We start from the raw sequence: 55,830 nt of genomic DNA, 5'->3' as shown, positions 1-55,830 counted from the left end.
ACTTGGCCACGGCTTGTTCAGGCGTCAGGTTGCGAATCGAGGTGTAGAACAGCTCGCAGGTTTTTTCTTTGCGGGTCACTTGCCACGTCTGCGTGCAGCTTTTCAGCTGAACGGCAGGGTCGGTCCCCGGTTTGCTTCCCATGCCGGCCTGCCAGCAGGCGGCACTCAAGTCCTGACCCATGACTTTCAGGCCCGTAGCGTCGGCTTGGGCCTGAGCATCGTCGCCGGTGTAGCTTTCCGGATTGGCGGCGTACCAGATGTAACTCGGGTGGTTGGAGCCCAGCACCGGCACTTTCAATCCGGCGCTCGGGCTGATCGTGGCCAGACCCAGCACATTAACGGTCGGCCCGTATTGCTGCTTGATCCAGTTACGCACCGGCGCGCCGAACGCGACCATCGGCAACGCGGCACCGCGGGCGTTCTGGCTGACTTCCTTGACCATGGTGGTCTGGTAGTCCTTGAAGTAGTCGTAGACGCCTTCCAGATCCTTGCCAGCACTGGCCGGCGCGGCGATCGGTGCAATGTCGATGATGGTCTGGTAGCCCGGTGTCTGATCGGTGGGGATTCCGTTGTTCGTCAGCAGGGTGGCCCAGCGATCAGTGGTGGCGGACCGCAGGTAATCCTGGGCCTGGGTCAGGGAGTAATCCGGCGGGAAATGCAGCAGTTCGACACTCTTGCGGTTTTCCAGGGCCATGCCCAGGGGCAGGAACAGATTCCAGCTGTAAGCCCACTTGCCATCAACGTTGAGTTTTTTGGCGCCGGTGTAGGCCAGATCACCGGCATTGAGCAGCGCTGCCAACGGTTTTTCATAGCTCTTTGGCACGCCGCTGATGTCGGCGTAAAGCTGATCGTTATCGGTTTTGACCCGCACTTTCGCGGTACTGTAGCCGTCGCGCCGCACACTTTGGGTCAGGTAGTGCTCGACGGTCTGCTCAAGCGTCCAGTTGCGGAAGCAAACGACGTTGCAGTTGTTGGGGTAGGCAAACAACCGCGTGACGCGTTCGGTGCTGCCCAGTTTCAGATCGACATTGGCGTGGGCGGCGGCGCTCAGGGTGAGCGCCGCGAGGGAAAGTCCTGTCAGTTTGAACATGCTCAGATCCTTTTCAGCGTGGGACCGCGTTGATCGCGGGCGATAGTTACTAAAGCAGATCGGCCGGTAATCGCTCAGCTGAACCTCAAATGAGTCAGGTGATACTCCGGGAAATACATTCGGCACACGAAGATGAAGCCGACCATCACCAGCAAAAACACCAACTGCAAAGGACTGAAGTGCGACCAATGCAGTGCGGTCAACCATGGACGCCGAGCGGCCAATTCAGGGGCGAGCTGACCGATACGGCGCTTGTGCAAAAGGCCGATCAGCCCAAAACCGACATAAGTCGCCATGCCCGGCCAACCCAACAGAAGCCCGAACAGCAGCGTGACGACGGCTTGCGGAACGCCATGTCGCACCACCAGCCAGCGGGTATCCGGGTTCCAGTGGCGGGGGACCAGGCCTTCGGTCAGCCTCAGGTCCTGGACAATGGCATGCGAGATGATCGGCACCCACCAGCTCATGGCGAAACGGAGGAACCAGACCGGAACGCAGGCGAATACCAAAGAGGTGAATATCATTGGGATGCTGATGCTGTAGCCATGGGATTTGTACTGGGCCGGGAAACAAAACAAAAACAGCGCCAGTGCGATGCCCGCCCAGACACGCACCCAGGTTTCGTCGGTGATGGGGCGCGGCAGGAAACGTCGCCAGTGAAAAACATCGGCGTGGGGCAACCGCAAACGCAATTCCGGGTAACGCCACTTAAGGGTGTGCGCAAGGTCATGACAGGCCTGCCATTCGTTCTGGCCAAAGCCGTCGATCATTTTCTTCTGTTGCCCGGGCTTCATCGGGTTCATCAACAGATGCGCGGCCTGTACGTCGGCGGGGAGCCAGGTCCGGTTGTCTTGCGCCTTGACCCGCAGGCTTTCGTAGAAGCTTTCCTGATTGCAGCGCTCGATCAGTGCCTCCCAGGTCGACGCAGGTTCCGGATGAATGCCTTTTTTATCGTCCCAGCCAAACACCTGTCCGACGCGGTCGAACAGCGGCAGACTCCATTCAGTGTCGTTGAACAGTTGCAGAAGGATTCGCTGCCATTCCTGGCGTCGATCGAACACCTGCAGCCAGGGTTGTGCGGTGTAACTTTTGAGCAGGGTAAGAAACTCACGTTCTTTCTTGTCTTCGAGCAATTCCTGCAGCGCCTGCCGATAATCCTGCAGCAAACCGCTGGCGAGGGCGTCTCGCTGCCACTCGGTCATTTCGACGTTTTGCCAGGGCGCGAGCCAATCGAGGTGCTGGACCGCCCAGGCGGCAATTGAATTGCGCAGACCCGGATGATCGAAGCACAACGCCAGCAGCCATTTCTCAAACGCTTGGGCGCAGTGCTGTTGTTGCGCTTGTGCCCAGCGCTCGGACAGGTTCTGCGCCGAGAGCCCGTCGAGCAATGCACGCGCTGCCAGCTCGTGCGGCGCGATGACCGGTTCGTGCAGGGGCGCGGGATTGGACGGCGCAAGGTTCAGTGAGCGAAGAGGGGGCGGACTTTCAAGGTTCAACGGACGCAGGTCGAGCACATCGGACCACGCCTGGAGGTTGGCGTGATTCGGCTGTTCGACGACGTCGGCCGTTGCGACTTCAGGTTCTTCGGCGGCGTATTCGGCCCGCCATTGCGCAACACCCAGCGCTTGCTCATAGGCTTCACGCAAGCGTTGAAAGCCTTCCGGATCTTCATCGGGCCGGAAGATTTTCAGCAGTCGCGCATAGCTTCGTTTGATAGTGCGCGCGTCGGCGTCTTCGGGCAGTTCCAGCACAGACCAGCAATCCATGTTGCCGCTCCTTACTGCCAGAGGCCGTTGTCCAGCGTGCCCAGTTGCTGGGTCAGTTCGCTGCGCGCTTCACGAATCCGGCGTTCGTCCTGAGAATCAAGCACGTGCTGAAACTGTTTGGCCCAATGACCGATCTGTTCACGCATCTGTCCCAGGCTTTCCTGATAGAGGCGCTCAAGACGTGCGGTCAACACCGTGTTGACCTGCTGATCGCGAGGATGAATCTTCAACAGCGCCAGTCCCTCCAATCGCTGCTGAATCTCCTCGGGTGTGAGCACGCCGGGATTGTTTTCGATGACCAGTGAATGCTTGTCGCCCGTCAGCGGGATGACCACCTGGGCTTCGAGCAAACCGTTGTTGTCGTAGGTGAAGCGCACGTCGAGGGCGACTTCGCCGGCCTTACGCTTCGGTACTTTGATGTCCAGTTCGCCCAGCGCGACGTTGTCTTTGACCAGGCGACTTTCGCCCTGAAAGATCTTCAGCAGCACGTGTTCCTGATTATCTTGCAGCGTGTACACCGTCTTGACCCGGCTCACCGGCACGATGCTGTTGCGCTCGATGATCGGCAGGTAATGCCCGCTTTCATATTGCTGGCCGATCTGGGTAGTCGTCTCAATGCCCAATGTGTAGGAACAGACGTCCGTCAGCACCACTTCTTCCAGGGCTGCGGAGCGTGCTTTCAAAGCCGCCTGGATCGCCGCACCGTGGGCCACCACTTCGTCCGGGTCGAGACTGATCGAAGGGAAGCGCCCAAACAGGCCAGCCGCCAGTTTGCGAACCAGCGGCATGCGCGTCGTACCGCCCACCAGCAGGATTTCATCGAGATCACTGACGCGAATGCGCGCGTCTCTCAGGGCCCGTTCAATCGGTGTGCGCAAGCGTTCGAGCAACGGCGTGTAGAGCGTGGCCAGTTGGGGTTGGGTGATGGGCTGCGTCCATTGCTGGCCGTCGACCCGCAGGCTGAATTCGGCGCTGCTGTCCTGGCCCAGGGCTTTGCGCACGCGCTCGGCCTCGCGACGTAATGGCTGGATGATGCTGGCGCGGTCAGGAAAGTTATCGGTGTTGCGATGGTGCTCGAGAAAATGTTCCAGCAGCACGCTGTCGAAATCTTCGCCGCCCAGGAAGTTGTCGCCCGCGCTGGCGCGCACTTCCATGACGCCGTCGAAGAGTTCCAGGATCGACACGTCGAAAGTGCCGCCACCGAGGTCGAAAACCAGGAACGAGGTTTCCTTGTCCCGTTGGTGCAGCCCATACGCCAGCGCCGCCGCGGTCGGCTCGTTGATCAGTTTTTCAACCTTCAAACCCGCCAGTTCACCGGCAATGCGCGTGGCCTTGCGCTGGGCGTCGCTGAAATAGGCCGGCACGCTGATCACCGCTTCATGCACGGTTTCGCCGAAGGCCCGTTCGACGTCTTCCTTCAGGCTTTTGAGCACCAGCGCCGACAGCTCTTCGGGACGGAATGACCTGTCACCCAGTCGCACTTCCGTGGCGCTGCCCATGTGCCGCTTGAACAGTGAAGCGGTCTGGCGCGGGTGGGTGTGCAAACGCTCGCGAGCGGCCTGGCCGACCAGCACGCGGCCCTGATCATCGAGACCCACCACGCTGGGAGTGAGGAACTGCCCCAGGGCATTGGGCACCAACTCGCTGGACTCCCCACGCCAGACGGCGACGAGGCTGTTGGTGGTCCCCAGGTCAATCCCTACGATCATTGCGATGAACTCCCTTTCCGGCCTGCAAAAAGTTGAAACAGATAATATTCGCGCAAGGATATTACCGGAGCAGCGGGGCGGTAAAGGAAAGTAGTGGCACTGAGCTATTATTTGCGACGGAACGTGGTTTGGTCTGGATGGCGTGGGATGTGACAGAGGGTTACAAGAGGTGCGGTGTCTACCGTTTCCAAGCACTGCTAGACTGGCACATTACTGGACTTGGCAAAGGTCAACCATGAAACCTTCTATTGCACTGGATCTAAAACGAGCAGCCGTCCGCGAGGTCGTCGGTCGATTTCGTACGTCCAACCCTCGTGTATTCGGTTCGGCGTTACTCGGGACAGATAAAGAGGGGAGTGACCTTGATTTGCTGGTGGACGCTCTCCCTGGGGCCACGCTTTTCGATCTCGGAGGGCTTCAAGTCGAGCTTGAGGATTTGCTGGGGGTCAGTGTTGATCTGCTGACGCCGGGAGATCTTCCGCTGAAATTTCGTCAGCAAGTACTCGAACAGGCTCGTCCGGTATGACTGTTAACCGTCTCGGCGATTACCTTGACCATATGCGACAAGCCGCTGGCGATGCGCTGATCTTTGTCGAGGGCTTGAGTAAAGAAGAGTTTTTTGAAGACTAACGTACCCAGCAAGCGGTGATCATGAGCCTCATCATTATTGGTGAAGCAGCCACTAAAGTAATGGATGGCTATTCGGATTTTGCGAGAGAAAACTCTCAGGTGCCGTGGCGCAGCATGCGAGGTATGCGCAATCGTATTGCTCACGGCTACTTCGATATCAATCTTGAAGTGGTGTGGGATACCGTTCAGACGGCACTGCCTGAGTTGTTGAAGGTTTTACCCATCGATCAAACCTGATTGCACCTGCCCCAGCAGGTGCAATCAATTTCGTTTACGGCATCACCGGCGCCGTATACGTCAACGTCGTCCCCAGCGCCCACAGCAGAAACAGCACCAGCGGCGTGTGCACCAGCAGTTGCACGAACGAGAAGCCGATCAAGTCCCGCGCCTTCAGCCCGAGCACGCCCAGCAGCGGCAGCATGTAGAACGGGTTGATCAGGTTTGGCAGGGCTTCAGCCGCGTTGTAGATCTGCACGGCCCAACCCAGGTGGTAGTTCAGGTCGGTGGCCACTTGCATGACGTACGGCGCTTCGATAATCCATTTACCGCCGCCGGAGGGGATGAAAAAACCGAGAATCGCCGAGTAAACGCCCATCAGCACCGCATAGGTGTCGTGGGACGCAATGCTGACGAAAAAGGTCGAGATGTGGTGCGCCAGGGTCTGAGCGTCGGAGCCTTTGACCGTGGTCATCAGCGCAGCGATCGAGCCGTAGAGCGGAAACTGGATCAGCACGCCGGTGGTGGTCGGCACCGCGCGGGACACGGCATCGAGGAAGCTGCGTGGACGCCAGTGCAGCAGCGCGCCGAGCATGATGAACAGGAAGTTGTAAGTGTTCAGGCCCGAGATCGCGCTGATCGCCGGTTTGGTCGAAAACTCGTGGAACAACCATCCCGCCGCCAGCAGCACCAGCAGAATTGTCAGCAGCGGACTGTGCTCCAGCCATTCGCCGGGACGGGTGCGCGGTTGCAGCGGCGGCAGGTTGAAACTCGGGTCGATACCGCAGGCTTCGGCGTCGCGGGCTGTTTTTGGCCCCGGCGCGGTCGCGTAGGCAATGATCAGCGAGATCACGATAAGCGCCAGCAACATGACGCCGGACTGCCAGAGAAAGATCGTTTGAGTGAACGGAATGACACCGGTGATCGACAGAATCGACGGCGGCAGGCTGGCCGGGTTGGCCTGCAATTGCGCGGCGGACGACGACAGGCCCAAGGCCCACACAGCGCCAAGGCCCAGATAGGCTGCAGCACCGGCAGCGCGGTAATCCATTTTCAGATCGGTGCGGCGGGCGAGGGCGCGCACCAGCAGACCGCCGAATACCAGCGACAAGCCCCAGTTCAGCAGTGACGCGACCATGGAAATCAGCGCGACCCAGGCGACGGCCGAGCGGCCGTTTTTCGGGATCCGGGCCAAGCGGTCGATGAGCTTCACCGCAGGCGGGGAGCTCGCGACCACATACCCGCCGATCACCACAAACGCCATCTGCATGGTGAACGGGATCAAACTCCAGAAACCATCACCGAAGGCCATCGCTGCATCGGAGGGTTTGGCACCCATGGCCATGGTGGCAACTGCAACGATGATCACCGCCAGCGCAGCAAATACCCAGGAGTCGGGGAACCAGCGTTCGGCAAAACTTGAGCAGCGCAGGGCAAAGCGGGCGGAGCGGGTATCTTCGATATCAGCGGCCACGGGAGTACCTCGAATTTTTATGTTTATTGTGGTCTTTGAGGCCGCGAAGACCCGTCCGGACAGGTGCCAACAGTAAATCAATCAGTCATATTTTGTGACGAAGATTAACCAGTCTGAGACTTTGGTCTAACGGGTTGTCCGTGGGCGCGTTTGCGTAGACCATGGGCGCCTTGGTTTTTTGCCCATGCCAGAGTTCTTTCATGACTGCCGACACCCACTCGCGCCCGGCGCCGTTCAGCCGCTCGGACTACAAGACCCTTGGCCTGGCGGCCCTTGGCGGGGCGCTGGAAATCTACGACTTCATCATTTTCGTATTTTTCGCGCTGACCCTCAGCCAGCTGTTCTTCCCGCCGGACATGCCCGAGTGGCTGCGCTTGCTGCAAAGTTTCGGGATCTTCGTGACCGGTTACCTTGCGCGGCCGTTGGGCGGGATTCTGATGGCGCATTTCGCTGACCGGTTGGGGCGCAAGAAGGTTTTCAGCTTGAGCATCCTGATGATGGCGCTGCCGTGCCTGCTGATCGGGATCATGCCGACTTACGCCCAGATCGGCTATTTCGCTCCGCTGCTGTTGTTGTTCCTGCGCGTGCTGCAGGGCGCGGCGGTAGGCGGTGAGGTACCGAGTGCCTGGGTGTTCGTCGCCGAGCACGCGCCGGCCGGGCATCGCGGTTATGCCCTCGGATTCCTGCAGGCCGGGCTGACTTTTGGCTACCTGATCGGCGCCCTGACGGCGACCTTTCTGGCGCAGGCGTTCACCCCGGCGGAAATCCTCGATTACGCCTGGCGTTACCCGTTCCTGCTGGGCGGCGTGTTTGGGGTGATTGGTGTCTGGCTGCGCCGCTGGCTCAGCGAAACCCCGGTGTTCATGGCCATGCAGGCTCAGCGCGATGCCGCCGTCGAGCTGCCGTTGCGCACCGTCTTGCGTGAACATCGTCTGGCGATATTGCCGGCGATGATCCTCACCTGCGTGCTGACGTCGGCGGTGGTGGTGTTCGTCGTCATCACCCCGACCATGATGCAAAAGACCTTCGGCATGACCGCCAGCCACACCTTCGCCTTGAGTGCCTTGGGCATTGTGTTCCTGAACATCGGCTGCGTACTCGCCGGGCTGCTCGTCGATCGCATCGGTGCCTGGCGCACGGTCATGCTCTATAGCCTGCTGTTGCCCCTGGGCATTGGCGTGCTCTACACGTGCCTGATCAGCGGCGGCCAGTGGATTGGCTTGGCGTATGCGATTGCCGGGCTCGGTTGCGGGGTGGTCGGCGCGGTGCCGTCGGTGATGGTCAGCCTGTTTCCGGCGCGGATTCGCGTCTCGGGGATTTCCTTCACCTACAACATTGCCTACGCGGCATGGGCGAGCATCACACCGCTGTTGCTGATCGGCCTGATGCCATGGAGTCCGTGGATTTGCGTGATCTTCAGCGCGGTAATGGGCGCGGTGGGTGTGAGCAGCGCGGCTTACTTCGGTGCGCGGATGCCACGGATCGAACGCCGCCCGGCCGCCGGCGCGGCATGAATGAACAGTCTGTCAGATGTGCCGCAACTATTTTTGTAGGACAACCCTGAAACACTCTTCAGAAAACATCCGCAAGGCCGATGGTTAGGCTGCATACCGCTTTCCATCCCTGTCCATCGGTGCTTTCCATGTTCAACAAACGCTTGAAGCAGGAGCTGTCGGCTCTTCGCGAAGAACTCTCCAGCCTTCAACAAGTGAAGGAAAGTCTGGAAAGCGAGATGCTGGTTCTGACCCTGGATCCTGATGGGCGGATTCAATCGGTCAACCAGAACTTCCTCGGCGAGATGCGCTACAAGAGCAGCGACGTGATTGGCCGGCACCTCGAAGACATCGTCCCGGCCCATGTGAAATCGGACGAATTCCACCACCGCTTCAAGGCTGCGCTGACCCGTGGTGAGCATTTTGCCGGCACCGTGCGCTTGCTGCGTGGCAATGGCCAGGAAGCCTGGCTGCGCTCGATCGCGCAACCGGTGCGGTCTTCGCAAGGTCGCATCAAACACTTCTCGATTTACTCCAGCGACCTGACCCGCACCATCGAAGCGTCCCGCGAGCATGAAAACCTGATCGGCGCCTTGGTGCGTTCGACGGCGGTCATCGAATTCGATCTCAATGGCAACGTGCTGGCGGCCAACGAGCGGTTCCTCAGCGGCATGGGTTACAGCCTGGCGCAGATCAAAGGCAAACATCACCGTACTTTCTGCGAACCGGAGGAGCACAACAGCGCTGAATACCAGAATTTCTGGCGCCGCCTGAACGCCGGCGAGTTTGTGGCTGGCCGGTTCAAGCGTAAGGACAACCACGGTCGTGTGGTCTGGCTGGAGGCGTCCTACAACCCAGTGGTGGACGCCAACAACACGCTCTACAAAGTGGTGAAGTTCGCCACGGTGATCACCGATCAGGTCAATCAGGAGCAGGCGGTCGCCGAAGCGGCCAACATCGCCTACAGCACCTCCCGGCAAACCGATCAAAGCGCCCAGCGCGGTACTGCCGTGGTGACCCAGGCAGTGGACGTGATGCGTGAGCTGGCCAGGCACATGCAAACCGCCGGCGAAGGCATCGAGGCGCTGAACGAGCAATCGCTGGTGATTGGCACCATCGTCAAAACCATCAGCGGCATTGCCGAACAGACCAACCTGCTGGCGCTTAACGCGGCCATCGAAGCGGCGCGTGCCGGTGAACAGGGCCGAGGTTTTGCCGTGGTTGCGGACGAGGTCCGGCAACTGGCTTCGCGCACCAGCCAGGCCACCGATGAAATCGTTGGCGTGGTGCGCCAGAACCAGGACATGGCGCGCAATGCCGTGGCCCTGATGACCGACGGTCAACTCCAGGCAGAGCAGGGCCTGGCGCTGGCGGCGGAGGCGGGCACGGTGATCGTCGAGATCCAGGACGGCGCGCAGAAAGTGGTGAACGCGGTCGGGCAGTTTGCCAATCAACTGGCGACTTGATACCTGCGGACCTTTTGGAAATCGCTACAATCGGCGTTTTCCAAAGGAGCAGCCCTCATGAGCGTTTCTCACCGCCGTCCGGTTCCCTTGTCCAAGGCTTATCGCCTGCTCAATCACGGGCCAACCGTGCTGGTCAGCGCGGCGCATGACGGCCAGCGCAATATCATGGCTGCCGCCTGGGCCATGCCGCTGGACTTCGAGCCGCCGAAAATCGCCGTGGTGCTGGACAAGTCCACCTGGACCCGACAACTGCTGGAAGCGTCGGGAACCTTCGTTTTAAACGTTCCCTGCGCTGCCCAGGCCGATATCGCCCAGACCGTTGGCTCGACCTCTGGCCTGGAACTGACTCAGGGGCAGGGCCTGGACAAGTTTCAGGTCTATGGCCTGCAGACGTTCAACGGTGAGCTGATCGACGCACCGATGCTTGAAGGTTGCGTCGCATGGCTGGAATGCCGACTGTTGCCAGAGCCCAATAATCATCAGCAATATGACCTGTTCCTGGCCGAGGTGATTGCCGCTCAGGCCGATGAACGCGTGTTCAGCGAGGGTCGCTGGCACTTCCAAGGGCATGATGCATTACGCACCTTGCACCATGTGGCTGGCGGGCATTTCCTGACGATCGGCGACCCGGTGGACGGCCAGACCTTGCAGCCGTAGGCCGCTGCCTTTCACACCCATATGTCATTCTGCGCCGTGCGTTCACCGCCTTCGCTGCCCGTGTTCAGTACACCCTTGGGTTCGATCAGCAGCAGTTTCACTTCCTGCACGGCGGAGGGTTTGTGCTCGACACCCTTTGGCACCACATACATTTCGCCCGCGTTCAACAGAACGTGGCCGTCGCGAAAGTCGATGCGCAATTGCCCTTCGAGAACAATGAAGGTCTCGTCGGTATCCAGGTGTTCGTGCCAGATGAAATCCCCCAGCAGCTTCACCACTTTGAACTGGTAGTCGTTCATCTCGGCGATGACCCGAGGGCTCCAGTGCGAGTCGATCCGGGCGATTTTTTCAGCGAAGTTCAGGCTTTGATAAGCGGTCATGACGCAAGCTCTCGTGGTTGATCGTGACTCCACGATAGTCAGCACGACAGCAGGCTTCTTGTACGATTGTGCGCGGCTCAGCGGCGGTGCATTTTCATCCACCTGGCCGGCGACAGACCGTAGGTCTTGCTGAATTGCCGGGTCATGTGGCTCTGGTCGGTGAAGCCGGCGATCAGCGCGGCGCTGACCAGTGACTGGTCCTGGATCAGCAGTGTGCGGACCAGGTCTAGACGACGCATGGTCAGGTATCGATAAGGGCTGGTGCCGAACAACAGGCGAAAATCCCTCGATAGACTCCAGCGATCCCGGCCGCTGTGTTGCGCCAGTTCCTCCAGGGTCACGGTGCGATCCAGGGCACTGTGGATGAGCTCCCGCGCGCGCTCCGCCGCCACGTAGTCGAAGCGCTGGCGTTTACCGGGCGCGCCGGAGACGGTGCTCAAGGCGTGTGCCAGATCGAACAATGCGTCCTGTTCTTCCAGCGGGTCGAGCGGGTCATCCAGGCTTTGCATCAGCACATCGGTGGCGGCGAACAAGTGTGGATCAGTGGACAGGCCTGTCTTGATAAACGGCAATGGCTGGCCGCCGAGTATCTGTTGGATCAGCGCCGGCTCGATGTACATCATGCGGTAGCGAAAACCGCTGTCCGTGCCGGCTTCGCCATTGTGGAGTTCATCCGGGTGCAGGACCAAGGTGCCGCCCGGCAGGCTGTGACGCCAACCACCGCGGTATTGAAAGCTCTGCACCCCGTCCAGCGTGCGGCCGATCGCATAGGTGTCGTGGCGATGAAGGTCGTAGCCGTGACCGGCAAAAAACGCCTCGATACGCTCCAGCCCGCCGATGTTGGGCGCGCGGTGGAACCAGTCGATGGGAGGCGTGTGCTTGGCCATGGCGATGTTGTCTTAAGGTCAATGAAGAACACGTTAACCCAGTGCCCCCTCACCTGTCTGCTGGCCGATAAAACCCATGGGGCTGCTAGAAAACCTCCGGTAAATGTTGCAAGGTATCGAGCATTCTCTGAAGCCACGAAGGCGCCTCACACCATGGAAATGACTCATCTGAGCTACGCTGCACCGCTGTTGTCTCTGGCGCTGTTATGGACGGTCGCGGTAGTGACGCCGGGGCCCAACTTCTTCAATACCGCGCAATTGGCCGCCAGTTGCTCCCGTCGTCATGGCGTGGTGGCCGCATTGGGCGTGGCGACTGGCACCGTGCTCTGGGGACTGGCGGGAGGCTTGGGCATCAAGTCCCTGTTCAGTGCGGCGCCGACGCTGTACTTAAGCTTCAAGATTGCCGGTGGTTGTTACCTGATCTATCTGGGCTTGAAGCAGTTCAAGCGCACTCCGGCGGTGATGCCGGGCGACAGCGTCTCGTTGAACGGGGTGGGGCGCACGCTGCTCTCGGCTTATGGCCTGGGCTTTGTCGGCAATATGACCAATCCCAAGGCAGCGCTGTTCGTCGCGACGATTTTCGCCACGGCCATGCCTGCTTCTCCGCCGCCGATGTTGCTCGCGCTGGCCGTGCTGACGATGGCGACCTTGTCGTTCAGTTGGTATTGCAGCGTCGCACTGCTGTTTGCCAGCCGTCGCGTCGCGGGCGCCTATGAGCGTTCGCGCAAATGGCTGGATCGCTTCGCCGGCAGTTGCTATCTGCTGTTCGGCGCGCATCTGGTGGCCAATCGTTGAGGTGTATGGAATGAGCAAACTGCGGGTAGGCATTATTTTTGGTGGTCGTTCGGCAGAGCACGAAGTGTCGCTGCAGTCGGCGAAAAACATCGTCGATGCGCTGGATCGGTCGCGCTTCGAACCGGTGCTGATCGGCATCGACAAGCAAGGTCATTGGCACCTCAACGACCCTTCGAACTTCCTGCTCAATCAGGAAAACCCGGCCCTGATCGCCCTCAACCAGTCCAACCGGGAACTGGCCGTGGTGCCGGGCAAGGCCAGTCAGCAATTGGTCGAAACCTCCGGCCAGGAACTGCTGGGCCACGTCGACGTGATCTTCCCGATTGTGCACGGCACGTTGGGTGAAGACGGTTGCCTGCAAGGCTTGCTGCGCATGGCGGATTTGCCCTTTGTCGGCTCCGACGTGCTCGGCTCTGCAGTCTGCATGGACAAGGACATCAGCAAACGCCTGCTACGTGACGCCGGGCTGGCGGTCACGCCGTTCGTGACCCTGACCCGCGCCAGCGCCGCACGCACCGGGTTCGCCGAGGTCCACGGCAAACTCGGCCTGCCGCTGTTCGTCAAACCGGCAAACCAGGGGTCGTCCGTGGGCGTGAGCAAGGTCAGCGACGAAGCCGAGTACACGGCGGCAGTTGAACTGGCCCTGGGTTTCGATGAAAAAGTATTGATCGAGTCCGCCGTCAGCGGCCGCGAGATCGAGTGCGCCGTACTCGGCAACGAGGACGCCATCGCCAGCGGGTGTGGCGAGATCGTGGTGCGCAGCGGCTTCTACTCCTACGACAGCAAATACATCGACACTCAAGCGGCAGAGGTCGTGGTGCCGGCCAACATCAGCAGCGAGGCCAGTGAGCGTATCCGCGCCTTGGCCGTCGAGGCGTTTCAAGTGCTCGGCTGCTCCGGTCTGGCGCGGGTCGATGTGTTCCTGACCGACAGCGGCGAAGTACTGATCAACGAAATCAACTCGTTGCCCGGCTTTACCCGCATCAGCATGTACCCCAAACTCTGGCAAGCCACCGGCATGACGTACAGCGAGCTGGTCAGCCGCTTGATCGATCTGGCGCTGGAGAAACACAAGGCACGGCAAGCGCTGAAGATCGCTCGCTGAGCGGCGCACGACTATTCAATCAAGGATTTATGGATGAGCGATTCAATGGTGACCCTGTTTTCCTACGGCACCTTGCAGGACAAAGCCGTGCAACAGGCCAATTTCGGGCGCGAGCTGGCCGGCAGTGCCGACGCGATGCTGGGTTACGAGCAGTCCTGGGTTGAAATTACCGACCCTGAGGTGTTGGCCACTAGCGGCAAGAATCACCATCCGATTCTTCGTCCGGGCAGCGACAGCAGCGCGCCAATTCCGGGGATGGTGTTCCAGATCACCCCCGAGGAACTGGCCGCCGCCGATAGCTATGAAGTGTCGGATTACAAGCGGGTCAGTGTGGTCCTTCAATCCGGGATTGAAGCTTGGGTGTACGTGAGCGCCTAGTGTGCCTTCGTGATATCCGGTGAGCCGGGGAGGGGAGATTTTCAGCGTCGGCCAGTACGATTCGGCCGACGCTTGATCAAGCTTGTTTCATAGGTTTAATCAGACTCTCTGCTGGTATTCCGAACAGATCATGTAGTTTCCATATCATCGGGAGCGTCAACGCACGCTTGCCATTAAGCACTTCGTAAACCCGGTTTGTCCGGCCAATGGCAGGCGCAAGGTCCGCTGCGGAAAGACCTGATTGCTCCATGCGAAATTTTATCGCATCGATTGGATTGGGCAGATCAACCGGAAACTGCTTTGATTCATAAGCTTCGATCAGCGTGATCATGATGTCGAAATAATCCCCTTCAGGGGTGCCAGGCTCTGGCTCATTGTCGAATAGGGCAGATACATTCTTGAGGGCTGCGCGATAGTCCTCATCGGTGTGGATCGGATGAATGTTCATTGATTACTCCATCTCGACGGTATCGGCGTCGATTGCGTCGTACTGTTTGTGAGTGCCGACAAATTTTATGTAAACGGCGCCGAAGCGATAAGCGACAGCGACTACCAACCGAAAGTCATTACCCTTGATGTTGAACACGACTCTACGGCTCTTGAGAATGCTGGCGGTAGCAAAGTGCGCTTTTATGTTCGCAGGTGTTTTCCACTCGGCATTTCTTGCCTCGTCAATCCAGGCCAGGAAGGATTGTTCCGAGTTTGGGTACTTCCTCCAAAAACTTTTAAGCTGACTAATGGCGATAATTCTCATGGCGTGATCCTAGTCCCGTGATGGGACTGATGCAAGTCTGTGGAGGTGTGGCCGATGGGAGGAGCGGATTCGAATTTGTACATAGATGCTTCGGGTGGCCGAACTGATGCGAAAAATGATCTTTGAACTCTATCGAAGACGCAGTGGTTTGCAGGTAGGAAAAGTCGGCGGGAGATAGCCGATCAGGACTCATTACATACAAAAAAGGCCTACCTCCCGGTAAGCCTTTTCCACCCTCTGTAGGACTCAATCCCCCAACGCCGCCCCCTCACGCCGAGGATCGGCCCCGCCCGCCAACGAAACCTTCCCCTGCGCATCCTTCACCCGAACAATCGCCTGGGTGCCGCTGGTCATGTCGATCTCGTTCACGCTGTGTCCTTTGTCCTTCAACGCCTGAATCAGCCCGGCGCTGAACTGGCCTTCTTCCAGTTCCGTCGGGCCGTTGCGGCTGCCGAAGTTGGGCAGGCTGATGGCCGCTTGCGGGTCGAGGTTCCAGTCGAGCAGGCCGATGGTGGATTTGGCGACGTATTCGATGATCTGCGAGCCGCCGGGCGAACCGAGGGTGGCGAGGAATTCGCCGCTCTGGCGATCGAAAATCAACGTCGGTGCCATGGAGGAGCGGGGGCGTTTGCCGGGTTCGACGCGGTTGGCGACTTTCTGCCCGTTCTCTTCCGGGATGAACGAGAAGTCGGTCATCTGGTTGTTGAGCAGGAAACCCTGAACCATCACGTGCGAGCCGAATGCGGATTCGACGGTGGTGGTCATGGACACCGCGCCACCTTCGTCATCGACCGCCACCACTTGCGAGGTGGAGATGCGCAGCGGCGAGCGGTCCGGTGCGTAGGCGACCTTGATGCCCGGCGGGGTGCCGTGTTTGGCCGTGCCCATGCTGCGATCACCGATCAGGGCGGCGCGGCTGGCCAGATACGTCGGGTCCACCAGACCTTTGACAGGGACGGGCACGAAGTCGGCGTCGGCCAGATAGAGCGCGCGATCCGCGTAGGCCAGGCGCTCGGCTTCGGAAATCAGGTGTACGGCTTCGGGGGCCGGCTCGATGCCGGCGGGTTTATCCGTCTTGAGCGGTTTCATTGAGGCCAAGGCAAAGCGCGGATCGCGAGCCTCCAGCGCCTGGAGTGTGCCGAGGATCTGCGCCACGGCGATCCCGCCCGATGACGGCGGCGGCATGCCGCAGACCTGCCAGCGTTTATAGTCGGTGCACAGCGGCGCGCGTTCCTTGGCCTTGTAGCCTTGGAGGTCGTTGAGCGACAGGCTGCCAGGGTTGGCGTGGCCCTGAACCTTGGCGACGATTTCTTGCGCAATCGGCCCTTTGTACAGCGCATCCGGCCCTTCTTTGGCGATGCGTTTGAACGCTGCGGCCAGTGCCGGGTTTTTCAGCTGAGTCCCGGTCGCTTTCGGGCTGCCATCAGCATTCAGAAAATACGCCACCATGTCCGGCGAGCGTCGCATGGACGAGTCTGAAGCGATCAACTGATGCAGGCGCGGCGAGATGGCGAAGCCTTGCTCCGCGAGTCTGATGGCCGGTTCGAACAGCTGCGCCCACGGCAGACGACCGTGCTTCTGATGGGCCAGCTCAAGCGCTCGCAACACGCCCGGCGTTCCCACTGAGCGACCACCAATCTGCGCCTGGGTGAAGGCCATCGGTTTGCCGTCGGCCTGTAGAAAAAGTTTCTCTGTCGCGCCGGCCGGTGCGGTTTCGCGACCGTCGTAAGTGCGCACGTTCTTGCCCTCCCACAACACAATCAACGCACCGCCGCCGATGCCCGAGGATTGTGGCTCCACCAGCGTCAGCACCGCTTGCATGGCAATCGCGGCGTCAATCGCCGAGCCACCCAGACGCAGCATCTCCCGCCCGGCTTCGGCTGCCAGAGGGTTGGCCGCTGCCGCCATGTGTTTCGAGGCGTGCCGGGTTTGCAGGTCGGTGCGATAACCCGAGGCGACTTCCGGTGCGACTGGCAACGTTGAAGTCGGCGGGGCGTTGCAGGCAGCAAGGGTCAGCGCGGTGGCGATCAGCGACAAGGCTGACAGGCGATAGCGGCTCGAGTGGAAGGCTGAAAACACGTGGGGCACTCCGTCCGTGGGAAAAGATCAGGGGACTTTATCGGCCGACAGGGCGAGGTGCAAACCACGGACTACAGCAAAGACGCTTTTGTCCTTCATGAGTCAACGGATTTTCTGTAGGGTCGAGGGAACAGACCAGCCAGAAGATCAACAAGAGGCAGCCATGCAGACCGAGTTTCCCACGCGGCCGAGTTACCGCACGCAACGTGAGCAATTCCTCGCGATGGCGACGGCGGCCGGAGCGACGCTGACCGAGTATCCGCACCCACTCAAAGGGCCATTCGGCGAGTCCCTGAGCACCGATGTGGCGGTGTTGGGCGATCCGGGTGCCAAGCGACTTCTGATCGCGTTGAGCGGCACGCACGGGGTGGAAGGCTTCTATGGTTCCGGTTGTCAGATCAAGTGGATGCAGGAGTTGGGCAAGCGTTCACTGCCGGGCGATGTCGCGGTGGTGATGATCCACCTGATCAATCCCTGGGGCACCGCGTGGCTGCGCCGGGTCAACGAAGACAACATCGACCTGAACCGCAATTACCTGAACTTTACGCGCCCGCTGCCGGACAATCAGGCTTACGCAGCGCTGCATGAAATCTACGCTTTCACTGAGTTGCGAGGCCCCGAGCGTGACCGCGCCGATGCCTTGCTCGACGGGCAGATTCGCGAACACGACTGGCCGGCGGTGATGTCGATTGTCGAGGGCGGCCAGCACGGTCATCCCGATGGCCTGTTTTATGGCGGGCTGGCGCCGAGCTGGTCGAACCGCACGCTGCATCAAATTATGCAAAAACATATTTCCCACGCCGAGGTCGCGATGTGTTTCGACTTGCACACCGGTGCTGGCGAGTACGGTCATCCGATGCTGCTGACCATCACCGAGGCCGCTTATCCAGCACTACCCGATGCGCAGGCCATCTACGGGCCGTGGCTCTACACGTTGCTGACCGGCGCCGATACCTTGAGTGAAACCGGCGTTGCAGCCACCGCTACGGGTTATACCTCGCAGGCACTGATCAGTGCGTTGCCGCAGGTAAAACTGATGCCATTTGTGATCGAGTGCGGGACTTACCCGGGGGCGGACGTTCATCGTCATTTGCGCGATGACCACTGGCTGCACCTGCACGGCAATCCGAGTGATGCCGTGGGGCGTGAGATCAAACTGAACCTGCTGGAGCAGTTTTATCCCGCCGACAGCGACTGGCAGGCGATGGTCTGGCTGCGGACCTGGCAGATTTGGGAGCGAGCGTTGTCGGCGTTGCCGACGGTTCGTTCCTGACGTGCTGTTCAGGCACTTTTCTCGGGGCATAAAAAAACGGCCTACCTTTCGGTAAGCCGTTTTTAGTACTTGGTGGCTACACAGTCATTTGAACTGAGTCGTAAAGTGACTGTATTTAAAGGGTTTTGTTAGGTGTTAATTTGTTGGGGATACACCAGGGGATACACGGCGCTTGCTGCTGGGCCATTTTTACCCGTTTTCGCCATCTGTTCGAGGCGCACCAAAACTGGCGATGTTTCGTGTTCTCGCTTTCAGATGAGCGGGCTTATTCGACCCGTTGAGACGGTATCGCAATTGGCGCGGCCTCCTGACTTCGCAATTTCGGTGAGTGCTCCATCTGCTGAATCGAATTTACATCGTCGATCTCATCGGTGCTCACAGGGGCTATTCGGTCAGCGAGCACTAATGCCGTGACCAAGACGACAAAGCCAAGTATCACGGGGAATGAGCCTCGCCAAAATATGATTCGTTGGCGGCGTTGATGTGCGTTCATTTGGTAACCACCGTTCAGTTCGATAGCTGGCGTTCGCTGACTGCTAACTCTATATGCAATGCAGATCTCGCTCTCTGCGATAGCCAACCCGTGAAAGCCATTTGCTGACCGACTTGCCCCCTAGGATTCGCCATCTACACTGACCTCAGCTGAAGGATCGGCGCCCCGTGTTGAAAAACAGCCCGCCCCCGTGCGGGCTTTACCGAGTTTTATTCAGCGTCGAAACCAAACGGTAATTCCAGTGTTTGGCCTTTCCGCTGCATGACCTGATCGACCATCTTCATAAACTTACTCCAGCCCCAACCGTTCGCTAGAGATAGCCGCTGAAGGGTAAGAATGGACTGTAAATGATTGGCCAGCATGGGGTCGCCAATGTCGCTACTGAGCCACTGATGCAACTTGTTTTCCCTTTGACCCTTTTCGTCTTTCGGGCTTTTTTCTTCCAGTTCTTTCAGCAGCCCCGGCGCCATGCGGTCATAGACGAGATCGCGCGTATAACCAGCGACAGCGCTGTATCTATTCTTCTTCATGCCAGTCCAAGGCCAGCCGCGTAACTTGTAAATATTTTCATAAAACTCATCGGGAAATTTCTTGGCCCATACGGCCAAATCCTTTCTGACAATCATCTCTAGATATTGCTGAAGCGCATCGCGTGGGCGCGCAGCTTGATACCCGGTCGCCTCATCAACCAGGGCGACAATGCCTACTTCCGCAATGCTGCGAAGCAGCAGCTCAGCCATATCAGCAATTTTTGTTTGTCTGGGACCGAGAACGCCGTCTTTACGGGCGTCCAGCCAGATGGAGCAGATCCGCGGAATTATCGCGGCAGGTATTCCGTGAGCGGTGCCGCCCGATGCTGACCTGTACCGCAGCGGCGTTATGTGCACATCATCTAAGTGCCTGATAACGTAAGGTAAAAGGTTCTTAAACGCGAGATATAAGGGTATCTGTGCACCGCCTGCTTCAGATGGATCGCGCCGCACAGAAAGCGCTCCGCTTCGGTACATGCCTAAGCCGGACATAAAGTCAGACTCGCTAAGCACTCGCGTGCCATCGGGCAGCACAGCGCATGGGAATGACAGTTCGCCGAACTTAAGCTCGCCAGCATATTCTGCGATAGGCAGCTCGTCACCATCCGAGCGCCACCTTGCGCGAGCGCCCTTGGCGGCGATTTCCTTTCTGCGTTCAGGGGTAAGGCTCTCGCTCCTGGCTATACCGCCCTTAGCTCGTCCGGTTGCCGTGGTCTCTTTAGGCATTGCAAGCACTCCAAGCTGTTTTGCTTGCATTATTGGCATTGGCAAAAGCAATTACAAGCATTTCGATCGTTATGCTTGCAACAAGCTAAAGCAGGCATAACAAACACCCGAGCCCGCCACTGAGCGGGCTTTTCCGTTCCTGCTCTACAGCCGCATCTCCCTGATGATTCGCCTCGGCTCCGCGCCCTGTGAGAGCGCACGCCTGGCATCCTTGGTGAGCTGGTCGAGTGCCTGGCTCTCAAACGCCTCGGCCATGGCTGCGGCCTTCCTCACGATCAGCAATGCCAGCTCGGGTGGAAATACCACCTTGTCGATGGGCAGGTAGTCGCAGTCGATAACGGACATGGGGTGGCCCTCGCAAATGTGGTCGTGTTCAACAGCCGTTGAACTGATATCCGATTATCGGATAACAACCCAAAATCTGGGTAGTTTGCTAGCGCCTCGACATACCGTGTTGATTCCTACACTGAGTGTCGATTTCAACACGCTGGACCTGTCAAAACCTGACATTCAAATCGCTGGTGACGGGTCATTCATGGGGTGTTTCCGCAACGGGGTCATTCGACTTCGATTTGACGGGGTTATGCTTCATTCATGGGGTGGTGTGTTCACAACGATTCATTCAACGTCGTTCGAACGTCATTCATGGCATGTTTCCGCAATCAGAGGGTTGCCAGGCGTCATTCATGGGGTTCGGTTTTCACAAACCGGCGTTCGTCAGTGAAAAGCACGCAGTTCCGTGTCAACCACGGTGGAAGGCAACCGTCCGATCTGGTAACCCTCAGTGGTCCGTTTTCCAAGGCTCCGCCCCCTGATAACGACTCCTTCAAAATTACGATGGATCAGATTGCGCCATCGGATCAGCGGGGAGCTCGGGCTTCTGGAAAAATTCGCGGGTGATTTCCTCAAGCGAAACATCACCCTGGTCAATAAACTCGACAACGCCGTTCTCATCGACAAATACTTGGGTATAACGCCCGTCAGTTGGTCGGTATACAAAAGCGGTCTGGTCATCCACGTCCATCTTGTCGCACAGGTCTCGGAGAACATACCTGATGTCAGCTGTCAGGCTAAGCCGCCCGGTCATCAGATCAACCAACAGGACCAGCTTTTTTCCGTTGTTGTCCGCCACCAAGTACGTCCAGTCACATAGGCACTTCTCACCAATGCCAGCCGCCGCCCACAGTGAAAGAAAATAATTCGTTATGGACAGGCCAAGGCGGTCCGCCTCAAGCCTGTAATCCAAGTAGGCTTGGTCGGGAATCACAAAGGTCAAGCGCCGTGGTCGCTTGTTTTCATCACCGGGTTCGCTCATGCGTTGTTGATCTCTTTGTAGTCGGCCCAAATCTTGTGGAAATACTGGACCATTGAAATGTCCAGGCCCCGCGCTTCATCCCTGTGAACGTCATGCTCAACCCACCTAATGGGGACGAGGGTAGTTTTGTGTTTGGACTATTCGTTAGGGGTACCGCGCTGTAATCGTAGGCCATTCATGGGGTGTTTCCACAACAGGGTCATTAGGGGCGCTTTGGGCCTCATTCATGGGGTTGGTTTCCGCAGACATGGCATTCACCTTTTTTACGGCGTGCAAAATGGGCTGAGACGTTCATTCATAGGGTGTTTTCGAGAGGGTCGGTGTTACCAGGTAAATGGTAACTTTTGGTGGAAACCAAAGTGGAAACCTTATTTTGGAAACCCTCACGACTCGCGCTATCTACTGTCTTTGGCCCGTCATCCAGGCTGTCGATCTCTAGTGCCAGGCGCGAGGTCTGAGTCATTGCTTTTCTCCGGACGTAAAAAAAACCGGCTCAGCAGCCGGTTTGGAGGTGATAAAAAAACGTCCGCAGGCGATCAGTTTTTAGCGTTCGTTGTATCGAGTGTGGGCGACTTGGGAACGGTTAGGGCTATTGATTCGTCCATCACAAGGAATTGTCCGACTCCCTTATTCTTTCCTTTTGGCCAAAAGGTTGCGCTCGCTGCTCTCATATCAAGAACCTTCCCGGTCCCAGCGGGCCATGTCTGGAAATAGCTCTCAGCGTCCTTTTTCCCGAATTGAGAGGTCATGTATTTGGCCATCGCTTCGTAGTCATTCTTGCCAGATGTGTCGATGAATGCCATGTACAGCTTTTTTTCGAAAAAGCACATTCTGGCCGATACAACGGTAATTCCAGGTACCTCATTCTGTAATGCCTTGGTTTCCCGGCAGTCAACGCCCGGGCTCGCCTGCACAGGTTTGAACTCGGGCCGCAGGTTCTCTGGGCTGTCTCCCAGAGCAACCCCCGCGAACTTGAATGAGGGGGTTCGCACTCTCGGAAATGGCGCGCCATCAATTTCAAACTTGAATTGCGCGGCCGGGGCAGATTGCAAGGATATCTCGATGAACACCATCGGCGAGAGGCCTACCGCTCCTGAGAAAGCAGAGGACCTAGTTGGAAGTAAAGTTGTTCTGGCGCGATCGACGGCCATCGACTCTTCTGTCACCGAGCCATCTCCAAACCTTACGCTCACATCACAGATGTCTTTGTCGCAGGCAATCTTTCCGCCGGATAGCTGGAAGACAATAGCCTGCTCCCTTGGTCCCTTATCGATCACCTGCATGACCAGAGACACTTCGGGGCTGTTATCCGCCTTCGCCTTTATGGTTGCGCTATGAGTTACCGTGCCCCGCATCTCATCTTTTAGCTCGTATCGTTCCCATGGCTCGGCAGTCGCGAGCGCTGTGTTCAATGAGCAAATTGCCAATAACAGACTTACAACTCCCTTCATTACCGCATCCTCATGTTAGATGGTGGCAATCTATCATTATCAAAGGTGGCACCCACAGCCCTGGCTTCGCTATCAGCCTTCTCGCTCATTAGATGAAATCGAGGATAAACATGACTTCGTCTACCTCAACCGTGCGAACTGAAACCATCCATGAAACCACTCTGGAATTCACGGTGGAAACCAGCGTATAGCAATTAGAGATTTGATTGCAGGCAGGTTGTCCAGGCTCGCGCAATGGTGGGTGCGAACCAGAGGTGCGAACCTCGAAGCGAACTTGCTGGGTGCGCCTCAGCGAGTGCGTACCGATGGTGCGTACCAATGCCGGACAACTCTGTCGCTGAGGCGGTTTCGCGCACTCCACCTGCGTGAAATGTCTGCGTGAAAAAACGCAGACAGGCACTTGACGCGGCTCATTCATGGGGTTGTGTGTTCACAAATGGGTTTGATGGTTTTGTAACCAGCGAAAAGTGGTCACTGATGGTGGTCACCGTGCTTGGTCACCGACACGGTATCCAGTCATTAGAAACCTCAAACCGTGGATACCTCGCGATCCGGTCAGCGCCCGCGACTTAACAAAACTTAACCTTTTTTCAGCGCGAAAACCTGTCAAAACCTGACATTTGGAAGGCGGCGGGGGCGGGTAACTTTGGTCACCACTCATTGATGGGGAGTAACCAGGTGGGGTGGTTACTTTTGGTGGTTACCGCGGTGGTTACCACGATCGGACAGTAACCGACGAGACAGACCATATGGTCTCAGTGGGATCATATGGTTTGTCTCAACCGCGCCACGTTTTCGTGATTCGCAGATCGTGGCGCGGATAGATGCAGCCTAGAGTTTGTGAATTTTGCTCAGTGAGCCACCCGGCCCCAGCAATTCACTGAACGATTCAGCGTGGACCGCCTTCATGTGCGCCACACCTCGGTCGATCAGGTCGAAGATCTCCTGGCCGATCTCATCATTGCAGAGAAGAACCCCCATGATCCGCCCCATGATCTCGGCGTTCAGATCCGCCCGTTCACGAAACTCACTTGGAGATGTCTGAGCGCCTACGCCCTCAAACACCACCGGGAAGATTGCACTGTTGATTACCTCATTCAACTTACCCGTATCTAGGTCTGAAATTTTCATCGATTTCTCCTTATCAGTTGCATTGCCGGTCCGTTCTGTTTGAGGTCGCGCAGCATCATCTCGTAGCCACCTTTCATGCCGCGAGTCGCGCCGTCATCCGCTGCCTGTTTAAGCTGTTGGGCTGTGTTTTCGTCAGGGTTGCCTTGGAAATAGAAATTCTGCTCGATAGGCGGAAGGCTCATTGATGCAGATGGCGTAGCTGCTCTGGAAGTGGTTGCACCGCCGCCAACGTAGCCGCCATCTGCATAGCCGCGCTTGTTCAGGCGCTCTAGGTAGTCGCGCATTCTTGGCTGTTGAACCACTTCCTTTTGAATCACAAACTCGCCGCCGTGCACAACACCCTTCGGCTCGTACTTCCCGCCGTCGCCGGTGTAGCCGCCGCCAGAGAACCCGTATTCCGATGAGTAGCCCGCCGTCGAAGCGCCGAGACTCGATGACGCAGCCCCGGGAGATCCGGCCGCGAGGCCGTTACTCGCCGCCGACGCACCTCCAGCAAATCCACTGAATAGCGTGCCGAAAATACCGACCGCAGCCTGGCGAATCTGGATGCGAACCAGGTCAGCGATGATGCCGTCAGCCAAGTCCTTGAACGACAACTTACCGGTCTGCACAAACTTGATAATGCCGTCTTCCATGCTGGTGAAAGCATTGGTGAACAGGCTCCGGGTTTGGCCGGCGACATCAGCGGCCTGCTCGGCGTAGTTCTGAAATGCTGATGAGGCGCCGATAGACCAATCCGACTGGGCCTTATCTACGTCCGAGTAATACTGCCGCTGCATGGCCAGACGGTCAGACAGGCTTTGCTGAATTAACGCATTCTCCTTGGCGTACAGATCGGGGCTGATTTTCCCAGTGTTGCGCTGCTCCAGGAGGTCGGCCGACTGCCTGGCGTAGTCGCGCTGGATGGCCATGTCCTGCTTGAGCCGGTCCCTCGCTTGGTCGCCGAGACCTATACCGGCAAGGTTTGAATCCAGCCCCTCTTTAGCGGTGCTGAGCCTGCTGCCTTGGTTGGCCTGGAACGCGGTAAGTTTCTCGACTTCCTCCTTGGCGGCCTTGCGCAGTTCGACTTCCTTCTCAAGTGCCGAGTTTTTTTTCAGTTGGGCGGTGATCAAATCCTGGCTGGCCAGTAGCGCCTTTTGATCGGCGGTGAGCGTACTTTTCGACTTGATGTCGGTGAGCTGCTGCTCCCACTTGATCAGAGCCTGCGCTTGGGCTCCGAGCTTCTGGGTGGCGATGCCTTGGTCGCTGATCGAAGCATTCTGCTGAAGTAACACGGCATTGGTCTGACGGGCTGCATCAAGCATCTTCAGGCCGGCGTCTTCGGTGTAAGCCTTGGTCGCCGCCGCCTTGGGCCCTTTGAACTTGTCGCGAATGGCCTTTTCGGACGCATCGGCGTCGGCCTGGGTGATCGTGTAGCCGGCCGCCCGCGCCGCATTGATGCGCTGCTGATCTTCGAGCAGGGCCTTGTTCCGCTTCTGCTCGAGACTCCCGGCAGCCTCGATGCTCTTCTGGAATTCCTCGTACGCCACTTGCCCATCACGCTGAACCCGGGCAGCCCGCGCGGCATCGTCAGCAGCCTTCTGCTCAGCCTTCGACTTCTTGTCGTAGACATCCAGCTCAGCCTGCAGTGAAGCGATCCGCTCTCTTGCGTTACCGTCCTCGTAACCAGTATCAAGGGTTGATTTCAGGTAGTTGATCTTCTGCTGAATCGCCTTTGTATCCGGACCGCTATCCGACTCGCGCCCGATACCAAGGATTTCGTCCCAGCCACTCTTCGCGGCGCCGGCGAGGTCATTCCAGGCCTTTTCGAGCGTGCCGAGGTTGGCCTTCATTGTCGCCGAGCGCTCGCCAAGTGCTTTGGCATAGGCCTCTTGCGCGATGGCTGCTGCCGCCTCCTTCTCGCCCATTTCCTGGGCTGCGCGCACCTGCTCGTAAACCGACGCGGTAAGGAAGTTGTACTTCTCATTCAGCTCGGCGACAGCCCTTACCGGATCGTCAGCAAGCCTGTTGAACTCAGCGACGGTCGCCGATACTGCCTGCCCGCTTGATTTTTCCCATGCGATCGCGGCAATCGCAATCTCTTCGAAGCTTGTGCTGGCGATCTTTCCTGATGCGGCAAGCTGGGCAAGCGCTGAGGCGGCCTGCCCGGTCGTTCCGACAGCGTCACCGACGCGCCTGGCCATCTCGGCAAGTGCTCCAGTAGTGGTTCCAGAGGCATTGCCTGTGGATACCAGAGACAGACGAAAGGCGTCCTGCTCTTTTGATCCTTGGTAGTAGGCCAGGCCAAGCGTCCCGACTGCCGCAGCTGCCACTGTGAACGGGTTGACCAAGCCGAGGACATAGCCGCCCAAGGCCTTGGCTGCAGGGCCGGCGCCGCCAAACATATCCTTGAGCTGGCCACCTTGCTGCAGAAACACGGTCAGAGGTGCCTGTCCGCCCTGCAATGACGTGGCGATATCGGTGAACTGCGCCGGTACGCCGCGCAGGGCTGCTGCTGTTTGCTTGGCGGTGTTGCCGGTACGGGTCAGAGAGTCGTCAAACCTTGTCAGACCGGCGCGAGCCTGGTTGATCTTGGCCTGATATTCGTCATAGGTGGCGGTGTCGAGCTTTCCGTCCTTGCGATGCTTCGCCAGCGCCTGCTCTTGTTTGTCCAGATCGCCAAGGCGACGGATTACCGGGTCAATCTGGCCCAGCAACTGCTCAAGCTCATCCGTCTCCGACTGAACGGACTTGGACGCCTTTTCGGCGCTCTTACCCATGGATTCCATGCCGGCGCCGGCCTTGTTCAGTGCCGGCTGAATTCTCAGGCCCGCATCCTCCAGCGCTTCTAGCGCCTTGCGCGTGTCCGCCGCCTTTGCCTCGGCGTCTCGACTGTCCAGCTCGATGACGAGCCGGGATGTTTGGGTCATATCAATTCTCCATCAATAAACAACGTTGTGGGCTGATGCCCGGTGGTGGTGCTCTGTGTCGCGGGGTTGGCCCGTCACCGTGCCGAAGGGGAGGCCGGTCGGCGTCATTGGTGCGACTCCATAGGGGTGCGGTCATAGGTGGCGCGAAGGTCAGCACCAATTAGGCAGTAACGAGCTGTCGGCGCGCAGCAGGAACGACACGCCATAAGGTGGTTGATGTACTGGTCACGGGCGTTTCGCCACTCAGGCGTTGCCATGGCGGCGTTGGTGTAAGTGCTTGCCGGTAATTGGGCGGGGCGCTCGACCAGCACCAGGCGCGGACGATCTGGGGCGCGATTCGCCATGGTCGGTTTGTCAGCGCCAGCGATGGTCGGCGGGATGTGATCGAGCAGGCCGGACAGGAGGCTCATTGCGCCACCTCACTCGGATTGCACTTACTCCCAAATGTGTCTGTGAAAAAAAATCGGGGGAACGGGGGAACGGGGGGAACACCCAGTGTTTCCGGGGCTTCCAGAGGGGGAATCTGTACCCCATCGAAAATTGTGGGGAACAGTGATAACCAAATGTCAGGAATTGTGCGGAGTCTTATATTCAAAAACATGTTTGTGTTCCCCCTGTTCCCCAACACTTCAATAAGGGGGAACAGCTACAGGTCACGGTTTTACTGGCCGTTCCCCCGTTCCCCCTGTTCCCCTCGTTTATAGGTTCCTGTGAATTCGGGCATTGGCGTTTGGTGGTGGTCATGGGCTGACCCCTTCGCCATCCATGGCTTCTGGATCGACGGCATACAGGCGGGCAGACCCACCAGCGGGCAGGCGGTATTTCTTTGTTTTGCGGCTGTCTCGGTCGGTATCGTGCTTGGCAATAGCGCCAGCGCTTTCTAGCGCCTTCACTACTCGCGTCAGGCCGTGGCCGTGAGCCGCTTCGGTCAGCGCCGACTTGTTGAACAGGTAGAGGCGCTTACCGGCCACCACTTCCCAGTAGCCAGCACGGTTGAACACCTTGGCGTCTACCTCTGGCGCATCCACATCGGAGAATCGGCTACTGCCGTGCTTGTCGATGAATTCCAGGATGCCCGCAAGGATCTGGCGGTCTTCGGCATTGCCACTGCCCACCCGGCTCAGCCACTCGCCATAGAGCAATTGGCAATCGGCCAAGGCACTACCCGGCGTCCAGGGCAACAAGCCGTAGGCGATAGCCATTTCCCCCGCCAGCGCGATCACAGCGAAACGATCCGCCACCCGTCCAGCTTGAGCATTGTCCTCGGTGAACTGGGCGCGGATACCGGCGAAGTCTTCCAGCAGGCCGGGGCGGTCGTCGCTGGCGAGCAGCTGTTCCACGAATGCTGGCCCGATGTGTCCGTGATGGGCGCCGACAGCAACGGTGAGCACGCGGTGGAAGTCGGCGCCCGCAAGGCCGTGCAATTCATCGAAGGCGCGGTGGGTGCGAGTACCTGCGTTCACGTCCACCATGCGCAACTCAGCACCAGCGTGGGCCGCATTGCCGCCGATAGCGGCGTGTTCAGACAGAGAGCGTTCGCCACTCGACAGCGCCAGCAGACGCCACGACAGCTTGGCCCGACCTTCACGCTCACGGGTCATGGTGCCTTTGCCCTGACCGTTGGCGAGTGAATAGGCCATTTCCTGCACACGCTTGGGGTCGGCCCGCTTGATTTCGTCTAGAGGCAGCATGGTGTCGTTGCGGCCCGAGGCTTCTATCTCCAAACCGCCCTTGGTCATGTCCCACGACGCGGCAAAGATGCCGGGGTCGCCCCAGACCGATGAACCGATCAGTTGCGCCAGTGACTTGCCGCTAGAGCTATCGCCCACCAGGTGAACACCGCCACCCAATACGCCTACCAGACTCAGCAGGGGGCCAGCCAGGGCGCAACCAATCGCCAAGGTCAGTACCGGATTGCCTTCGCACTTGGCCGCGACTTCGGTTTTCCAGCCTTCCAGATCACCGCGCAGGCTGAACAGGTTCTGACCTTTGCCGCTGGCCTGATAACGCACCTTGTCGCTGCCAAGGGTGCGTCCTGGCAACACAAAGGCGCCCGACTCATGCCAGCCGGGGCGGCAGGTGGTGGCGAACATTTCGGCGGGGCGCTGCTCCAGCAGGTACTCCATGAACTGGCCGCGTTTCTTGAGCGCGATAATCACGCCCATGCCGAACAGCGTCCGCCTGGCGTCTTCACCACTGCCGCCGAACACCTCCATGGGGATGATCCATTCCTTGGTGCCGCTTTCCGTCACCAGGCGCAGAAAGCGGCCCTCGCTGCCATCGTCGCTATTGGTGGTGCGAGCGACGACGGTCACGGGGGTGGCGATCCATTCGTCAGTGATCGGGCGGTCTGTTTTATCGTCTTCGGATTCATCATCGGCGGCGGTGCGTTTGAAGCCGTGCCAGTACACGCCGGGGCGCAGCCTGCGGCCTTTCTCGTTCGTCACCCAGTGCTCGTACACGCCCCAGCACGGGCGCTCAGGTTCGACCATGGGCGCCTCGGGGCGCAGGTTGATGACGTTGTTCTCAGGCGTGCGCATGGTGGCGGCTCCAGGCTGCTAAGTCGTTGTAGTCGCTGAGCGTGTCCGGCGCGTCGGCGGGCCACTCGGGAAAAGTCACCAGCCCACCCACGGCTGCGGCGGCGGCATTGGCGGCGGTGCGTCCGGGGTTGCCATCGGTCAAGCGGTCGTCATCGCCCGCGATAATGATTTCGGTGGTGTGGTATTCGGCCCGAAGCGCCAGCGCTACCGGTTTAAGGTTCCCGGCATTCATGGCGCAGGCGACGGTGTAGCCGTTTTCGTGAAGCGTGGCGCCCGTGGCCCAACCCTCACAAATGCACAGTGGCTTGCCCGGTGTTATGCGCCCTAGTGGCGAATAGGTGCCTTTGATCCGCCCCCCGAACAGGAAGCGCTTGCCGCCGTCCGGTGCGATCCGCTGCAGGTTGACCAGGACGCCACCGGCATACAGCGGCACCAGCAATTCGTCACCACGCTGGCGCAAGCCGTGGGGGCGGACGCCTTTTGCGATTAAATAGGCGTGGCCAGGATCAGCACGGAGGGCGTCACGCCACCAGCGTTGAGCGAGGTTCGCGGTCTTGAGCTGGCGCTTGTGTTGCTCGACTTCCCGCTGGCGCCTGGCCTGCTCGATGCGCTGGCGTACCTGCTCGGCTTCGCGGGCGTCTACCGGTTCGCGGCTACACCAGGTGCTGGTGCCGCCCGTCTTCCAGCTCCCGAACGCGCCCGAGGCGATGCCATCAGCAAACAGGCAGTACCAACCGTTGAGCGTGCCGGACTTGTCGCCGGGGATGTGGAAACGGTGGATGTCGCCATCGGGCACGGGGAGCCAGTCGAGTGTCCCGTAGGCCGTTTGGAGCGCGTCACGGAAAAGGATCGTGGCGTCTTTCATGAGCCCTCCTTCGGCGATCTGAAGCGCCGAGCGAGCCGATCAAGCTGCAGGGTCAGGCGCCCCAGTTCATCGCAATGACGGCCTGCGTCACCTTCTGAGATGAACAGCTCTAGGAAGCCAGTCAGGGATTCCACCAACAGCGCGTAGCTGGCGCTGTCGATGTGAGCGTCTGCGCTGGGCTGGCCACCGTTACATTTGCGCTTGATGGGAATGACGTTACCCATGATTCACCCCCAAGCGATCAGCGCCAGCAAAGGCACTGCATACTCGACCGTTGTTAACCCCATGTCCGTGGGCAATGTCGTCGATTGAACCCACAAGGCAGGCGGTTACAACAGCGTCAGCACTGCGCATTACTACGCGCCCGCACTCTGCGTCGGCGTGGCTCAAGAAAGGCCCCAGAAGCGCCTTGGGCGCCTTCGGATGGGTGACGTAAAACAGTTCGGTGGCTTTCTTCGGGCAAGCCTTCGGCGTCCCTGGCGTTTTGCAGGTTTGGTTATCCATGGTGGGTTACGCCTTTTGCTGAATTGCGCGGGCCGGGTACTTGTCGTCGAGTACGGCAGATTCAAGAAAGCGTACTTTCGCCATGTGGGCGTTGTAGCGGCGCAGACGAACTGATACCGAACTGTCGGCATGAAGCGCGGCCATTGCCATAGCACGGTGCGCGGCGGCACGAATTTTGGACGGATTGAGGCTGAGGAGGTGTTTCATTGATGTAGCTCCCGAATCATGAGAGCCACCACGGCCTGCCGCCAAGCAGAGAAGGGTGGCGAGTTGCGCAAGATTGGCGGACCGGTGATTCAGGAACCCGGCGCACCCGAAGGTGCTCCTGCGCAACCCGCCATAACACGGGAATGCGGGCACAAAAAAAGCGCCTGCAATCGTAATGGCGGCGCTGTTGCGCCTGAAGTCGTTCGACCCGCCAAGGTCGTTCGCTGAATTTGCAGCGACCGGTGAACCATAGCGCCGATGGGCGAGCTTGGCAACGGTCTGGAGTGATTGAGTGGTCATGCTGCCACCTCGACAGGAGGATTGCTGCTGAGGTAGTACAGAGCCATGCCGCGGTGCTTGCGGCCTTGATCGTCCGTAAGAGTGAGGCGGTGGGTAAGGATCTTGTGGCCCAAGTCGCGCAGCTCGTTGATGCGTGCTCCAGGTCGGACAATGTTCAGGTCGCGGATGGCTGTAAAAGTGTCTATAGGACCAGCTTGCAGGCGCTCCAATAGACGAGCGCGCTGAGCTGTTCCGCTGGTATTCTCTACGCGAGTATTTTCGTGGCTGGCCTGTTGGTCGGCCATTTTTTTGTCTGTCATTTATGCGGCCTCACCACGCAGGGCGATGCGCTGGCGCACCCAGGTTTGGGCCTCAGCCAAAATCCAGCCGACAGGTGCCCCGCGCGACTTGCTATCGCTCAGCGGCACAGGGCGCGGGAAGGTCGGATCGTCTTTAAGGCGCTTGTAGATGGTAGGGCGGGCGTAGCCGGTGATTGCCGACAGTTCGCTGATGCGGATGATGATGGTAGCCGGGTCGAACTGGCGAATGTTCGCAGTGGCTGGATGCATATGAGCTGGGGTGGTGTGCATACTCTGTATCCCGTGATTGTTGTAGATGGCGGGATACAGGTTATGGAGATAGGAGAGGGCTTTCGATCCGAGTTTAGGTGGTCGAAAACTTCCGGAAATTTTTACTCGCCAAAAGATTCAGCATTGGCCGAAATTGCCTGGGCTGTCTGTAGCGCCACCAAGGATTGAAGCGCTGAGAGATCAGACATTAATTCGATTGCGAGAGGCGCTATGGTTTTTCGCAAGTTCTCTTCACCCACGTCATAGTTGCTTATTGCTGACGACATTACGCGATCTGGGATATGGGTTTCTGTTTCCATGCTCCATATCCATAGGTCTATGTAGGGCAATAAGCCATAGCGCGCCCATCGCCGCCAGTTGGGCTTGCTTCGGCTCGGCGAAAACCCTGGGGAGCGCTTCCGGGTGTCGGACAACCATGCAGCAAAGGCGGCTTTCAGGGTTGAATCATTGGCCCCTAGATCCACAACTATTGCCGGCTGGAGGTACGGCGAGCCGGTAACTAGAACTTCTATTTCGGATTGCCATGAGTCTTTGAAAAGGATGGTGTAATCAACAGGGTGAGTCGTTTTTGAGCCCTGCCTGTGCATTTCCTCGCTGGCCGTTATGTGCAAATCATAAGCGCGCAGCGATCTGATGGGCAGGTGTTTACATTCAATGTCGGAAAGCGATGGAGATAGCTTTAGCGGCGCCTCTCTGAATTCTTCAATAGCCTCCTCGTACCAGTCGTAACACCCCTTATCAGTTGAATCAGGGTCAATTAGGCATACGCATGCCTCGAAGAGGCTCTGACGCTCCAGCAATTGCCGGTACCACTCATTCACGTCAAAGTTTTCACACCCACGATATTTATCTAGGCCGAACCACTCTGGCAAATCTTCTACTCGCTCAATCTTTTCCATACTCGCCCTCCCAGACGGCTCCCTGTACTGAAATAGACTGGCCGGTAAGGCGGGTGAAAAGTCCGCTTCTCGCTCCGTCGACTTAGCCAGCCAAAACTTATTATCTGTGCGAATACTGTCTATCCGGACAGTGATGGCGTCAGTCTATATCTCTCTACGCGCACAATGGAAGGCCAGCATTAGGCCCTCTTGATCGAAACGACATTGCCCTTGGCCAAGATGTCCAGATGGTCTGCATACCATTGCATCATGGTGGTGCGCTGCTCCAGGTACTGAGCCTTGTTGTAGATGCCGCGAACGCCTGGCGCCTTGTGGCTGAGCTGAGCCTCTACGTGGTCGGCGACAAAACCGTGTTCGTTCAAGATGGTGCTGGCGATATGTCGGAAGCCGTGGCCGGTTTGGCGCCCTTCGTAGCCCAATCGACGAAGCGCCATGAGGAATACGGTATCGCTGCGTGGCTTGGTGCGATCACTTCGTCCAGGGAACAGCAGTGGATAGGCGCCGGTCAGCTTGCGTAGGTCGCTCAGCAACTCGATGGCTTGGCTACAAAGCGGTACCAGGTGCTCAAGGCCTTTTTTCCGCCCTTTGCGTTCGACCGGTATCGTCCAGAGTTTCCTATCAAAGTCGAACTCCGACCATTGGGCTTCTCGCAGCTCGCTAGGTCGCACGGCAAGCAGGGTTAGCAGGCGCAGTCCGAGTTGTACGTCTTGCGCGTGAGGGTATGAGTGGATGGCGCGCAGAAGGGCGGGCAGATCTTCAGTCGATACGTGGGCGTAGTTCTCGGCTTTGCCAGACGCGAGGAACTTGTGAACGCCATCCAAAGGGTTGTTTACGGCGCGACCGGTGACACGAGCCAGATCGTAAATGTCCTTGCAGTAAGCGCGTACCCGACTCATCTGCTCCAAGATGCCCTGCTTTTCGAGGCCTCGCAGAAGCCCCATCCATTCCATCGACAGGATGCCGGTGTATTGGCGTTTCCCAAATTCAGGGAAGACGTGACGCTCCAGGGCGCCCATGACGCGCTTGGCGGTTCCCTCGTCCCAGCCGCTGAGGCGTGATGTGTGCCATTCGCGGGCCAAGGCTTCAAACGTGTCGTTCGCGGCCTTTACCTCGGCAGCTTTGCGTGCCTGCTTTGTCGCCATTGGGTTCTTCCCTTCGGCGGCATCTGCGCGAAGCTCTGCAGCTTTGATTCTGGCCATGGCGCCGCTGACTTGCGGATAACCTCCGAGACCGAGCCAAGACCATTTGCCGTCAGGTTTCTTGTAACGCAGTTGCCAGGACTTCTGACCGTCAGGCTTTACCCTGAAATACAGGCCACCGGCATCTAGCTCGCGATACTCCTTGGCGTCAGGTTCCAGGCCCAAAAGGGTGGTGTCTGATAAGGGGCGGCGCTTGATGTCGGAACGCTTCATTTCCTTGTATCCCTTCGGTTCAGATTTTTAGCAAGGATACACAGGGGGATACACGGAGGAAAGAGATAGGGGTAGACAAGGAGATATAGCCAGAAACAAGAAAGCCCGCACTAGGCGGGCTTCTTGAGGTTGTTTATAGACTGCTGTAGACATCTATAAACAGGTACTTGGTGGCTACACAGGGACTTGAACCCCGGACCCCAGCATTATGAATGCTATGCTCTAACCAACTGAGCTATGTAGCCAAGTGGCGCGCATTATTCACCGGTAATGCAGATGCGTCAAGCGTAAATCTAAAATATTTCTCTACGCTTTCAACCGCTTATCCACCTGAGCCGAAATATCGGACCAGGGGAGGGCGTCAACTGAGCTGAAATCTCCCGGTATTGGCACTCAATGCCTTGCTGCCCTGGCTCAAGGTGTCCGCCGCCAGGTTCACCGCCCGCGCACCTTCGAGCAATCTTACCGCTGCCTGATCGACCTGCTGGATGTTGCCGCTGACTTCATCGGCGGTACTGGCTTGTTCCTCTACTGCCGTGGCGATTTGCGCCAGGGTATCGGTCACACCTTGTACCGCGTGGGCAATTTCGCCAAGGCGCTCACCCAGGCCGGTGACTGACTGGGCATCACTTTGTGCCTGGCTACAGGCCGCTTCCATCAGGCTGACCGCCTCATTCACGGTGCTGCGCAGGCTGTCGACAGTGCCGGCGATCTGCGCTGTGGAGGACTGGGTGCGTTGCGAGAGGCTGCGCACTTCATCCGCCACGACTGCAAAGCCACGACCCTGTTCGCCAGCGCGAGCCGCCTCGATCGCCGCGTTGAGTGCCAACAGGTTGGTCTGCTCGGCCACGCCGCGAATGGTGTCGACCACCAATTGAATCTGCTGGCCTTGTTCGCTGACCCGCCCGAGGGCTGCCGCCGTGTCGTTCAAACGTTGGTTGAGCTGTTGAATGCTCGCCGTGGTGCGCTGGCTGTCGCGACTGCTGTCGGCCGCAATCCGTTGGGTGTGTTGAGCGCTGCCGGACGCCTGTTCACAACTCTGGGCGACCCCTTGCGAGGTCGCCGCCAATTGCGTGGCGGCGGCGGCGATCTGGCTGATCTGCAATTGCTGCGCTTCAACTTCGCCCAAGGCGCCGCTGGAATGATGGTTGAGGGTGCGCACCGCATTGCTCACTTGCAAGGTTTCGTGATCAACCCCCAGCAAGCTGTTGCGCAGTTGCACCACGGCGACATTCAGGGCGGTGCTGATGGCCGCCAGTTCGTCGCGCCCCTGCACCGGCACTTGCAGGCTGAGGTTGCCGTCGCGCAACGCTTCGGCCAGCAAGGTGATGCCGCTGGCGCTGCGACGGATCGAGGCCTGCAAGCAGATGAACAGGTACAGCGCGGCCAAGAGCAGGCAGCCAAAGATCGTCGCCACCAGAATGAACTGGCGGATTGCCGAGCCGTGGTAGTAATCCAGGCGCTGATCCAGCGAAACCAATGACTGCTGGCGCAGCGAGGCAAGGTCGGTGAGCAGGGCGTCCAGACTGCGTTCGAACTCTTCCGGTTTGAGCTTGATGCTGCCGCCGAAAACACCGTCGTCGAGGACTTTCAGTTCGGCGTCCAGATGCTTGAGGCTGTCGTGGTATTGCCCGGCCCAGCTTTGCAAGGCGCTGGGCAGGCGTGCTTCCAGAAGGCTGGCAGTTTTCACCAACTGTTCCCGGGCATCGCCGATACGGCTGCGCAAGTCGCGCAATTGCAGACGGCTTTGCAGGGTGAACTGCCCGGACACCACCGACGCCTGGCCGACACTGGCCAGGCGGCCGACCCGTTCAATCAGGTCCGGCGCGTGTTGCGTGGAAATCTGCGTCAGCAGATACGTTTCCAGCCAGGGCGCGAGCGTCAGGCGATTGTCCATGGCGATCTGCTCGCGCAAGGCTTGCAACGCACTCAAGGCGTTGGTGAAACGATCGTAGCCATCCGGCCACCAACCGACGCTGCTCAGGCTTTTCGAGTCCAGGCCGTTAAGAGCGGTTTGCAGGGCCTGGTAACGGGTCAGGGTTTCGCCCTCGGCACCTTCGGTTTTCAGCGCATTGCCGAGGTCCGAGGTGGCTTGGGCGACGGCGGGTTGTACCGCATCGAACGCGGCCATCGCGGCAAGGGTCGCCGGTGTTGGCTGGCGATTGGTTTCCGTTGCACGCCAACGGGCAGCGCGGTCACGTTGGGCGGCGAGCAGGTTATCGAGCGCATCCAGGGCGAGCAGTTGACGTACGCCGGCACGTTCGCCGGAGATCAGGTTCAGTTTGGCGCGATAGTCCTGACCGATCATCAACAGGCTGCCCGCCAGCGGCAGGATAAACAGCAGAAACAACAACTGAAATTTGCGTGCGAAGCCAAAACGCCCCAGCAATCCGATCCCCGGTGATAAAAAAGCCTGCATGCCCCATGACTCCTCTGGACACCACGCACCATTGGCGTGCGTCGAGGTCTTTGCGACCGCGACTTGTGCCCCTTTAAAAGGCCTCGAAAGTTTACCTTTGTCAGCTCTGTAGGCCGACTCTGTGGCGAAACTTCCCATTCTCGGTCCCCTTTGTAAGGGGCCGCGTTGAAGCGGATTAACAAGGCAAGATTCAGACCATGGCGTTGCGCTATCACCTTCTGGGCGATGAATGTCGAGGTCGTTAGCAGGCTAAGGGGATGGCGCTGCTGCACTGAAAAATGGCACATTGACCCACCTGCCCGTGTGCACCCATCTGCTGTACGGAAAATTATCATGGCTATCAGTAACGCATCGACCGGCGCGACGTCGGCACTCGCGACTCCACAAAGCAGCCCGCTGGTCATGCGCATCATCGGCGCGGTGGCGCTGGCGCATTTGATCAATGACCTGATTCAGTCGGTGCTGCCGTCGATTTATCCAATGCTCAAGGCCAACTATGACCTGACGTTTACCCAGGTAGGATTAATCACCCTGACCTTCCAGCTGACCGCGTCATTGTTGCAGCCATGGGTCGGTTACCACACCGACCGCCATCCCAAACCCTGGCTGCTTCCAGCGGGAACGGTCTGCACGCTGATCGGCATTTTGATGATGTCGGTGGTGGGCACTTTCCCGTTGATCCTGCTGGCGGCGGGGTTGATCGGCATCGGCTCCTCGACCTTTCACCCGGAAGCTTCTCGTATTGCGCGGTTGGCCTCGGGCGGGCGATTCGGCCTGGCGCAATCGACCTTTCAGGTCGGCGGTAATGCCGGTTCAGCCTTTGGTCCATTGCTGGCGGCAGCGATCATCATTCCCTTCGGTCAGGGCCATGTGGCGTGGTTTGGATTGTTTGCCGTGTTTGCGCTGTTCGTGCTCTATCGGATCAGCCGCTGGTACGCCAACCACTTGAACCTGTTCAAGCTCAAGCAGGGTCAGGCGGCGACGCACGGCCTGTCAAAACGCCGGGTCATCAGTGCGCTGGTGGTGCTCGGGCTGCTGGTGTTCTCCAAGTATTTCTACATGGCGAGCTTCACCAGCTACTTCACCTTCTACCTGATCGAGAAGTTCGACCTGTCGGTGGCCAGTTCGCAGCTGCATCTGTTCCTGTTCCTGGGCGCGGTGGCAGCGGGGACGTTCTTCGGCGGACCGATCGGCGACAGGATCGGGCGTAAGGCGGTGATCTGGTTTTCGATCCTTGGCGTTGCGCCGTTCACGCTGATCCTGCCTCACGTTGACCTGTTCTGGACCAGCATTCTCAGCGTGGTGATTGGCTTCATCCTCGCGTCGGCGTTCTCGGCCATCGTGGTTTATGCCCAGGAGTTGGTGCCGGGGAATGTCGGGATGATTGCCGGGGTGTTCTTCGGCTTGATGTTCGGTTTTGGCGGGATTGGCGCGGCGTTGCTCGGGCATTTGGCCGATATTCACGGCATCGAATACGTGTACTTCCTTTGCTCGTTCCTGCCTTTGTTAGGTGTACTGGCGATCTTCTTGCCAAGAACCCAAAAGCCCTGAACACCGCCGACCCTGTAGGAGCGAGGCTTGCCCGCGAAGCTTCTTGAGCCGGTGATGACGCCTTCGCGGGCAAGCCTCGCTCCTACAGGATTAGGTATTGCCCGGATTTCAGGCACAAAAAAGCCGCGTATCAAACGCGGCTTTTTCTTGGGCGGCTGCTTCGTCCTGAAAAACTCAGACGTTGAAACGGAAGTGCATCACGTCGCCGTCTTTAACGATATATTCCTTGCCTTCCAGACGCCATTTACCGGCTTCTTTGGTGCCGGCTTCGCCCTTGTACTGGATGAAGTCGTCATAGGCGATGACTTCGGCGCGGATGAAGCCTTTTTCGAAGTCGGTGTGGATCACGCCAGCGGCTTGTGGCGCGGTAGCACCGACGCGGACGGTCCAGGCGCGGACTTCTTCGACACCGGCGGTGAAGTAGGTCTGCAAGTGCAGCATTTCGTAGCCAGCGCGAATTACGCGGTTCAGGCCTGGCTCTTCAAGGCCCAGGGCTTCGAGGAACATGTCCTTCTCTTCGCCGTCATCCAGCTCGGCAATTTCGGCTTCGATCTTGTTGCAGACCGGAACCACCATGGCGCCTTCTTCTTCGGCGATGGCCTTGACGATGTCCAGCAGCGGGTTGTTCTCGAAACCGTCTTCGGCGACGTTGGCGATGTACATGACCGGCTTGGTGGTCAGCAGGTGGAAACCACGAATCACCGCTTTATCGTCGGCGCCCATGGTCTTCATCAGGGTGCGCGCAGGCTTGCCGAGGGTAAAGTGAGCGATCAATTGCTCCAGCAGGCCTTTCTGGACGACGGCGTCCTTGTCACCACCTTTGGCGTTGCGGGCGACTTTCTGCAGTTGCTTCTCGCAGCTGTCGAGGTCGGCGAAGATCAGTTCCAGGTCGATGATTTCGATGTCGCGTTTCGGGTCGACGCTGTTGGAGACGTGAATCACGTTCTCGTCTTCGAAGCAGCGGACCACGTGAGCGATGGCATCGGTCTCGCGGATGTTGGCGAGGAATTTGTTGCCCAGGCCTTCACCTTTCGAGGCGCCGGCTACCAGGCCTGCGATGTCGACGAATTCCATGGTGGTCGGCAGGATGCGCTTTGGATTGACGATGGCCGCCAGGGCTTCCAGACGCGAATCCGGCATCGGCACGATGCCGGTGTTCGGCTCGATGGTGCAGAAGGGGAAGTTCTCGGCCGCGATCCCGGATTTGGTCAGGGCGTTGAACAGGGTGGACTTGCCGACGTTAGGCAGGCCGACGATGCCGCAATTGAATCCCATGGTGTTTTCCCCGAGGAGTAGAGTCAGGCCTTCTGGCTGTGCAGGTTTTTCATCGCGCGGTTCCATTCACCGGCGAGGATATCCGGCAGCACGCCGAGGGCAAAGTCGATGCTGGCATCGAGTTTTTCCTGTTCGGCGCGTGGCGCACGACCCAGGACGAAATTTGAAACCATACTGGCAACGCCCGGGTGGCCAATGCCAAGCCGCAAGCGGTGAAAGGTATTCTGATTGCCCAGTTGCGCAATGATGTCGCGCAACCCGTTGTGACCGCCGTGACCGCCGCCCTGTTTGAGTTTGGCAACGCCCGGAGGCAGGTCGAGTTCGTCATGCGCCACGAGGATTTCTTCAGGCGTGATGCGGAAGAAACCGGCGAGTGCCGCGACGGCCTGGCCGCTGCGGTTCATGTACGTGGTGGGAATCAGCAGACGAACATCCTGACCCTGATGCGAATAGCGCCCGGTCAGGCCGAAATATTTGCGATCGGCCACAAGGTTTACGCCTTGTGCGCTCGCGATGCGCTCAACAAAAAAGGCCCCTGCGTTATGCCGGGTCTGTTCGTATTCGGCGCCTGGATTTCCCAGGCCAACGATCAGTTTGATGGCAGTCACGATAGGGGCCCCTCCTTGGAGTGGTGGATAACATCGCCGCAATCAGTGTGTGCGGCGAAAGTGGACGACAAGTGCTCATTTACCATTATGTAAACTCCGCGTTCTCGCCCGCTTTCTCGCTACGTTCCAGTCCGCGATGTTACCGGGTCACTCCGGCATGGCAGAGTGAATTACTCTGCTGCGCCTTCTTCAGTAGCTTCTGGAGCAACACGTGGAGCGTGGACGTTGGCAACAGCCTTGTCATCGCCGTGTGCCAGAGCAACAAACTCAACGCCTTTAGGGGCTTTGAGGTCGGACAGGTGAATGATCGAACCGATTTCGGCGTTAGCCAGGTCGACTTCGATGAATTCAGGCAGGTCTTTTGGCAGGCAGGTCACTTCGATTTCCGAAACAACGTGCGAAACTTCGCCGCCTTTCTTGATCGGAGCTTCTTCACCAACAAAGTGTACAGGCACGATAGCGGTCAGTTTCTGGCCAGCTACAACGCGTACGAAGTCGGCGTGCAGCACGTGGCCTTTGGCCGGGTGACGCTGCAGGGCTTTGATGATTACGTTTTGCTTGGTGCCGCCAACGTTCAGCTCGATGATGTGGCTGTAGGCCGCTTCGTTTTCGAGCAGTTTGGCAACTTCTTTAGCCAGCATGCTGATGGATTCAGGGGCTTTTTCGCCACCGTAAACTACAGCTGGTACCAGGCTTGCGAGACGACGCAGGCGGCGGCTCGCACCTTTCCCCAGGTCGGAACGCACTTCAGCATTCAGAGTAAAATCGTTCATGTTGTATCTCCAAAATAACCACATTCGCCCCAGCGGTTGCGACCAGCGCTAAAGGCGATATGGGCAAAAAAGCCCCGCCCCGACAGGAATGCCGGGGCGGGGCGCTTTTCGTCAACGAGACAGTCGAGAAGGGCAGGGCCCTTAACGGAACATCGCGCTGATCGATTCTTCATTGCTGATGCGGCGGACCGCTTCGGCAACTACCGGCGCGATATCCAGTTGACGGATACGCGAACAGGCTTGAGCAGCAGCTGACAACGGGATGGTGTTAGTCACCACCAGTTCGTCCAGCATGGAATTTTCAATGTTTTCGATCGCCCGACCGGACAGCACAGGGTGTGTGCAGTAGGCGAAAACCTTGGCAGCGCCATGCTCTTTCAGGGCCTTGGCCGCGTGGCACAGAGTGCCGGCGGTATCGACCATGTCATCGACCAGAATACAGGTACGCCCTTCGACATCACCGATGATATGCATCACTTCAGAGTGATTGGCTTTCTCACGGCGTTTGTCGATGATCCCGAGATCCACGCCCAGGGATTTGGCAACAGCACGTGCACGCACGACGCCACCAATGTCCGGGGACACGATCATCAGGTTTTCGAAGCGCTGATCTTCAATGTCATCCACCAGAACCGGGGAGCCGTAGATGTTATCTACTGGAATATCGAAGAAACCCTGGATTTGGTCAGCATGCAGATCAACCGTAAGAACACGATCGATGCCGACTACGGTAAGCATGTCAGCAACAACTTTCGCGCTGATAGCCACACGTGCGGAGCGCGGACGGCGATCCTGACGGGCATAACCAAAGTAAGGAATAACAGCAGTAATACGAGTAGCCGAGGAGCGGCGGAAGGCATCAGCCATCACTACCAGTTCCATCAGGTTATCGTTGGTCGGAGCGCAAGTCGGCTGAATAATGAAGACATCTTTACCGCGGACGTTTTCATTGATCTCGGCAGTAATTTCGCCGTCGGAGAACTTACCGACAGAGATGTCACCGAGAGGGATATGCAGCTGACGTACGACACGCCGAGCCAGATCGGGGTTAGCGTTCCCCGTAAAGACCATCATCTTGGACACGCGCAGTACCTAGAGGCTGAGGGTAACCTGGATGAGTATAGAAAATGGCAGGGGCGGCTGGATTCGAACCAACGCATGGCAGGATCAAAACCTGCTGCCTTACCGCTTGGCGACGCCCCTGTATCTGTTGCAACGATTACCCAGTAATCGGTTCCTTTAGAGCAGACTTTGCAGCTTGCGATGCAACATCGAAACGTTGCTTCCTTTTGCTACAAACCCTGTAAGGGTCTCTGTAAGAAGGGCCGAGACTTTATCAGCTTCAGCTTTGCTTGGGAAGCCCCCAAACACACAACTTCCAGTTCCTGTGAGTTTTGCTTCGGTAAATTTACCTAACAAATTCAATGCGTTACATACATCTGGATAACGCCTTGCTACCACCGGTAAGCAGTCATTTCGACTGTTTCCCTTGGGAACGGGGCGCACTTTAATGGGAGAAGAGTTACGTGTCAACAACGGATCTGAAAAAATTTCTGCTGTACTTACAGAGACTTGCGGCACCAGCACGACATACCACGGTTCTTCGGGGTCTACAGGGGTGAGTTTCTCCCCTACGCCTTCGGCAAAAGCTGCGTGTCCACGCACGAAAACCGGGACGTCGGCCCCCAGGGTCAGGCCCAGCGCGGCCAGTCGATCCTCATCCCAATCCAGTTGCCAGAGATGATTCAGGCCGAGCAAAGTCGTCGCGGCATTTGAACTGCCGCCACCGATTCCACCGCCCATGGGCAGAATTTTTTCGATCCAGATGTCGATGCCGAGCGAACAACCGGATTGCTCCTGAAGTTTTTTCGCGGCTTTGACGATCAGGTTGCTGTCGTGAGGAACGCCGACGAATTCGGTGTGCAGTTGAATCACGCCGTCGTCGCGCACCGCGAAGGTGATTTCATCGCCGTAATCGAGAAACTGAAAAATGGTCTGCAACTCGTGGTAACCGTCTTCACGACGACCGAGGATGTGCAGCATCAAATTGAGTTTGGCCGGGGAGGGCAGCGTCAAGCGCGGAGCAGTCATGTTTACTGCCCCAGTTTGCGTGGTTGCCATTCCTTGATCACCAGCGTGACATCAAGGTCGGTGCCGTGCAGTTTGATCCGCTCGGGCAGCCAATAGCCGTTTTGCTCGGCGTAACTGAGGTATTCCACTTGCCAGCCATCCTGTTCCAGATTGGCCAGGCGGCTGTCGGCATCCAAGGTCAGGCGACTTTTGCTGTCCGGCGCCGGAAGTCCGCGAACCCACCAGGCCAGATTGGACACCGGCAGCTTCCAGCCGAGCTGTTCTTCGACCAGCGCTTCGGGAGTCGTTGCGTCATAACGGCCCTGATTGGCCACTTCCAGCGAGACTTTGCCAGGGCGACCGGTCAAGCGAGCAGCGCCGCGACCCAACGGGCCGGAAAGACGGATGTCGTAGTAGTCCTGTCGCTGCAACCAATACAGCGTGCCGCTGCCCGAATCTTTTGGCGCGCGGATACCGATCTTGCCGTTGATCTGCCAGCCATCGAGCCCGGTCAGCTGTTGTTTGTACTCGCGCCATTGGGCCGGGTTGCCTTGACCCTGAACCGATTCGCGGGCGCCGAAGCCCGCGCAACCGGCGAGCAGGGCGATGAAGCTGAAAACAATGAGGTGGCGCAAAAACATAATCTTAAAGAGTCTCTGATCCGGTCAGGCGCTTGATGGTGCTGCGCAGGATTGGGCTGTCGGGTTGTTCCTTGAGGAACTTGCCCCAGATTTGCTTGGCTTCGCGTTGCTTGCCATTGGCCCACAGGACTTCGCCCAGGTGAGCGGCAACTTCCTGGTCGGGAAAACGCTCCAGGGCCTGACGCAGGTAGCGTTCGGCTTCATCGAGGTTGCCCAGGCGGAAGTGCACCCAGCCGAGGCTGTCGAGTACCGCCGGGTCTTCCGGGTTGATCTGGTGCGCTTGTTCGATCAGGGCCATGGCTTCGGCGTAACGCGTCGTGCGGTCGGACAGGGTGTAGCCGAGGGCGTTCAACGCCATCGCATTGTCCGGATCGCGCTTGATGATCAGGCGCAGGTCTTTTTCCATCTGCGCCAGGTCATTGCGTTTTTCCGCCTGCATGGCGCGGGTGTAAAGCAGGTTCAGATCGTCCGGGTATTTTTGCAACGCGGTTTGCAGGACCTTCCAGGCCTTGTCTGGCTGGTTATTGGCAGACAAGGTCTCGGCTTCGATCAGGTACAACTGAATTGCGTAATCGGGTTGCTCGTCGCGTTCGGTAGCCAGACGGCTTTGGGCTTCGGCGGTCTTGCCGTTGTTGATCAGGATGTCGGTCTGGCGCAGTTGCGCGGGCAGGTAGTCATTGCCTGGGCCAACCTGGGCGTACTCGATCAGCGCGCCTTGTGGATCGTTGCGCTCTTCAGCGATACGACCGAGGTTCAGGTGTGCCGAATCGACGTGGCTCTCCCGGGCAATCAGATCTTCCAGGTAACCCTTGGCCTCGTTCCAGGCCTTGGCTTCCAGGCACACCAGCGCCAGGGAATAACGCAGTTCGTCGTCTTCCGGGTATTGCTGAACCAGGCTTGAGAACTCGACTTTGGCGTCATCCATGCGGTCCTGTTCAACCAGCATGCGCGCATACGTCAGGCGCAGGCGTTTGTCGTCCGGGTACTTCTTGATGCTTTTTTGCAGCAGCGGCAAGGCTTCGTCGCCACGGTTGAGCCCTTGCAACAGGCGCGCACGCAGCAGGATCGGGGCAATTTCGCCGTCGTCCGGTGGATTGTCTTCCAGCAGGGTCAGCGCGCCTTTGGTGTCACCGTCCTGTTGCAGCAGCAAGGCCTTGCCGAAAATCAACTGGCTGTTGTTCGGGTGGCGCAGCAATAAGCGGTCAAAACTTTTCATCAAGCCGTTGCGCGTGTCCTGGTCGGTATCGGCCGCGGACAGGGCGAGGAAGTCGAAATGCGTGTCGCCCTTGCCGAGCAGGACTTTCTCCATATAAACCATGGAGTCGTCATAACGACCGGCGCGAGCCAGCTGCACGGCAGCCGCACGTTGCGCCTCTAGATCGTCCGGGGCGTTTTTTGCCCAGATCAACGCGGTATCCAGCGCGGCCTGATCGGCGCCCAGGTACTCGGCGATGCGGAAGGCCCGCTCGGAGATGCCCGGATCCTGGGTATTGATGGCCTGGGTCACGTAGTTGTCCAGGGCAATGTCAAAACGATTGCGCTGGCCAGCCAGTTCGGCGCTCAACAGGCTGAAGACGGTTTCTTCGCTGAATGAGCTGTAAACCTTGGGTTTTTCAGGGGCCGGAGTGCTGTCTTCGACCGGCGGCGTACCGTCCGACGAAACGGGTGCCAAGACCTGGCAGCCGCTGAGGAAGACAAAAGCGAGGAGCAACGCGGAAGATCTATTCATATAGGAAGAGGACGACTAACCTGCGGTCGGATCATCATGACACAAGCCTTCGGCCAAACATAACCGAGTCTCGATTGATGCCTTTATAGTGGCGGGTCATTGGGACAATAGTCAGCGGTAGTTGTTCTGGCTCTGTCGAAGTAGGACAATTGCCGGCTTCACGTCACCATCAGCGACCTTGAATGGCCTTCCTTGCACTCGGTATCAACCACAAGACTGCGTCAGTAGACGTCCGCGAGCGCGTGGCCTTTACCCCTGAGCAACTGGTGGAGGCCTTGCAGCAGCTCTGCCGACTCACCGACAGCCGCGAAGCTGCGATCCTCTCCACCTGCAATCGCAGTGAACTGTATATAGAACAGGATCACCTTTCGGCTGACATCGTGTTGCGCTGGCTGGCCGATTATCATCATTTGAGCCTCGAAGAGCTGCGCGCGAGCGCTTATGTGCACGAAGATGATGCGGCAGTTCGTCACATGATGCGGGTCGCCTCCGGGCTCGACTCGCTGGTGTTGGGCGAACCGCAGATTCTCGGTCAGATGAAATCGGCCTACGCCGTAGCGCGTGAGGCCGGCACTATCGGGCCGCTGCTGGGGCGTTTGTTTCAAGCGACGTTCAATGCCGCCAAGCAAGTGCGCACCGACACGGCCATCGGCGAGAACCCGGTGTCCGTGGCGTTTGCAGCGGTCAGCCTGGCGAAACAGATTTTCAGTGACTTGCAACGCAGCCAAGCCTTGCTGATCGGCGCCGGTGAGACCATCACCCTGGTCGCCCGCCATCTGCATGAACTGGGTGTGAAGCGCATCGTGGTCGCCAACCGTACCCTGGAACGCGCGAGCATCCTGGCCGAGCAGTTTGGCGCCCACGCCGTATTGCTCTCGGACATTCCGGCCGAACTGGTGCGCAGCGACATCGTTATCAGCTCCACCGCCAGCCAGTTGCCGATTCTTGGCAAAGGCGCCGTGGAAAGTGCCTTGAAACTGCGCAAGCACAAACCGATCTTCATGGTAGACATCGCCGTCCCTCGGGATATCGAGCCGGAAGTCGGCGAATTGGACGACGTTTACCTGTATAGCGTCGACGATCTCCACGAAGTGGTTGCCGAGAACCTCAAGAGTCGCCAGGGTGCAGCCCAGGCGGCCGAAGAGATGGTCTCGGTCGGTGCCGAAGATTTCATGGTCCGTCTGCGCGAACTGGCGGCGGTGGATGTGCTCAAGGCCTATCGCCAACAAAGCGAGCGCATGCGCGACGAAGAATTGCAAAAGGCCCAGCGCATGCTGGCCAACGGCAGCAGCGCCGAAGAGGTGCTGGTGCAACTGGCACGCGGCCTGACCAACAAACTCCTGCACGCACCGAGCGTGCAGTTGAAAAAGCTTTCTGCCGAAGGCCGCCTCGATGCGCTGGCCATGGCCCAGGAACTCTTTGCCCTGAATGAGGGCTCATCGGATAGCTTTTCGGATAAAAAACCGCAATGAAAGCGTCACTGCTCAATAAGCTGGACATCCTCCAGGACCGTTTCGAGGAATTGACCGCCTTGCTTGGCGATGGCGAAGTCATTTCCGATCAGGCCAAATTCCGCACCTATTCCAAGGAATACGCGGAAGTCGAACCGATTGTCGCCACCTATAAACAGTTGCTCAAAGTGCAAGGCGACCTCGAAGGCGCCCAGGCACTGCTCAAGGACAGCGACCCGGACATGCGCGAAATGGCCGTGGAAGAAGTTCGCGAAGCCAAAGAGCAACTGATCGACATCGAAGCCAGCCTGCAACGCATGCTGCTGCCCAAGGACCCGAATGACGGGCGCAACGTGTTTCTCGAAATCCGTGCCGGCACCGGCGGTGACGAGGCGGCGATTTTCTCTGGCGACCTGTTTCGCATGTATTCGCGTTACGCCGAGCGGCGTGGCTGGCGGGTGGAAATCCTCTCCGAGAACATCGGCGAGCACGGCGGCTATAAAGAGGTCATCGCCCGGGTTGAAGGCGAGAACGTCTACGGCAAATTGAAATTCGAATCCGGCGCGCACCGCGTGCAACGGGTTCCGGCCACCGAATCCCAGGGTCGCATCCACACCTCGGCCTGCACCGTGGCGGTGTTGCCTGAGCCGGACGAACAGGAAGCGATCGAGATCAACCCGGCGGATCTGCGGGTCGATACGTATCGCTCCTCCGGTGCCGGTGGCCAGCACGTCAACAAGACCGACTCGGCAATTCGCATCACGCACTTGCCGTCCGGCATTGTCGTTGAATGCCAGGAAGAACGTTCCCAGCACAAAAACCGCGCCCGGGCGATGTCCTGGCTGTCGGCCAAACTCAACGATCAGCAGACCAGCGCCGCAGCGAACGCCATCGCCAGCGAGCGTAAGTTGCTGGTCGGTTCGGGCGATCGCTCCGAACGCATCCGCACCTACAACTTTGCCCAGGGCCGGGTGACCGATCACCGGGTCAACCTGACGCTGTATTCCCTCGACGAAATCCTCGCGGGCGGCGTCGAAGCGGTGATCGAACCGTTACTGGCCGAGTTCCAGGCCGATCAATTGGCAGCGATAGGTGAGTAAATGACGATCATTGCCAGTTTGTTGCGCGCCGCCGATTTGCCCGACTCGCCCACGGCGCGGCTGGATGCCGAATTATTGCTGGCCGCTGCCCTGGGCAAGTCTCGCAGTTTTCTGCACACCTGGCCGGAACGCATTGTGCCGAGCGAAGCGGCGCTGAAATTCTCCGAGTACCTGCAACGTCGTCGTGGCGGTGAGCCGGTGGCGTACATTCTGGGTCAGCAAGGGTTCTGGAAGCTTGACCTGGAAGTTGCGCCGCACACGCTGATCCCGCGCCCGGACACCGAATTACTGGTGGAAGCCGCGCTGGAATTGTTGCCCGCCACACCGGCCAACGTGCTCGACCTCGGCACCGGCAGCGGCGCCATTGCGTTGGCCCTGGCCAGCGAACGTCCGGCATGGAAAGTGACTGCGGTGGATCGCGTACTCGAAGCCGTGGCGCTGGCCGAGCGCAATCGTCAGCGCCTGCACTTGAACAACGCCACTGTGCTCAGCAGCCATTGGTTCAGCGCCCTGGAAGGTCAGCGTTTTAAGCTGATCATCAGCAATCCGCCGTACATCGCCTCCGCCGATCCGCATCTGGTGGAAGGCGATGTGCGCTTCGAACCGGCCAGCGCCTTGGTGGCTGGTGTCGATGGGCTTGACGATCTGCGTCTGATCGTCGCCCAGGCGCCGGACTATCTGGAGGCCGGTGGCTGGCTGATGCTCGAACACGGCTACGATCAAGCGGTGGCAGTACGCGATTTGCTGCTGACCTGCGGCTTTAAAGAAGTCCACAGCCGCACCGATCTGGGCGGTCACGAACGTATCAGCCTGGGGCGCCTGCCGTGCTGAATGATCAGGAATTGTTGCGCTATAGCCGACAGATTCTGTTGCAACACGTCGACATCGACGGCCAGTTGCGGCTGAAAGAAAGCCGCGTGTTGATCGTCGGCCTCGGCGGTCTCGGCTCACCGGTTGCGCTTTATCTGGCGGCTGCCGGTGTCGGCGAGCTGCACCTGGCGGACTTCGACACGGTTGACCTGACCAACCTGCAACGCCAGATCGTTCACGACACTGACAGCGTCGGCCTGAGCAAAGTCGATTCGGCCATTCGCCGACTGAGCGCGATCAATCCCGAGATCCAATTGATCGCCCATCGCACCGCGCTGGACGAAGATTCCCTGGCCGCCGCCGTGGCTGCGGTGGATCTGGTGCTGGACTGCTCCGACAATTTTTCCACCCGCGAAGCGGTCAATGCTGCGTGTGTGGCCTCCGGCAAACCGCTGGTCAGCGGCGCGGCGATTCGTCTCGAAGGGCAATTGTCGGTGTTCGACCCGCGCCGTCCGGAAAGCCCGTGCTACCACTGTTTATATGGTCACGGCAGCGAAGCCGAGTTGACCTGCAGTGAAGCCGGCGTCGTCGGTCCATTGGTTGGGCTCGTTGGCAGCCTCCAGGCGCTGGAAGCCTTGAAACTGTTGGTGGGTTTCGGCGAGCCGCTGGTGGGGCGCCTGTTGTTGATCGATGCCTTGGGCTCGCGCTTTCGTGAGTTGCGGGTCAAGCGTGATCCGGGCTGCAGCGTCTGTGGTTCGAAACATGCGTGAAGCGCCTATCGGCGTGTTCGACTCCGGTGTCGGTGGGCTTTCGGTGCTGGCCGAGATCCAGCGCTTGCTGCCCAACGAGTCTCTGCTGTACGTCGCCGACTGCGGCAATGTTCCCTACGGTGAGAAAACCCCGGAATTCATCCAGCAGCGTTGCAGCGTGATGGCCGAATTTTTTCAGCAGCAGGGCGCCAAGGCCTTGGTGCTGGCCTGCAACACGGCGACCGTCGCCGGTGTTGCGGGTTTGCGCCGCGATTATCCCGAGTGGCCCATCGTCGGCATGGAGCCCGCCGTCAAACCCGCCGCTGCCGCCACCCGCAGTGGCGTGGTCGGCGTACTCGCCACCACCGGCACATTGCAAAGTGCCAAGTTCGCCGCTTTGCTCGACCGTTTCGCCACCGATGTACGGGTCATCACTCAGCCGTGCCCCGGCCTGGTGGAGCTTATTGAAAACGGCGATCTGCACAGCGAGGCATTGCGTCAGTTGCTGGCCGGGTATGTCGGCCCACTACTCGGCGCCGGGTGCGACACGATAATTCTCGGCTGCACGCATTATCCCTTCCTAAAGCCTTTGCTTAAGCAGATGATCCCGGATGACATCAGCTTGATCGACACGGGCGCCGCTGTAGCGCGGCAACTTCAGCGCCTGTTGACCGAGCGTGAGTTGCTCGCCGACGGGCCTGCACGTGCTGCGCAGTTCTGGACGAGTGCCGATCCGGAGCATTTCAGAAATATCTTGCCGATTCTGTGGAGTACCGCTGGCGTTGTGCAAAGCTTCAAGGGGTAAACAAAATTCTGGGGCACACGAATGATTGGGGTGAGCTTCTGATTAAGCGTCGACTTCTATTGCGGTGAGCAACAAAAAAAACCTTACGAAATCGTTCGGAAAAGGATGTTTCTAATGAAGCGACTATTCTGCTTGGCCGCGATTGCGGCCGCACTGATGGGGCAAAGTTTTACCGTACAGGCGGCAGGCGTGGAGTTCGCGGTCGGGCAGACCAGCGAGTCGACCATGACCTACCGACTGGGCATGCAATTCGATTGGGACAAGAGTTGGTTGCAGAGTGATGTCGGTCGTTTGACCGGGTACTGGAGCGGTGCTTACACCTACTGGGACGGCAAAGAGACCACCAGCAACCACAGCCTGTCGTTCTCACCGGTGCTTGTTTATGAGTTTGCCGGCCAGACCGTCAAGCCTTACGTGGAGTTGGGCGTTGGCGTCGCGGTGTTCGCCAATACCGAAGTCGAAAACAATCAACTCGGTAGCTCCTTCCAGTTTGAAGACCGGTTCGGTTTTGGTCTGCGCCTTGCGGGCGGACATGAAGTCGGCATTCGTGCGACGCACTATTCCAATGCCGGGCTCAGTAGCCCGAACAACGGTGTAGAAAGTTACGCGCTGCACTACACGATGCCGTTGTAACGTTAAAAGCTTCGCGGGCAAGTCGGATCGCCGCATCGCTCGCTCCTACAGGGAACCACCAGACCCGTAGGAGCGAGCGATGCGGCGATCCGACTTGCCCGCGAAGGCGTCAGAACTAACAGCACATCTTTAACTACCGATACGCCGTGGTAATCCCCTGACGCTCTTCGATGCATTCCGGTGCGCCCATCTCGAACTCCCGGCAGATCAGCGGGCGTTTTTCGTAGATGGTGCACATCATGCTGTTGCGATCCAGCGCAGCGCACCAGCCGTCATCCAGACGCAGCATGACTTCCCCGCCCCAATCATCGGTATCGATAAAACGCTCAGGCACGCCCGTGTCGGTGATCAGCATGACTTCGAGCTGACAGCAGCAGGCTGCGCAGGTCGAGCACGTGACGGCCGGCTCGGTGATTTGCGTGTGGGGAATGGTTTTCATGGCGCGCAGTGTAAGGCAGTGGGCCGAAGCTGTGTGAAAGGCCTGACGGACGCTTAGCTGCGGGTGTCTGCCGCCAGCCGTTGAGCCATGAAATGCAGCGCAGGAAACAGCAAGGCCCAGAGCAGCCCGATGCCCACCAGCGTGGGCACCTGACCGTAAGGAAACTGCACGTCTGCCAGTTTCCCTCCCGCGAAATACGACACCGGTCCACCCACCGCGCCCAGCAGGCTGCCGAGCCACCAAGGGTTCGCGGTCCATTGCAGGCAATGGCGCAAGGTCGTTGCCAGTAGCGCCCACAACAGCATCAGCCACAGCGGAATCAATGGCGCGACGTCGGCGAAGTCGAACACCCCCAGCCAGCGCAACGAACTGTCGATGGTGGTGCCCAGCAGCACAACACTGAGGATCAGTCGGCCTTCATCAGCCCAGCGACTTATCCACAGCAAATGAACAACCAGCGCCGCCAGGGCCACTAACAGCCACAAACTGTTGCCGCCCGCCACACAGGCAAACCAGCCGAGCTGAAACAGCGCGGCATTGGCCACGCGGTCAAGCATCGAAGCGACCCAGCAGCGGCGCGGGCATCGCCGACGGTTTGGCCAGCAGCAATTGCGCGGTGCCGATGGTGCGCTCCAGAAATCCCCCTTCGCAGTAGCACAGATAAAATTCCCACAAACGCAGGAAATAATCGTCGTAACCCAACTCGCTCAAGCGCCCTTGGGCTCGGCGAAAATTCTCATGCCACAGGCGCAGGGTTCGGGCGTAGTGCAGGCCGAAATCCTCCATGTGCAGCAGGTTCATGTCGGTGTCGCGGCTGATGATTTCCAGCATCTTCTGCACGCAGGGCAGGGCGCCGCCGGGGAAAATGTAACGCTGAATGAAATCGACACTGCCCTTGGCCTGTTCGTAGCGCTGTTCGCGGATGGTGATCGCCTGCAACAGCATCAAGCCGTTGCTTTTGAGCAGATGCGCGCATTGTTTGAAATAGACCGGCAGGAAGCGATGGCCGACGGCTTCGATCATCTCTATCGACACCAGTTTGTCGTACTGCCCGGTGAGGTCGCGGTAATCCTTGAGCAGCAGCGTGACCTGGTCTTGCAGGCCGAGGGCTTCGATGCGTTGTGCAGTAAAGGCGTACTGTTCTTTTGAAAGCGTGGTGGTGGTGACCTTGCAGCCGTAATGCTGCGCCGCGTAAAGCGCCATGCTGCCCCAGCCGGTGCCGATTTCCAGCAAATGATCACTCGGTTTCAGAACGAGCTTCTGGCAGATCCTTTCCAGTTTGTTCAACTGCGCCTGTTCCAGTGTGTCTTCTTCCGTCCGGAACTGCGCGGCGGAATACATCATGGTGGGGTCGAGAAACTGTTCGAACAGGTCGTTGCCCAGGTCGTAGTGGGCCGCGATGTTTTTCTGCGAGCCCTTGCGCGTGTTGCGATTGAGCCAGTGCAGCCCTTGAACGAAGGGGCGGCCAAGTTTCGCCAGGCCACCTTCCAGCGCATCCAGCACCTCAAGGTTGCTGACGAAAACGCGAACCACCGCGGTCAGGTCCGGTGAACTCCAATAGCCGTGGATAAACGCTTCGCCAGCGCCGATCGACCCGTTACCCGCCACCAATCCCCACGCAGCAGCGTCGAGGATATGGATCTCGCCGATCAGTTGGCTGCCAGCGGTACCGAAGACATGCCGTTCGCCGTTTTCGATGACCACCAATTGTCCATGTTTGAGCTGTGTCAGTTGCCGCAGCACACCACGGCGCAGCAACGATCCGGTCAGGCCATGGGGGCTGAGCAGATTGACTTTGGCCGAGGCACTAGAGGGTTTCATGACGGCGATCCTTGGGAGGAACCATGGTGGTTTGAACGCTGCCATCGGCAGCGTGATGAGCAAATAGCGGTACGCGTTTGAGCAGCAGGCGCAGGGCCTGCCAATAGATCGCCAGGCAGGTTTTCACTGTCATCCACGGAAAGCGCCGCAAGTAACGGTGCAGGCTGGCGCGATCCAGTGCTTCGCGTTTCAGGCTGAGCGTGGCGTCGAACAATTTCAGTTCGCCCTGCCAGTCCGCCATGTGCACGCCGAGCTTTTGCGCCGCGGGACTGAAACTCATGCGGTATTCCAGGTCCGGCGGCAAAAACGGCGAGACGTGAAACGCCTTTGCCACGGCGAAGTGTTGATGGGAATCGGACAGATTCACCGGGGCCTTGGCGGGTAATACGTAGTGATAACGCTCGCGCCACGGGGTGTTGGTGACTTCGCAAAGAATCGCCGCCAGTTGCCCGTCAGCCTCATGGCAGTAGAAAAAACTCACCGGGTTGAACGACAGGCCCCAACTGCGGGCCTGGGTCAGCAGGCAGATCGAACCTTGCGGTGCATGGCCGATGGCCTGGCTGACCAGTTGGCGTACCGCATCAATCAGGCGTGTGCCATTGCCGGTATAGGCTTTAAGGTAATCGCTCTCGCGAAACGAGAACGGGGCGAAGCGACTGGCGCCTGAGAGCGGCGACAAACCGAGCACGGCGTCCTGTTCGTCGAGGTCCAGGTACAACAGGCCGATCCTGTATCGGAAGGCATGAGGCTTTGGGGCGAACCGCCGATGGGCGATCCAGCCGCTGTAGAGGGCGCTGTTCACAGCACTTCGCCAAACGAGCGAGCCACGCGCAATGCGCTGACCACGCCGTCTTCATGGAAACCGTTGGCCCAGTAGGCACCGCAATAGTAAGAATGTTGCGCGCCGTCCAGTTCTTCCCAACGGTTTTGCGCGGCGACGGCCGTCAGGCTGAATTGCGGATGGGCGTAAGTGAATTTGGCGAGCACTTTGCTCGGCTCAATGCCTGCGCTCTGGTTGAGGCTGACGCAGAACGTGGTATCGCCCTGGATGCCTTGCAGGATGTTCATGTCGTAGGTGACGGCGGCTCGTGTTTGGCCTGGGCCACCGAGGCGATAATTCCAGCTGGCCCAAGCGAGTTTTCGTGTGGGCAGCAGGCGTGTGTCGGTGTGAAGGACCACTTCGTTGTCGGCGTAGGGCAGGGCACTGAGGATCGAGTGTTCAGCATCGCTCGGTTTGGCCAATAGCTTCAGGGCCTGATCGCTGTGGCAGGCAAACACCACTTTGTCGAATCGCTCGCTGCCGCCGGCGCTGTGGACAATGACGCCTTCCTCATCGCGTTCGACTCGAGTCACTGGGCAACTGAGACGAATCTTCTCTTTAAAGGTCGCCGTCAATGGCCCGATGTAAGCACTCGAGCCGCCTTCGATCACACGCCATTGCGGGCGATTGCTGACGGACAGCAGGCCGTGATTCTTGAAAAACCTGACAAAGAACTGCAGCGGGAAACCGAGCATGTCTGCCATCGACATCGACCAGATCGCCGCGCCCATTGGCACGATGTAATGCAGGATGAAGCGCTCGCCGTAGCGGCCGTTTTTCAGGTAGTCGTCCAGCGTGGTGTCGAGGGCGATTCGCTCTTCATCCAGGTCGCGCCGTGCTTCTTTATTGAAGCGCTGGATGTCGCGCAACATGCCCCAGAATCCTGGCGACAACAGATTTCGACGTTGGGCGAACAGGCTGTTGAGGTTATTGCCGTTGTACTCCAGGCCCGAGTCCGGATCCGTCACTGAGAAACTCATTTCAGTCGGTTTGAACCCCACGCCGATCTGGCCCAGCAGGCGTATGAAATTCGGGTAGGTCCAGTCGTTGAACACAATGAAACCGGTGTCCACGGCGTAGCGCTGGTCATCGACGGTCACGTCCACGGTGTGGGTGTGACCGCCGATCCAGTCGCTGGCCTCGAACAGGGTGATCTCATGCCTGCGGTTGAGCAGGTAGGCGCTGGTCAGCCCCGAGATCCCGCTGCCGATGATGGCGATGTTCACGGCACATCCCGGATCGGCGGACTGCTGCGCACCATGCGTTTGCCGATGGCCAGTTTCACGCAGTTGGGCATTTTCGACAGCGGCCAGAGAGCCGCCATGAACAGTCCCGGAAAGGCGATCTCCAGTGGATGGTTCTTGAGCTTGGCGAAGATGTGCCGGGCGGCCTTGGCCACTGGCCAACTGAGCGGCATCGGGAAGTCGTTTTTCGCGGTCAGCGGTGTCTCGACAAACCCCGGACTGACCACCGTGACTTCGATGCCTTCCGGCGCCAGATCAATGCGCAGGGATTCGAACAGGTAACGCAACCCGGCTTTCGACGCGCCATAGGCTTCGGCCCTGGGTAGCGGCAGGTAGGTCACCGAACTGGCGACGCCCACCAGATGCGGCGCCGTGCCCTTGCGTAGCAGGGGCAAAGCGGCCTCGATGCAATAGGCGCTCGCGAGCAAATTGGTGCGCACCACGTGTTCGACGATCGACGAATCGAACTGCTGAACGTCGACGTATTCGCAGGTGCCAGCGTTGAGGATGACCGTGTCCAGAGAGCCCCAGGCATGCGCAATCTGTTCGCCGATTTCGCGCACTGTCTGACTGTCAGTGAGATCGCCAGGCACGACCAGCACTTGTCCTGGATAACGCTGCGACAAGACTTTCAGCACCGCTTTCGAGCGCGAGCTCACGGCCAGGTGAGCGCCGGTTTTCAGTATTTCTTCGGCCAGTGAAGCGCCAATGCCGCTGCTGGCGCCCGTCAACCAGTATCGCCGTGGAGGTGTAAGGCTCATCCCATTCTCCTTTTCAACCAGGCAATCGCCCGGCCCAATACGGGTAAATGTTCGTAAAGCAGTGCCCCGGCATCGAAGTAATCCCGGTGGCAATAAACCTTGTCGCGCCAGCGCAGGTGCGAGCACCC

55 protein-coding genes, 2 tRNA genes and 2 pseudogenes (2 of these 59 only partly in view) are annotated in these 55,830 nt (G+C 58.8%); 17 read left to right on the top strand and 42 right to left on the bottom strand.

All coding sequences use genetic code 11. The annotated features are described in order from the left end of the window. From ACYZTM_RS10415 to ACYZTM_RS10405, 3 genes are all read right to left on the bottom strand, one after another. A protein-coding gene (locus tag ACYZTM_RS10415; RefSeq protein ID WP_461988521.1) for a hypothetical protein crosses the window boundary here: on the bottom strand, positions 1-1,090 show its 5' portion. 83 nt of this gene lie to the left of the window's left edge; 1,090 of the gene's 1,173 nt are visible here — the first part of the coding sequence; the start codon lies at positions 1,088-1,090; its stop codon lies off the left edge, out of view. Positions 1,091-1,164: 74 nt separating this feature from the next. Beyond that, positions 1,165-2,856 (bottom strand): J domain-containing protein, encoded by a 1,692-nt coding sequence (locus tag ACYZTM_RS10410; RefSeq protein ID WP_461988519.1) that lies wholly within the window; start codon positions 2,854-2,856, stop codon positions 1,165-1,167. 11 nt (positions 2,857-2,867) lie between these two features. Then, a complete protein-coding gene (locus ACYZTM_RS10405; RefSeq protein ID WP_131063232.1) occupies positions 2,868-4,565 on the bottom strand; it encodes a molecular chaperone HscC in 1,698 nt (565 codons plus the stop codon). A 235-nt stretch (positions 4,566-4,800) separates the two neighbouring features. Between ACYZTM_RS10405 and ACYZTM_RS10400 the strand changes: the two genes are divergently transcribed. Beyond that, positions 4,801-5,091, top strand: coding sequence for a nucleotidyltransferase family protein (locus ACYZTM_RS10400; protein ID WP_131063231.1), 291 nt, complete (start codon positions 4,801-4,803; stop codon positions 5,089-5,091). Positions 5,092-5,207: 116 nt separating this feature from the next. Then, positions 5,208-5,432: pseudogene (locus ACYZTM_RS10395) on the top strand (HepT-like ribonuclease domain-containing protein); the annotation flags it as partial. 34 nt (positions 5,433-5,466) lie between these two features. On the opposite strand, the gene ACYZTM_RS10390 reads toward ACYZTM_RS10395, so the two are convergent. Further along, on the bottom strand, positions 5,467-6,885 hold the full coding sequence (locus ACYZTM_RS10390) for a short-chain fatty acid transporter (RefSeq protein ID WP_461988517.1): 1,419 nt from the start codon (positions 6,883-6,885) through the stop codon (positions 5,467-5,469). Positions 6,886-7,085: 200 nt separating this feature from the next. Between ACYZTM_RS10390 and ACYZTM_RS10385 the strand changes: the two genes are divergently transcribed. The 4 genes and pseudogenes from ACYZTM_RS10385 (at position 7,086) to ACYZTM_RS10370 (ending at position 10,501) form a co-directional block, all read left to right on the top strand. Further along, positions 7,086-8,399 (top strand): MFS transporter, encoded by a 1,314-nt coding sequence (locus tag ACYZTM_RS10385; protein WP_131063229.1) that lies wholly within the window; start codon positions 7,086-7,088, stop codon positions 8,397-8,399. 80 nt (positions 8,400-8,479) lie between these two features. Further along, positions 8,480-9,304 (top strand): annotated as a pseudogene (locus tag ACYZTM_RS10380) (PAS domain-containing protein); the annotation flags it as partial. Then, entirely contained in the window at positions 9,284-9,844 is a 561-nt protein-coding gene (locus tag ACYZTM_RS10375; RefSeq protein ID WP_371928443.1) for a methyl-accepting chemotaxis protein, read from the top strand. The pseudogene ACYZTM_RS10380 and the gene ACYZTM_RS10375, both read left to right, overlap by 21 nt. Before the next feature lie 57 nt (positions 9,845-9,901). Then, entirely contained in the window at positions 9,902-10,501 is a 600-nt protein-coding gene (locus ACYZTM_RS10370; protein WP_131063227.1) for a flavin reductase family protein, read from the top strand. An 11-nt stretch (positions 10,502-10,512) separates the two neighbouring features. On the opposite strand, the gene ACYZTM_RS10365 is transcribed toward ACYZTM_RS10370, so the two are convergent. Together ACYZTM_RS10365 and ACYZTM_RS10360 are read right to left on the bottom strand one after the other, a co-directional pair. Further along, on the bottom strand, positions 10,513-10,881 hold the full coding sequence (locus ACYZTM_RS10365) for a cupin domain-containing protein (protein ID WP_131063226.1): 369 nt from the start codon (positions 10,879-10,881) through the stop codon (positions 10,513-10,515). A gap of 77 nt (positions 10,882-10,958) precedes the next feature. Further along, positions 10,959-11,768: an AraC family transcriptional regulator gene (locus ACYZTM_RS10360; RefSeq protein ID WP_461988514.1), complete on the bottom strand. Its 810-nt coding sequence runs from the start codon at positions 11,766-11,768 to the stop codon at positions 10,959-10,961. A 153-nt stretch (positions 11,769-11,921) separates the two neighbouring features. On the opposite strand from ACYZTM_RS10360, the gene ACYZTM_RS10355 reads away from it, so the two are divergent. Genes ACYZTM_RS10355 through ACYZTM_RS10345 form a run of 3 tightly spaced genes read left to right on the top strand, consistent with a single transcriptional unit; the run spans position 11,922 to position 14,046 of the window. Further along, on the top strand, positions 11,922-12,563 hold the full coding sequence (locus tag ACYZTM_RS10355) for a LysE family translocator (protein ID WP_461988512.1): 642 nt from the start codon (positions 11,922-11,924) through the stop codon (positions 12,561-12,563). Positions 12,564-12,573: 10 nt separating this feature from the next. After that, entirely contained in the window at positions 12,574-13,668 is a 1,095-nt protein-coding gene (gene ddlA / locus ACYZTM_RS10350) for a D-alanine--D-alanine ligase (protein WP_131063223.1), read from the top strand. A 33-nt stretch (positions 13,669-13,701) separates the two neighbouring features. Beyond that, positions 13,702-14,046 carry a gamma-glutamylcyclotransferase family protein gene (locus ACYZTM_RS10345; RefSeq protein ID WP_461988509.1) on the top strand — a complete coding sequence of 115 codons (345 nt, stop codon included), beginning with the start codon at positions 13,702-13,704 and terminating at the stop codon, positions 14,044-14,046. A 76-nt stretch (positions 14,047-14,122) separates the two neighbouring features. Here ACYZTM_RS10345 and ACYZTM_RS10340 read toward each other — a convergent pair whose 3' ends face one another. The 3 genes from ACYZTM_RS10340 to ggt form a co-directional block, all read right to left on the bottom strand. Beyond that, the gene (locus ACYZTM_RS10340; protein WP_461955704.1) at positions 14,123-14,494 is read right to left on the bottom strand and encodes a helix-turn-helix domain-containing protein; all 372 of its coding nucleotides are present in this window, start codon (positions 14,492-14,494) and stop codon (positions 14,123-14,125) included. Positions 14,495-14,497: 3 nt separating this feature from the next. Beyond that, complete coding sequence (locus ACYZTM_RS10335) at positions 14,498-14,800, bottom strand: type II toxin-antitoxin system HigB family toxin (protein ID WP_461988507.1); 303 nt, start codon at positions 14,798-14,800, stop codon at positions 14,498-14,500. A gap of 246 nt (positions 14,801-15,046) precedes the next feature. Then, complete coding sequence (ggt, locus tag ACYZTM_RS10330) at positions 15,047-16,879, bottom strand: gamma-glutamyltransferase (protein WP_461988506.1); 1,833 nt, start codon at positions 16,877-16,879, stop codon at positions 15,047-15,049. A gap of 163 nt (positions 16,880-17,042) precedes the next feature. Between ggt and ACYZTM_RS10325 the strand changes: the two genes are divergently transcribed. Beyond that, a complete protein-coding gene (locus ACYZTM_RS10325; protein ID WP_461988504.1) occupies positions 17,043-18,152 on the top strand; it encodes a DUF2817 domain-containing protein in 1,110 nt (369 codons plus the stop codon). A gap of 702 nt (positions 18,153-18,854) precedes the next feature. Here the strand turns inward: ACYZTM_RS10325 and ACYZTM_RS10320 are convergent. The 18 genes from ACYZTM_RS10320 to ACYZTM_RS10235 form a co-directional block, all read right to left on the bottom strand. After that, positions 18,855-19,901, bottom strand: coding sequence for a P63C domain-containing protein (locus ACYZTM_RS10320; protein WP_461988502.1), 1,047 nt, complete (start codon positions 19,899-19,901; stop codon positions 18,855-18,857). Between the two features lie 144 nt (positions 19,902-20,045). Continuing rightward, positions 20,046-20,246, bottom strand: a complete 201-nt coding sequence (locus ACYZTM_RS10315) for a hypothetical protein (RefSeq protein WP_461988500.1) — start codon at positions 20,244-20,246, stop codon at positions 20,046-20,048. A gap of 487 nt (positions 20,247-20,733) precedes the next feature. Next, positions 20,734-21,216: a hypothetical protein gene (locus ACYZTM_RS10310; protein ID WP_461988498.1), complete on the bottom strand. Its 483-nt coding sequence runs from the start codon at positions 21,214-21,216 to the stop codon at positions 20,734-20,736. Between the two features lie 536 nt (positions 21,217-21,752). Beyond that, positions 21,753-22,667: a hypothetical protein gene (locus ACYZTM_RS10305; protein ID WP_461988496.1), complete on the bottom strand. Its 915-nt coding sequence runs from the start codon at positions 22,665-22,667 to the stop codon at positions 21,753-21,755. 831 nt (positions 22,668-23,498) lie between these two features. Continuing rightward, the gene (locus tag ACYZTM_RS10300) at positions 23,499-23,798 is read right to left on the bottom strand and encodes a hypothetical protein (protein WP_461988494.1); all 300 of its coding nucleotides are present in this window, start codon (positions 23,796-23,798) and stop codon (positions 23,499-23,501) included. Further along, complete coding sequence (locus ACYZTM_RS10295) at positions 23,795-26,707, bottom strand: phage tail tape measure protein (protein WP_461988492.1); 2,913 nt, start codon at positions 26,705-26,707, stop codon at positions 23,795-23,797. The genes ACYZTM_RS10300 and ACYZTM_RS10295 overlap by 4 nt, the downstream gene beginning before the upstream one ends. Before the next feature lie 104 nt (positions 26,708-26,811). Beyond that, on the bottom strand, positions 26,812-27,117 hold the full coding sequence (locus tag ACYZTM_RS10290; protein ID WP_461988490.1) for a hypothetical protein: 306 nt from the start codon (positions 27,115-27,117) through the stop codon (positions 26,812-26,814). Between the two features lie 330 nt (positions 27,118-27,447). Then, positions 27,448-29,247, bottom strand: coding sequence for a DUF927 domain-containing protein (locus tag ACYZTM_RS10285; protein ID WP_461988487.1), 1,800 nt, complete (start codon positions 29,245-29,247; stop codon positions 27,448-27,450). Beyond that, on the bottom strand, positions 29,234-30,112 hold the full coding sequence (locus ACYZTM_RS10280; RefSeq protein ID WP_461988485.1) for a toprim domain-containing protein: 879 nt from the start codon (positions 30,110-30,112) through the stop codon (positions 29,234-29,236). Before ACYZTM_RS10280 ends, ACYZTM_RS10285 begins: the two co-directional genes overlap by 14 nt. Beyond that, positions 30,109-30,336 (bottom strand): hypothetical protein, encoded by a 228-nt coding sequence (locus ACYZTM_RS10275; RefSeq protein WP_461988483.1) that lies wholly within the window; start codon positions 30,334-30,336, stop codon positions 30,109-30,111. Before ACYZTM_RS10275 ends, ACYZTM_RS10280 begins: the two co-directional genes overlap by 4 nt. After that, positions 30,329-30,616 (bottom strand): hypothetical protein, encoded by a 288-nt coding sequence (locus ACYZTM_RS10270; RefSeq protein ID WP_461988481.1) that lies wholly within the window; start codon positions 30,614-30,616, stop codon positions 30,329-30,331. Before ACYZTM_RS10270 ends, ACYZTM_RS10275 begins: the two co-directional genes overlap by 8 nt. 6 nt (positions 30,617-30,622) lie before the next feature. Further along, positions 30,623-30,823, bottom strand: a complete 201-nt coding sequence (locus ACYZTM_RS10265) for a hypothetical protein (RefSeq protein WP_461989124.1) — start codon at positions 30,821-30,823, stop codon at positions 30,623-30,625. 296 nt (positions 30,824-31,119) lie between these two features. Then, complete coding sequence (locus ACYZTM_RS10260) at positions 31,120-31,422, bottom strand: helix-turn-helix domain-containing protein (RefSeq protein ID WP_461988479.1); 303 nt, start codon at positions 31,420-31,422, stop codon at positions 31,120-31,122. Further along, on the bottom strand, positions 31,423-31,692 hold the full coding sequence (locus ACYZTM_RS10255; RefSeq protein WP_461988477.1) for a helix-turn-helix transcriptional regulator: 270 nt from the start codon (positions 31,690-31,692) through the stop codon (positions 31,423-31,425). 101 nt (positions 31,693-31,793) lie between these two features. Next, on the bottom strand, positions 31,794-32,591 hold the full coding sequence (locus ACYZTM_RS10250; RefSeq protein ID WP_461988475.1) for a DUF6387 family protein: 798 nt from the start codon (positions 32,589-32,591) through the stop codon (positions 31,794-31,796). Between the two features lie 179 nt (positions 32,592-32,770). Further along, a complete protein-coding gene (locus tag ACYZTM_RS10245) occupies positions 32,771-34,003 on the bottom strand; it encodes a tyrosine-type recombinase/integrase (RefSeq protein ID WP_461988473.1) in 1,233 nt (410 codons plus the stop codon). Between the two features lie 168 nt (positions 34,004-34,171). Further along, positions 34,172-34,248, bottom strand: a tRNA-Met gene (locus ACYZTM_RS10240). 116 nt (positions 34,249-34,364) lie between these two features. Further along, positions 34,365-36,422, bottom strand: coding sequence for a methyl-accepting chemotaxis protein (locus tag ACYZTM_RS10235; protein ID WP_461988471.1), 2,058 nt, complete (start codon positions 36,420-36,422; stop codon positions 34,365-34,367). Positions 36,423-36,755: 333 nt separating this feature from the next. Here ACYZTM_RS10235 and ACYZTM_RS10230 point away from each other — a divergent pair, with 333 nt between their 5' ends. Next, a complete protein-coding gene (locus ACYZTM_RS10230; protein WP_461988469.1) occupies positions 36,756-37,973 on the top strand; it encodes an MFS transporter in 1,218 nt (405 codons plus the stop codon). 174 nt (positions 37,974-38,147) lie between these two features. On the opposite strand, the gene ychF is transcribed toward ACYZTM_RS10230, so the two are convergent. The 8 genes from ychF to ACYZTM_RS10190 form a co-directional block, all read right to left on the bottom strand. After that, complete coding sequence (gene ychF, locus ACYZTM_RS10225) at positions 38,148-39,248, bottom strand: redox-regulated ATPase YchF (RefSeq protein WP_461988467.1); 1,101 nt, start codon at positions 39,246-39,248, stop codon at positions 38,148-38,150. A gap of 23 nt (positions 39,249-39,271) precedes the next feature. Further along, positions 39,272-39,856 carry an aminoacyl-tRNA hydrolase gene (pth, locus tag ACYZTM_RS10220; protein ID WP_461988465.1) on the bottom strand — a complete coding sequence of 195 codons (585 nt, stop codon included), beginning with the start codon at positions 39,854-39,856 and terminating at the stop codon, positions 39,272-39,274. A 170-nt stretch (positions 39,857-40,026) separates the two neighbouring features. Next, the gene (locus tag ACYZTM_RS10215; protein WP_131059496.1) at positions 40,027-40,629 is read right to left on the bottom strand and encodes a 50S ribosomal protein L25/general stress protein Ctc; all 603 of its coding nucleotides are present in this window, start codon (positions 40,627-40,629) and stop codon (positions 40,027-40,029) included. A gap of 141 nt (positions 40,630-40,770) precedes the next feature. Beyond that, positions 40,771-41,712 carry a ribose-phosphate pyrophosphokinase gene (locus ACYZTM_RS10210; RefSeq protein ID WP_003208392.1) on the bottom strand — a complete coding sequence of 314 codons (942 nt, stop codon included), beginning with the start codon at positions 41,710-41,712 and terminating at the stop codon, positions 40,771-40,773. A 45-nt stretch (positions 41,713-41,757) separates the two neighbouring features. Next, positions 41,758-41,832: transfer RNA gene (locus tag ACYZTM_RS10205), tRNA-Gln, on the bottom strand. Between the two features lie 36 nt (positions 41,833-41,868). Further along, positions 41,869-42,720 (bottom strand): 4-(cytidine 5'-diphospho)-2-C-methyl-D-erythritol kinase, encoded by an 852-nt coding sequence (gene ispE, locus ACYZTM_RS10200; RefSeq protein WP_461989123.1) that lies wholly within the window; start codon positions 42,718-42,720, stop codon positions 41,869-41,871. 2 nt (positions 42,721-42,722) lie between these two features. After that, positions 42,723-43,340, bottom strand: a complete 618-nt coding sequence (lolB, locus tag ACYZTM_RS10195; protein WP_131059495.1) for a lipoprotein insertase outer membrane protein LolB — start codon at positions 43,338-43,340, stop codon at positions 42,723-42,725. A 4-nt stretch (positions 43,341-43,344) separates the two neighbouring features. Next, positions 43,345-45,069, bottom strand: coding sequence for a tetratricopeptide repeat protein (locus ACYZTM_RS10190; protein ID WP_131059494.1), 1,725 nt, complete (start codon positions 45,067-45,069; stop codon positions 43,345-43,347). Between the two features lie 182 nt (positions 45,070-45,251). On the opposite strand from ACYZTM_RS10190, the gene hemA reads away from it, so the two are divergent. The 6 genes from hemA (at position 45,252) to ACYZTM_RS10160 (ending at position 50,617) form a co-directional block, all read left to right on the top strand. Then, on the top strand, positions 45,252-46,541 hold the full coding sequence (hemA, locus tag ACYZTM_RS10185; protein ID WP_461955695.1) for a glutamyl-tRNA reductase: 1,290 nt from the start codon (positions 45,252-45,254) through the stop codon (positions 46,539-46,541). Beyond that, complete coding sequence (gene prfA / locus ACYZTM_RS10180; RefSeq protein WP_461988462.1) at positions 46,538-47,620, top strand: peptide chain release factor 1; 1,083 nt, start codon at positions 46,538-46,540, stop codon at positions 47,618-47,620. The genes hemA and prfA overlap by 4 nt, the downstream gene beginning before the upstream one ends. Continuing rightward, a complete protein-coding gene (gene prmC, locus ACYZTM_RS10175) occupies positions 47,621-48,451 on the top strand; it encodes a peptide chain release factor N(5)-glutamine methyltransferase (protein ID WP_461988460.1) in 831 nt (276 codons plus the stop codon). It abuts the gene before it with no gap. Beyond that, positions 48,445-49,200 (top strand): molybdopterin-synthase adenylyltransferase MoeB, encoded by a 756-nt coding sequence (locus ACYZTM_RS10170; protein ID WP_461988458.1) that lies wholly within the window; start codon positions 48,445-48,447, stop codon positions 49,198-49,200. The genes prmC and ACYZTM_RS10170 overlap by 7 nt, the downstream gene beginning before the upstream one ends. Further along, on the top strand, positions 49,193-49,984 hold the full coding sequence (gene murI / locus ACYZTM_RS10165) for a glutamate racemase (RefSeq protein ID WP_461988456.1): 792 nt from the start codon (positions 49,193-49,195) through the stop codon (positions 49,982-49,984). Before ACYZTM_RS10170 ends, murI begins: the two co-directional genes overlap by 8 nt. A gap of 114 nt (positions 49,985-50,098) precedes the next feature. Next, positions 50,099-50,617: an acyloxyacyl hydrolase gene (locus ACYZTM_RS10160; RefSeq protein ID WP_131059488.1), complete on the top strand. Its 519-nt coding sequence runs from the start codon at positions 50,099-50,101 to the stop codon at positions 50,615-50,617. 133 nt (positions 50,618-50,750) lie between these two features. Here ACYZTM_RS10160 and ACYZTM_RS10155 read toward each other — a convergent pair whose 3' ends face one another. The 7 genes in view from ACYZTM_RS10155 to ACYZTM_RS10125 are tightly spaced (at most 53 nt apart) and all read right to left on the bottom strand, a layout consistent with a single transcriptional unit that may run on beyond the window. Beyond that, a complete protein-coding gene (locus ACYZTM_RS10155) occupies positions 50,751-51,056 on the bottom strand; it encodes a YkgJ family cysteine cluster protein (RefSeq protein WP_131059487.1) in 306 nt (101 codons plus the stop codon). Positions 51,057-51,109: 53 nt separating this feature from the next. Beyond that, a complete protein-coding gene (locus ACYZTM_RS10150; protein ID WP_461988454.1) occupies positions 51,110-51,613 on the bottom strand; it encodes a DUF2878 domain-containing protein in 504 nt (167 codons plus the stop codon). Then, positions 51,606-52,877 carry a class I SAM-dependent methyltransferase gene (locus ACYZTM_RS10145; RefSeq protein WP_461988452.1) on the bottom strand — a complete coding sequence of 424 codons (1,272 nt, stop codon included), beginning with the start codon at positions 52,875-52,877 and terminating at the stop codon, positions 51,606-51,608. The genes ACYZTM_RS10150 and ACYZTM_RS10145 overlap by 8 nt, the downstream gene beginning before the upstream one ends. Next, positions 52,864-53,679, bottom strand: coding sequence for a DUF1365 domain-containing protein (locus tag ACYZTM_RS10140; RefSeq protein WP_131059484.1), 816 nt, complete (start codon positions 53,677-53,679; stop codon positions 52,864-52,866). Before ACYZTM_RS10140 ends, ACYZTM_RS10145 begins: the two co-directional genes overlap by 14 nt. Continuing rightward, positions 53,676-54,923, bottom strand: a complete 1,248-nt coding sequence (locus tag ACYZTM_RS10135) for an NAD(P)/FAD-dependent oxidoreductase (RefSeq protein WP_461988450.1) — start codon at positions 54,921-54,923, stop codon at positions 53,676-53,678. Before ACYZTM_RS10135 ends, ACYZTM_RS10140 begins: the two co-directional genes overlap by 4 nt. Then, entirely contained in the window at positions 54,920-55,702 is a 783-nt protein-coding gene (locus ACYZTM_RS10130; RefSeq protein ID WP_131059482.1) for an SDR family NAD(P)-dependent oxidoreductase, read from the bottom strand. Before ACYZTM_RS10130 ends, ACYZTM_RS10135 begins: the two co-directional genes overlap by 4 nt. Continuing rightward, positions 55,699-55,830, bottom strand: partial view of a nuclear transport factor 2 family protein gene (locus ACYZTM_RS10125; protein WP_131059481.1) — the end only. Its footprint extends 291 nt past the window's final position; the window shows 132 of its 423 coding nt (coding positions 292-423); its start codon lies off the right edge, out of view; it ends in the stop codon at positions 55,699-55,701. The genes ACYZTM_RS10130 and ACYZTM_RS10125 overlap by 4 nt, the downstream gene beginning before the upstream one ends.

It is taken from the genome of Pseudomonas sp. MDT2-39-1 (genome assembly GCF_054898085.1).
This window is presented reverse-complemented; position numbering and strand designations above follow the sequence as displayed.

Coding starts and splice junctions, on each gene's coding strand:
- ACYZTM_RS10345 (WP_461988509.1), top strand. CDS start 13,702: ATGAGCGATTCAATGGTGACCCTGTTTTCCTACGGCACCTTGCAGGAC.
- ACYZTM_RS10360 (WP_461988514.1), bottom strand. CDS start 11,768: ATGGCCAAGCACACGCCTCCCATCGACTGGTTCCACCGCGCGCCCAAC.
- ACYZTM_RS10365 (WP_131063226.1), bottom strand. CDS start 10,881: ATGACCGCTTATCAAAGCCTGAACTTCGCTGAAAAAATCGCCCGGATC.
- ACYZTM_RS10335 (WP_461988507.1), bottom strand. CDS start 14,800: ATGAGAATTATCGCCATTAGTCAGCTTAAAAGTTTTTGGAGGAAGTAC.
- ACYZTM_RS10130 (WP_131059482.1), bottom strand. CDS start 55,702: ATGAGCCTTACACCTCCACGGCGATACTGGTTGACGGGCGCCAGCAGC.
- ACYZTM_RS10150 (WP_461988454.1), bottom strand. CDS start 51,613: ATGCTTGACCGCGTGGCCAATGCCGCGCTGTTTCAGCTCGGCTGGTTT.
- ACYZTM_RS10275 (WP_461988483.1), bottom strand. CDS start 30,336: ATGGGTAACGTCATTCCCATCAAGCGCAAATGTAACGGTGGCCAGCCC.
- ACYZTM_RS10265 (WP_461989124.1), bottom strand. CDS start 30,823: ATGAAACACCTCCTCAGCCTCAATCCGTCCAAAATTCGTGCCGCCGCG.
- ACYZTM_RS10405 (WP_131063232.1), bottom strand. CDS start 4,565: ATGATCGTAGGGATTGACCTGGGGACCACCAACAGCCTCGTCGCCGTC.
- ispE (WP_461989123.1), bottom strand. CDS start 42,720: ATGACTGCTCCGCGCTTGACGCTGCCCTCCCCGGCCAAACTCAATTTG.
- ACYZTM_RS10400 (WP_131063231.1), top strand. CDS start 4,801: ATGAAACCTTCTATTGCACTGGATCTAAAACGAGCAGCCGTCCGCGAG.
- ACYZTM_RS10155 (WP_131059487.1), bottom strand. CDS start 51,056: ATGAAAACCATTCCCCACACGCAAATCACCGAGCCGGCCGTCACGTGC.
- ACYZTM_RS10340 (WP_461955704.1), bottom strand. CDS start 14,494: ATGAACATTCATCCGATCCACACCGATGAGGACTATCGCGCAGCCCTC.
- ACYZTM_RS10300 (WP_461988494.1), bottom strand. CDS start 23,798: ATGAAAATTTCAGACCTAGATACGGGTAAGTTGAATGAGGTAATCAAC.
- ACYZTM_RS10290 (WP_461988490.1), bottom strand. CDS start 27,117: ATGAGCCTCCTGTCCGGCCTGCTCGATCACATCCCGCCGACCATCGCT.
- ddlA (WP_131063223.1), top strand. CDS start 12,574: ATGAGCAAACTGCGGGTAGGCATTATTTTTGGTGGTCGTTCGGCAGAG.
- ACYZTM_RS10215 (WP_131059496.1), bottom strand. CDS start 40,629: ATGAACGATTTTACTCTGAATGCTGAAGTGCGTTCCGACCTGGGGAAA.
- ACYZTM_RS10255 (WP_461988477.1), bottom strand. CDS start 31,692: ATGCACACCACCCCAGCTCATATGCATCCAGCCACTGCGAACATTCGC.
- ACYZTM_RS10190 (WP_131059494.1), bottom strand. CDS start 45,069: ATGAATAGATCTTCCGCGTTGCTCCTCGCTTTTGTCTTCCTCAGCGGC.
- murI (WP_461988456.1), top strand. CDS start 49,193: ATGCGTGAAGCGCCTATCGGCGTGTTCGACTCCGGTGTCGGTGGGCTT.
- hemA (WP_461955695.1), top strand. CDS start 45,252: ATGGCCTTCCTTGCACTCGGTATCAACCACAAGACTGCGTCAGTAGAC.
- ACYZTM_RS10145 (WP_461988452.1), bottom strand. CDS start 52,877: ATGAAACCCTCTAGTGCCTCGGCCAAAGTCAATCTGCTCAGCCCCCAT.
- ACYZTM_RS10160 (WP_131059488.1), top strand. CDS start 50,099: ATGAAGCGACTATTCTGCTTGGCCGCGATTGCGGCCGCACTGATGGGG.
- ACYZTM_RS10295 (WP_461988492.1), bottom strand. CDS start 26,707: ATGACCCAAACATCCCGGCTCGTCATCGAGCTGGACAGTCGAGACGCC.
- ACYZTM_RS10280 (WP_461988485.1), bottom strand. CDS start 30,112: ATGAAAGACGCCACGATCCTTTTCCGTGACGCGCTCCAAACGGCCTAC.
- ACYZTM_RS10250 (WP_461988475.1), bottom strand. CDS start 32,591: ATGGAAAAGATTGAGCGAGTAGAAGATTTGCCAGAGTGGTTCGGCCTA.
- ychF (WP_461988467.1), bottom strand. CDS start 39,248: ATGGGATTCAATTGCGGCATCGTCGGCCTGCCTAACGTCGGCAAGTCC.
- ACYZTM_RS10320 (WP_461988502.1), bottom strand. CDS start 19,901: ATGCCTAAAGAGACCACGGCAACCGGACGAGCTAAGGGCGGTATAGCC.
- ACYZTM_RS10285 (WP_461988487.1), bottom strand. CDS start 29,247: ATGCGCACGCCTGAGAACAACGTCATCAACCTGCGCCCCGAGGCGCCC.
- prfA (WP_461988462.1), top strand. CDS start 46,538: ATGAAAGCGTCACTGCTCAATAAGCTGGACATCCTCCAGGACCGTTTC.
- ACYZTM_RS10385 (WP_131063229.1), top strand. CDS start 7,086: ATGACTGCCGACACCCACTCGCGCCCGGCGCCGTTCAGCCGCTCGGAC.
- prmC (WP_461988460.1), top strand. CDS start 47,621: ATGACGATCATTGCCAGTTTGTTGCGCGCCGCCGATTTGCCCGACTCG.
- ACYZTM_RS10325 (WP_461988504.1), top strand. CDS start 17,043: ATGCAGACCGAGTTTCCCACGCGGCCGAGTTACCGCACGCAACGTGAG.
- ACYZTM_RS10370 (WP_131063227.1), top strand. CDS start 9,902: ATGAGCGTTTCTCACCGCCGTCCGGTTCCCTTGTCCAAGGCTTATCGC.
- ACYZTM_RS10235 (WP_461988471.1), bottom strand. CDS start 36,422: ATGCAGGCTTTTTTATCACCGGGGATCGGATTGCTGGGGCGTTTTGGC.
- ACYZTM_RS10245 (WP_461988473.1), bottom strand. CDS start 34,003: ATGAAGCGTTCCGACATCAAGCGCCGCCCCTTATCAGACACCACCCTT.
- lolB (WP_131059495.1), bottom strand. CDS start 43,340: ATGTTTTTGCGCCACCTCATTGTTTTCAGCTTCATCGCCCTGCTCGCC.
- ACYZTM_RS10310 (WP_461988498.1), bottom strand. CDS start 21,216: ATGAGCGAACCCGGTGATGAAAACAAGCGACCACGGCGCTTGACCTTT.
- ACYZTM_RS10305 (WP_461988496.1), bottom strand. CDS start 22,667: ATGAAGGGAGTTGTAAGTCTGTTATTGGCAATTTGCTCATTGAACACA.
- ACYZTM_RS10315 (WP_461988500.1), bottom strand. CDS start 20,246: ATGTCCGTTATCGACTGCGACTACCTGCCCATCGACAAGGTGGTATTT.
- ACYZTM_RS10260 (WP_461988479.1), bottom strand. CDS start 31,422: ATGACAGACAAAAAAATGGCCGACCAACAGGCCAGCCACGAAAATACT.
- ACYZTM_RS10410 (WP_461988519.1), bottom strand. CDS start 2,856: ATGGATTGCTGGTCTGTGCTGGAACTGCCCGAAGACGCCGACGCGCGC.
- ACYZTM_RS10230 (WP_461988469.1), top strand. CDS start 36,756: ATGGCTATCAGTAACGCATCGACCGGCGCGACGTCGGCACTCGCGACT.
- ACYZTM_RS10355 (WP_461988512.1), top strand. CDS start 11,922: ATGGAAATGACTCATCTGAGCTACGCTGCACCGCTGTTGTCTCTGGCG.
- ACYZTM_RS10270 (WP_461988481.1), bottom strand. CDS start 30,616: ATGGATAACCAAACCTGCAAAACGCCAGGGACGCCGAAGGCTTGCCCG.